Source organism: Pseudomonas poae, from assembly GCA_028869255.1.
Taxonomy (GTDB): domain Bacteria; phylum Pseudomonadota; class Gammaproteobacteria; order Pseudomonadales; family Pseudomonadaceae; genus Aquipseudomonas; species Aquipseudomonas poae_C.
This window is the reverse complement of sequence record CP110972.1, coordinates 6,726,828-6,784,498: the sequence shown is the minus strand read 5'-3', so window position 1 is coordinate 6,784,498 and position 57,671 is coordinate 6,726,828. Positions and strand designations below refer to the sequence as shown.

46 protein-coding genes, 2 tRNA genes and 4 pseudogenes (1 of these 52 only partly in view) are annotated in these 57,671 nt (G+C 59.6%); 19 read left to right on the top strand and 33 right to left on the bottom strand.

Going from position 1 to position 57,671, the window contains the following annotated elements; all coding sequences use genetic code 11:
• From LRS56_30870 to LRS56_30860, 3 genes and pseudogenes are all read right to left on the bottom strand, one after another.
• On the bottom strand, window positions 1-608 hold the 5' portion of the coding sequence (locus LRS56_30870; protein WDU63019.1) for a heme ABC transporter ATP-binding protein. The gene continues 160 nt to the left of window position 1, outside the view; the window shows 608 of its 768 coding nt (coding positions 1-608); its start codon is at window positions 606-608; its stop codon lies off the left edge, out of view.
• Window positions 608-1,592, bottom strand: a pseudogene (locus LRS56_30865) (iron ABC transporter permease). Before LRS56_30865 ends, LRS56_30870 begins: the two are co-directional and overlap by 1 nt.
• 50 nt (window positions 1,593-1,642) lie before the next feature.
• Window positions 1,643-2,520 (bottom strand): annotated as a pseudogene (locus LRS56_30860) (ABC transporter substrate-binding protein).
• Window positions 2,521-2,673: 153 nt separating this feature from the next.
• On the opposite strand from LRS56_30860, the gene LRS56_30855 reads away from it, so the two are divergent.
• Window positions 2,674-2,991: a Rieske 2Fe-2S domain-containing protein gene (locus tag LRS56_30855; protein WDU63018.1), complete on the top strand. Its 318-nt coding sequence runs from the start codon at window positions 2,674-2,676 to the stop codon at window positions 2,989-2,991.
• Here the strand turns inward: LRS56_30855 and sfsA are convergent.
• Both sfsA and LRS56_30845 read right to left on the bottom strand, forming a co-directional pair.
• On the bottom strand, window positions 2,988-3,701 hold the full coding sequence (gene sfsA, locus LRS56_30850; GenBank protein WDU63017.1) for a DNA/RNA nuclease SfsA: 714 nt from the start codon (window positions 3,699-3,701) through the stop codon (window positions 2,988-2,990). The genes LRS56_30855 and sfsA overlap by 4 nt on opposite strands.
• Complete coding sequence (locus tag LRS56_30845) at window positions 3,701-4,873, bottom strand: pyridoxal phosphate-dependent aminotransferase (GenBank protein WDU63016.1); 1,173 nt, start codon at window positions 4,871-4,873, stop codon at window positions 3,701-3,703. Before LRS56_30845 ends, sfsA begins: the two co-directional genes overlap by 1 nt.
• A 318-nt stretch (window positions 4,874-5,191) precedes the next feature.
• Between LRS56_30845 and dksA the strand changes: the two genes are divergently transcribed.
• The 14 genes and pseudogenes from dksA to LRS56_30775 all read left to right on the top strand — a co-directional run bounded on the left by dksA (window position 5,192) and on the right by LRS56_30775 (window position 24,761).
• Entirely contained in the window at window positions 5,192-5,626 is a 435-nt protein-coding gene (gene dksA, locus LRS56_30840) for an RNA polymerase-binding protein DksA (GenBank protein WDU63015.1), read from the top strand.
• An 82-nt stretch (window positions 5,627-5,708) separates the two neighbouring features.
• Complete coding sequence (gluQRS, locus tag LRS56_30835; GenBank protein WDU63014.1) at window positions 5,709-6,596, top strand: tRNA glutamyl-Q(34) synthetase GluQRS; 888 nt, start codon at window positions 5,709-5,711, stop codon at window positions 6,594-6,596.
• Window positions 6,597-6,658: 62 nt separating this feature from the next.
• Window positions 6,659-6,835 (top strand): hypothetical protein, encoded by a 177-nt coding sequence (locus tag LRS56_30830; protein WDU63013.1) that lies wholly within the window; start codon window positions 6,659-6,661, stop codon window positions 6,833-6,835.
• A pseudogene (locus LRS56_30825) lies at window positions 6,819-9,772 on the top strand (ATP-binding protein). Before LRS56_30830 ends, LRS56_30825 begins: the two are co-directional and overlap by 17 nt.
• A 22-nt stretch (window positions 9,773-9,794) precedes the next feature.
• Window positions 9,795-11,234 (top strand): sigma-54 dependent transcriptional regulator, encoded by a 1,440-nt coding sequence (locus LRS56_30820; GenBank protein ID WDU63012.1) that lies wholly within the window; start codon window positions 9,795-9,797, stop codon window positions 11,232-11,234.
• Between the two features lie 695 nt (window positions 11,235-11,929).
• The gene (locus tag LRS56_30815; protein WDU63011.1) at window positions 11,930-13,336 is read left to right on the top strand and encodes a polynucleotide adenylyltransferase PcnB; all 1,407 of its coding nucleotides are present in this window, start codon (window positions 11,930-11,932) and stop codon (window positions 13,334-13,336) included.
• Between the two features lie 2 nt (window positions 13,337-13,338).
• Complete coding sequence (gene folK / locus LRS56_30810; GenBank protein WDU63010.1) at window positions 13,339-13,824, top strand: 2-amino-4-hydroxy-6-hydroxymethyldihydropteridine diphosphokinase; 486 nt, start codon at window positions 13,339-13,341, stop codon at window positions 13,822-13,824.
• A 366-nt stretch (window positions 13,825-14,190) separates the two neighbouring features.
• Complete coding sequence (panB, locus tag LRS56_30805) at window positions 14,191-14,991, top strand: 3-methyl-2-oxobutanoate hydroxymethyltransferase (GenBank protein ID WDU63009.1); 801 nt, start codon at window positions 14,191-14,193, stop codon at window positions 14,989-14,991.
• A complete protein-coding gene (gene panC, locus LRS56_30800) occupies window positions 14,988-15,836 on the top strand; it encodes a pantoate--beta-alanine ligase (GenBank protein ID WDU63008.1) in 849 nt (282 codons plus the stop codon). Before panB ends, panC begins: the two co-directional genes overlap by 4 nt.
• 227 nt (window positions 15,837-16,063) lie before the next feature.
• The gene (gene pgi, locus LRS56_30795; protein WDU63007.1) at window positions 16,064-17,728 is read left to right on the top strand and encodes a glucose-6-phosphate isomerase; all 1,665 of its coding nucleotides are present in this window, start codon (window positions 16,064-16,066) and stop codon (window positions 17,726-17,728) included.
• 104 nt (window positions 17,729-17,832) lie between these two features.
• Complete coding sequence (gene acs, locus LRS56_30790) at window positions 17,833-19,770, top strand: acetate--CoA ligase (GenBank protein ID WDU63006.1); 1,938 nt, start codon at window positions 17,833-17,835, stop codon at window positions 19,768-19,770.
• A gap of 17 nt (window positions 19,771-19,787) precedes the next feature.
• Window positions 19,788-20,657, top strand: a complete 870-nt coding sequence (locus tag LRS56_30785; protein WDU63005.1) for an oxygenase MpaB family protein — start codon at window positions 19,788-19,790, stop codon at window positions 20,655-20,657.
• Between the two features lie 66 nt (window positions 20,658-20,723).
• Window positions 20,724-21,740 (top strand): class I SAM-dependent methyltransferase, encoded by a 1,017-nt coding sequence (locus LRS56_30780; GenBank protein WDU63004.1) that lies wholly within the window; start codon window positions 20,724-20,726, stop codon window positions 21,738-21,740.
• An 87-nt stretch (window positions 21,741-21,827) separates the two neighbouring features.
• The gene (locus tag LRS56_30775) at window positions 21,828-24,761 is read left to right on the top strand and encodes a DUF748 domain-containing protein (GenBank protein ID WDU63003.1); all 2,934 of its coding nucleotides are present in this window, start codon (window positions 21,828-21,830) and stop codon (window positions 24,759-24,761) included.
• Between the two features lie 269 nt (window positions 24,762-25,030).
• On the opposite strand, the gene LRS56_30770 is transcribed toward LRS56_30775, so the two are convergent.
• From LRS56_30770 to rlmE, 16 genes and pseudogenes are all read right to left on the bottom strand, one after another.
• The gene (locus LRS56_30770; GenBank protein ID WDU63002.1) at window positions 25,031-25,651 is read right to left on the bottom strand and encodes a BON domain-containing protein; all 621 of its coding nucleotides are present in this window, start codon (window positions 25,649-25,651) and stop codon (window positions 25,031-25,033) included.
• Between the two features lie 295 nt (window positions 25,652-25,946).
• Window positions 25,947-28,051 (bottom strand): annotated as a pseudogene (gene pnp / locus LRS56_30765) (polyribonucleotide nucleotidyltransferase).
• A 194-nt stretch (window positions 28,052-28,245) separates the two neighbouring features.
• A complete protein-coding gene (gene rpsO, locus LRS56_30760) occupies window positions 28,246-28,515 on the bottom strand; it encodes a 30S ribosomal protein S15 (GenBank protein WDU63001.1) in 270 nt (89 codons plus the stop codon).
• Between the two features lie 115 nt (window positions 28,516-28,630).
• On the bottom strand, window positions 28,631-29,548 hold the full coding sequence (truB, locus tag LRS56_30755; GenBank protein WDU63000.1) for a tRNA pseudouridine(55) synthase TruB: 918 nt from the start codon (window positions 29,546-29,548) through the stop codon (window positions 28,631-28,633).
• A gap of 3 nt (window positions 29,549-29,551) precedes the next feature.
• Window positions 29,552-29,947, bottom strand: coding sequence for a 30S ribosome-binding factor RbfA (rbfA, locus tag LRS56_30750; protein WDU62999.1), 396 nt, complete (start codon window positions 29,945-29,947; stop codon window positions 29,552-29,554).
• A gap of 159 nt (window positions 29,948-30,106) precedes the next feature.
• Window positions 30,107-32,632: a translation initiation factor IF-2 gene (gene infB / locus LRS56_30745; protein WDU62998.1), complete on the bottom strand. Its 2,526-nt coding sequence runs from the start codon at window positions 32,630-32,632 to the stop codon at window positions 30,107-30,109.
• Window positions 32,633-32,659: 27 nt separating this feature from the next.
• Window positions 32,660-34,141, bottom strand: coding sequence for a transcription termination factor NusA (gene nusA, locus LRS56_30740; protein ID WDU62997.1), 1,482 nt, complete (start codon window positions 34,139-34,141; stop codon window positions 32,660-32,662).
• 47 nt (window positions 34,142-34,188) lie between these two features.
• Window positions 34,189-34,647, bottom strand: coding sequence for a ribosome maturation factor RimP (gene rimP, locus LRS56_30735; GenBank protein ID WDU62996.1), 459 nt, complete (start codon window positions 34,645-34,647; stop codon window positions 34,189-34,191).
• 141 nt (window positions 34,648-34,788) lie between these two features.
• Window positions 34,789-34,865, bottom strand: a tRNA-Met gene (locus LRS56_30730).
• Window positions 34,866-34,961: 96 nt separating this feature from the next.
• Window positions 34,962-35,047: transfer RNA gene (locus LRS56_30725), tRNA-Leu, on the bottom strand.
• Between the two features lie 22 nt (window positions 35,048-35,069).
• The gene (gene secG, locus LRS56_30720; GenBank protein WDU62995.1) at window positions 35,070-35,453 is read right to left on the bottom strand and encodes a preprotein translocase subunit SecG; all 384 of its coding nucleotides are present in this window, start codon (window positions 35,451-35,453) and stop codon (window positions 35,070-35,072) included.
• A gap of 4 nt (window positions 35,454-35,457) precedes the next feature.
• Window positions 35,458-36,213, bottom strand: coding sequence for a triose-phosphate isomerase (tpiA, locus tag LRS56_30715; protein ID WDU62994.1), 756 nt, complete (start codon window positions 36,211-36,213; stop codon window positions 35,458-35,460).
• A gap of 66 nt (window positions 36,214-36,279) precedes the next feature.
• The gene (glmM, locus tag LRS56_30710; GenBank protein WDU62993.1) at window positions 36,280-37,617 is read right to left on the bottom strand and encodes a phosphoglucosamine mutase; all 1,338 of its coding nucleotides are present in this window, start codon (window positions 37,615-37,617) and stop codon (window positions 36,280-36,282) included.
• Between the two features lie 16 nt (window positions 37,618-37,633).
• A complete protein-coding gene (folP, locus tag LRS56_30705) occupies window positions 37,634-38,485 on the bottom strand; it encodes a dihydropteroate synthase (protein ID WDU62992.1) in 852 nt (283 codons plus the stop codon).
• Between the two features lie 8 nt (window positions 38,486-38,493).
• A complete protein-coding gene (gene ftsH / locus LRS56_30700) occupies window positions 38,494-40,404 on the bottom strand; it encodes an ATP-dependent zinc metalloprotease FtsH (protein ID WDU62991.1) in 1,911 nt (636 codons plus the stop codon).
• 200 nt (window positions 40,405-40,604) lie between these two features.
• On the bottom strand, window positions 40,605-41,255 hold the full coding sequence (rlmE, locus tag LRS56_30695; GenBank protein WDU62990.1) for a 23S rRNA (uridine(2552)-2'-O)-methyltransferase RlmE: 651 nt from the start codon (window positions 41,253-41,255) through the stop codon (window positions 40,605-40,607).
• Between the two features lie 105 nt (window positions 41,256-41,360).
• On the opposite strand from rlmE, the gene LRS56_30690 reads away from it, so the two are divergent.
• Window positions 41,361-41,669 (top strand): YhbY family RNA-binding protein, encoded by a 309-nt coding sequence (locus LRS56_30690; GenBank protein WDU62989.1) that lies wholly within the window; start codon window positions 41,361-41,363, stop codon window positions 41,667-41,669.
• Here LRS56_30690 and LRS56_30685 read toward each other — a convergent pair.
• The 8 genes from LRS56_30685 to grpE all read right to left on the bottom strand — a co-directional run bounded on the left by LRS56_30685 (window position 41,662) and on the right by grpE (window position 52,155).
• A complete protein-coding gene (locus LRS56_30685; GenBank protein ID WDU62988.1) occupies window positions 41,662-42,093 on the bottom strand; it encodes an MFS transporter in 432 nt (143 codons plus the stop codon). The genes LRS56_30690 and LRS56_30685 overlap by 8 nt on opposite strands.
• Window positions 42,094-42,121: 28 nt before the next feature.
• Window positions 42,122-42,598 (bottom strand): transcription elongation factor GreA, encoded by a 477-nt coding sequence (gene greA / locus LRS56_30680; protein WDU62987.1) that lies wholly within the window; start codon window positions 42,596-42,598, stop codon window positions 42,122-42,124.
• On the bottom strand, window positions 42,595-45,816 hold the full coding sequence (gene carB, locus LRS56_30675; GenBank protein WDU62986.1) for a carbamoyl-phosphate synthase large subunit: 3,222 nt from the start codon (window positions 45,814-45,816) through the stop codon (window positions 42,595-42,597). The genes greA and carB overlap by 4 nt, the downstream gene beginning before the upstream one ends.
• A gap of 105 nt (window positions 45,817-45,921) precedes the next feature.
• A complete protein-coding gene (carA, locus tag LRS56_30670; GenBank protein ID WDU62985.1) occupies window positions 45,922-47,058 on the bottom strand; it encodes a glutamine-hydrolyzing carbamoyl-phosphate synthase small subunit in 1,137 nt (378 codons plus the stop codon).
• 259 nt (window positions 47,059-47,317) lie between these two features.
• Entirely contained in the window at window positions 47,318-48,124 is an 807-nt protein-coding gene (dapB, locus tag LRS56_30665; protein WDU62984.1) for a 4-hydroxy-tetrahydrodipicolinate reductase, read from the bottom strand.
• 10 nt (window positions 48,125-48,134) lie between these two features.
• Complete coding sequence (dnaJ, locus tag LRS56_30660) at window positions 48,135-49,259, bottom strand: molecular chaperone DnaJ (GenBank protein WDU62983.1); 1,125 nt, start codon at window positions 49,257-49,259, stop codon at window positions 48,135-48,137.
• 316 nt (window positions 49,260-49,575) lie between these two features.
• Window positions 49,576-51,492 (bottom strand): molecular chaperone DnaK, encoded by a 1,917-nt coding sequence (gene dnaK, locus LRS56_30655; GenBank protein ID WDU62982.1) that lies wholly within the window; start codon window positions 51,490-51,492, stop codon window positions 49,576-49,578.
• A 102-nt stretch (window positions 51,493-51,594) separates the two neighbouring features.
• Window positions 51,595-52,155 (bottom strand): nucleotide exchange factor GrpE, encoded by a 561-nt coding sequence (gene grpE, locus LRS56_30650; protein ID WDU62981.1) that lies wholly within the window; start codon window positions 52,153-52,155, stop codon window positions 51,595-51,597.
• 253 nt (window positions 52,156-52,408) lie between these two features.
• Between grpE and recN the strand changes: the two genes are divergently transcribed.
• Complete coding sequence (gene recN, locus LRS56_30645; GenBank protein WDU62980.1) at window positions 52,409-54,082, top strand: DNA repair protein RecN; 1,674 nt, start codon at window positions 52,409-52,411, stop codon at window positions 54,080-54,082.
• An 86-nt stretch (window positions 54,083-54,168) separates the two neighbouring features.
• Here the strand turns inward: recN and fur are convergent, their stop codons facing one another.
• A complete protein-coding gene (gene fur / locus LRS56_30640; GenBank protein WDU62979.1) occupies window positions 54,169-54,573 on the bottom strand; it encodes a ferric iron uptake transcriptional regulator in 405 nt (134 codons plus the stop codon).
• 98 nt (window positions 54,574-54,671) lie between these two features.
• Between fur and LRS56_30635 the strand changes: the two genes are divergently transcribed.
• Window positions 54,672-55,199, top strand: a complete 528-nt coding sequence (locus LRS56_30635) for an outer membrane protein assembly factor BamE (protein ID WDU62978.1) — start codon at window positions 54,672-54,674, stop codon at window positions 55,197-55,199.
• A 241-nt stretch (window positions 55,200-55,440) separates the two neighbouring features.
• Here the strand turns inward: LRS56_30635 and LRS56_30630 are convergent, their stop codons facing one another.
• Window positions 55,441-55,743, bottom strand: coding sequence for an RnfH family protein (locus tag LRS56_30630; protein ID WDU62977.1), 303 nt, complete (start codon window positions 55,741-55,743; stop codon window positions 55,441-55,443).
• Window positions 55,736-56,170, bottom strand: a complete 435-nt coding sequence (locus LRS56_30625; protein WDU62976.1) for a type II toxin-antitoxin system RatA family toxin — start codon at window positions 56,168-56,170, stop codon at window positions 55,736-55,738. The genes LRS56_30630 and LRS56_30625 overlap by 8 nt, the downstream gene beginning before the upstream one ends.
• A gap of 168 nt (window positions 56,171-56,338) precedes the next feature.
• Between LRS56_30625 and smpB the strand changes: the two genes are divergently transcribed.
• Window positions 56,339-56,821, top strand: a complete 483-nt coding sequence (smpB, locus tag LRS56_30620; protein WDU62975.1) for an SsrA-binding protein SmpB — start codon at window positions 56,339-56,341, stop codon at window positions 56,819-56,821.
• Between the two features lie 36 nt (window positions 56,822-56,857).
• Here smpB and LRS56_30615 read toward each other — a convergent pair whose 3' ends face one another.
• On the bottom strand, window positions 56,858-57,625 hold the full coding sequence (locus LRS56_30615; protein WDU62974.1) for an FCD domain-containing protein: 768 nt from the start codon (window positions 57,623-57,625) through the stop codon (window positions 56,858-56,860).
• Window positions 57,626-57,671: the final 46 nt, after the last annotated feature.

The following is a 57,671-nucleotide window of genomic DNA, read 5'->3' as shown; positions in this document are numbered from 1 at the left end:
CGCGCCGCCAGATTCAGGTCGTGCAGGATCACCAGCACCGCTGCACCGCGATCGGCGAAGGTGCGAATGGCCTGCAATGTGGTGTGTTGATGCAAGGGGTCGAGCATCGACGTCGGCTCATCGAGCAGCAGCGTCTGCCCCGCCTCGCCGGGCCATAACTGCGCCAGCACCCGCGCCAGGTGCACGCGCTGACGTTCGCCACCCGACAACGTCAGGTAGCTGCGACCGCTCAGGTGCCCGACATCCGCAGCCTGCAGCGCCGCCTCGATGATTTCGTCATCGCGCACGCGCCCTGTCTGATGGGGCAAGCGGCCCATGCCAACGACCTCCTCAACCCGAAACGCGAAGTCCAGGGTTGAGCTCTGGGGCAACACTGCCAGTCGCTGGGCCCGTTGCGTTCCGCTCCAATCCTTGAGGGCCTGCTGATCCAGCCATACCTTGCCCTGGTCCGGGTGCAGCTCACCGCACAAGGCACCGAGCAACGTACTCTTGCCCGCGCCGTTGGGGCCGAGCACGCCGAGGACCTGGCCCGGCAGCAGGTCGAGGGTGATGTCCGCCAATACGGTTTTACCACCGCGGCGGATATGCAGGTCTTCCACTCGCAGCATCAGGCACGCCCCCGCAACAACAGGTAAAGAAAAAACGGCGCGCCAATAAACGCAGTGACAATTCCGATCGGTAATTCAGCCGGCGCCAGCGCCAGGCGTGCGACCAGGTCGGCAAACAACAACAGGCTCGCGCCGGCCAATACCGACGCCGGTAACAGCACGCGATGATCAGGCCCAGCCAGCAGGCGCACCAAATGCGGCACCACCAGCCCCACAAACCCGATCATGCCCGCCGCCGCCACGGCCGCGCCCACACCGAGTGCGGTGCACAACACCAGCTCGCGCTTGAGCCCTTCCACATCGATCCCAAGGTGATTGGCCTCCGACTCGCCCAGCAGCAGCGCGTTCAGCGCCTTGGCACGGCGCGGCAACCACAATGCCACACCGGCGCTCACCAGCAGCAAGGGCCACAAACGCGAATAACTGGCGCCGTTGAGGCTGCCCAGGTTCCAGAAGGTCAGGGTGCGCAGGGTCGCGTCGTCCGCCAGATAGGTAAACAGGCCGACCGCCGAGCTGGCCAGGGCCGTCAGGGCAATGCCGGCAAGCAACATCGTCGCGACATTGGTCTGGCCATTGCGCCGCCCCAGCCGATAGACCAGCGCGGTTACGCCCAAGCCGCCAAGGAACGCACATAGCGACAACAGGTACGGCCCGAACGCATCCGGCAGCCCGCCAAAAAACGTACCGCCCACAATCGCCACCGCCGCCCCCAGCGCCGCACCACTGGAGACCCCCCACCAACCCAGGGTCGGCCAGCGGGTTGCGAAACAACCCTTGCATGGCCACGCCCGACAACGCCAACACCCCGCCCACCGCCAGCCCCAGCAAGGTGCGCGGCAAACGGATCTGCCCCAGGATCAGCTCAGCCTGCTCCAACCCTTGCGCCTGGATCGGCACGCCCATCAAGCGCAAGGCCGCCTTGAGGGTGTCCAGCAATGGCAGGCTTACCGGCCCCAACACCAAAGAGAGCCAAGTCGCCAGCACACACAGCAGCGCCAGGCCGATAAATAACGTGCGCGGTTTAACCAGAGTGGTCATGGGGCGGTTTTAGCCTGAGATGGATAAAACCCTTCAGACAACTTCACCAGACTTTGCGGCAGACGCGGCCCCAAGCCGCCCACCAGCAGCGTCGGGTCCAGCTCAACTACGCGGCCGGTTTTGGCGGCCGGCGTCGAGGCCAGGATCGGATTCTCCTTGAACAAGGCCGCACGCGCCGCGTCACCGGTCAGGGCACGATCGGCAAACACCAGCACATCCGGGCTCAGCCCCGCCAACGACTCCACGGAGAACGGCTTATAACCGCTGTGAGTCGCCAGGTTATGCCCGCCCGCCTGCTGCAACAGCCAGTCGGCCGCCGTGTCTTTACCCGCGATCAGCGGTTTACCGCCGGCATGCCCGAGCAGCAGCAACACACCCGGCGCCTTTTGCGTGGCCTGGGCCTTGGCAACCCAGGTCTTCTGCTGGTCGAGCGCCTGCTCATATCCGGTAAACAATTGGATGGCCTTGGCTTCATTGCCCAGCAGCTTGCCCAGGTGCTGCAGGTTGCCTTTAAGGGTCGGCAGATCCGGCTGCGCCGAGAACATCTCTACCTGCACACCCGCCCCGCGAATCTGCGCCAACACCGGCGGCGGCCCCATTTCTTCGGTACCGACCAGTACTTGCGGGCGCAGGCTCAGAATGCCTTCAGCGGATAACTGGCGCTGATAACCAATGCTCGGCAACGCTTTGAGGGACTCCGGATGCTGGCTGGTGGTGTCCACGCCTACCAGCTTCGACTCACCCCCAGTGCCGTCACCCATTCCGACAGCGCTCCACCGGCACTCACCCAGCGTTGAGGCAGCTCAGAGGCTTGCGCCCCGTGGTTGACCAGCAGTCCGACAACAAGCGCAGTAGCACTGGCACTCAGGCGCATAACAGGGTTTCCTTCCAAGGCAGGGCCTATCGAGCACTCATCGATGTGACAGAAAACCTGTGCAGCGCATCGAACCAAGCACCCGGTCGGCCAACGGGCGAAGCCGGCATTTGATAATTGTTTGCATTTGAACGTCAAGGCATAAGGATTGAAATGAAGTTTCTCTGCCCCTCCGATGCCCTGGCGCCCAACAGCAGCCTCGGTTTTGATATCGACGGCTGCAAGCTGCTGGCCGTGCGCCGCGACGGCGTTGCCTACTTTTATATCAACCGCTGCCCCCATCGCGGCATTCCGCTCGAGTGGCAGCCGGACCATTTTCTCGACACCAGCGCCAGCCTGATCCAGTGCGCCACCCACGGCGCGCTGTTCCTGATCGAAAGCGGCGAGTGCATCGCCGGCCCCTGCGCGGGGCAAAGCCTCACTGCCCTGCCCGGCCGCGAAGACCAGCAGGGGCTGTGGGTGCAACTCTAGTCCCCGAGCAGTACCTCGAGTCGGCGGTCCACGTAGATTTCTTCCGGTGTGACCTTCACCCCATACGCCAACACCTCAACCCCGGCCGCCTTGGCCTCGCGCAGGGCGGCGGCGTAACCGGCGTCGATCTCCACGGCAGGTCGCACCGCTTCAATGCCCGACAGATTGACGCAATACAGCTGCACCGCCCGCACCCCGCTCCGGGCCAGGTGCGCGAGTTCGCGTAAATGCTTGGCGCCGCGCTGAGTCACTGCATCGGGGAAGGCAGCCACACGGGTGCCATCAAATCCCAGCGTGACGCTTTTGACTTCGACATAAGCCGCGCCATCGGGGTAATCCAGACGGAAATCAATGCGGCTTTTTTCCTGCCCATAAGGCACCTCGCGTTTCAACCCGGTAAAGCCGTTGAGCTCGGTGATCACCCCGGCGCGCAAGGCTTCCTCAATTAACTGATTGGCGCGAGCGGTGTTGACGCAGGCCAACCGCCCCTGAGGCGTCTCGGCGATCTCCCAGGTGCCCGGCAGCTTGCGCTTGGGGTCCGTGGAACGGCTGAACCAGACTTGCCCGCCTTCGACCATGCAATTGAGCATCGAGCCGGTGTTCGGGCAGTGAATGGTGAGCAACTCGCCGGTAACGGTTTCGATATCGGTGAGAAAACGCTTGTAGCGGCGGATCAAGCGCGCTTCTTCGAGGGGAGGATAAAAACGCATCAGCCTTGCCAGCTCCGCAAGCCACGCGCGATCCGTTCCACCGCTTCCTGTAGCCGATCGAGGTTTTGCGTGTAGGCAAACCGTACATGGTGGCCGGCTTGGTAGCGGCCGAAATCCAGCCCAGGCGTAAAGGCTACATGTTCGGTTTCCAGGAAATGCCTACAGAACGCGAAGGCATCACCGCCGAACGCGCTGATATCGGCATACAAGTAGAACGCCCCTTCCGGTTCGACAGCGATGCCGAACCCTAACTCGCGCAGGGCCGGTAACAGGAAATCACGGCGGCGACCAAATTCGGCGCGGCGCTCTTCCAGAATGCTCAGGGTTTGCGGGGTGAAACACGCCAATGCCGCATGTTGAGCCATGCTCGGCGCGCTGATGTAGAGGTTTTGCGCCAGTTTCTCCAGCTCGCCCACCGCCGCAGGTGGCGCCACCAGCCAACCGAGGCGCCAGCCGGTCATGCCGAAATACTTCGAAAAACTATTTAGGACGAATGCCTCGTCATCCACTTCCAGCACGCTGGCGGCATCGGTGCCGTAGGTGAGGCCGTGGTAAATCTCGTCCACCACCAAATGGCCGTTACGTGCCTTGATGGCGCTGGACAGCCCGGCCAGTTCATCCCGCGTGAGGATGGTACCGGTCGGATTGGCCGGCGATGCGACGAGCGCGCCCACACTGTCCTGGTCCCAGTGCCTGGCGACCAGATCAGCGGTCAGTTGGTAGCGCACCTCGGGGCCGACCGGCACCAGTTGCGCCGCACCCTCCACCAGGCGCAGGAAATGCCGGTTGCACGGATAGCCCGGGTCCGCCAATAACCAATGTTTGCCCGGATCAACCAACAGGCTGCTCGCCAGCAACAGGGCCCCAGAGCCACCCGGCGTGATCAGAATGCGCTCGGGATCCACGCTCAGGCCGTAGCGCTGCTGGTAAAAACCGCTGATGGCTTCACGCAGCTCGGGCAACCCACGGGCGGCGGTGTAGCGCGTCTTGCCATTGGCCAGCGCGGCCTGGCCGGCCTGGATGATCGGCTCGGCGGTGGTGAAATCCGGCTCGCCGATTTCCAGGTGGATCACATCATGGCCGGCCGCTTGCAGCTCGTTGGCTCGCGCCAGCAACGCCATGACGTGAAAAGGTTCGATGGCGCGACTGCGCGCACTGTAGGGCTGAGCCATTAGCCTTCCTTAACGGTGAGGACAAAATCAGGATTCTACCGAACCCTCGCGTTAAAACATGTTCTATTGCCTGCTCGGCTGCCTCGGCAGCCCGGCAAGCGCGTGTAAAACGACTAAAATCAACATTCGAGACGTTACATACCCAGCAACGACGGGCTACTGCACTTTGCAACCCGTACGCGACGGGCCTCGACAACCGGGAGTGGCGCACCCTGAATCTATCTGGTAAGTTCGCCCGCTTGCAGCCGCAGGGCCGGCAGGTGTCGGTGACGTTGCAATCCTGCGCAATGGATTAGAAGAGTGAGAGGCGGTCTATTCATGTCCACCCAAGCAAAGCAACAGAGCATCAGCGGCTTCCAACCCTACGTCGAATCGAAGGGTGAGGAATACATGGGCAAGCCCATGCGCGAGCACTTCTCCAAAATCCTGAAGCAGTGGAAGCAGGACTTGATGCAGGAAGTCGACCGCACGGTTGACCATATGAAGGACGAAGCAGCCAACTTCCCGGACCCGGCCGACCGTGCGAGCCAGGAAGAGGAATTCGCCCTCGAACTGCGCGCCCGCGATCGCGAGCGCAAGCTGATCAAGAAGATCGACAAGACGCTGCAACTGATCGAAGACGAAGAATACGGCTGGTGCGAATCCTGCGGCGTCGAGATCGGTATTCGCCGCCTGGAAGCCCGCCCAACCGCGGACCTCTGCGTAGACTGCAAGACCTTGGCCGAAATCAAGGAAAAACAGGTCGGCAAATAATCTGCCGAGCTGAACGAATGGGGCGTGCAAACGCCCCATTTTTGTTTCTGGCGTTTAGCGATTTTCCAGTAGTATCCGGCCCATGACAGCCTCTACCTATATCGGGCGTTTCGCCCCCACGCCCAGCGGCCATTTGCACTTCGGCTCGCTGGTCGCCGCCCTCGCCTCCTACCTCGATGCCCGCGCCAACCACGGCCGCTGGCTGATGCGCATGGAAGACCTCGATCCACCCCGTGAAGAGCCCGGCGCCCAGGCGGCGATCCTGCACGCCCTGGAAAGCTACGGTTTTGAATGGGACGGTGAACGGGTCCTACAAAGCGAACGGCATGATGCCTACGCCAAGGTGCTGAACGACATGTTCAACCACGGCCTGGCTTACGCCTGCACTTGTTCGCGCAAACAGCTGGAGCCCTACCACGGGATTTACCCGGGGCTGTGCCGCAATGCCGGTCACGCGCAGCAAGATGCGGCCATTCGTTTGCGCGTCCCGGAGCTGGAGTACCACTTTACCGACCGCGTACAGGGCGAATTCCGACAGCACCTGGGCCGCGATGTAGGCGATTTCATCATCCGCCGCCGCGACGGCCTGTATGCCTACCAACTGGCCGTGGTGCTCGACGACGCCTGGCAAGGGGTGACTGATATCGTACGTGGCGCCGACCTGCTGGACTCCACGCCGCGCCAACTGTATCTGCAAGAGTTGCTGGGCCTGCGCCAACCGCGCTACCTGCATGTGCCCCTGATCATTCAGCCGGACGGTAACAAGTTGGGCAAAACCTACCGCTCGCCGCCGTTGACACCCGACCAGGCCACGCCTTTGCTGTTAAGAGCATTGCGCGCCCTCGGCCAGCAACCCGGCAACGAACTGCTCTACGCCAGCCCACGGGAACTGCTGGATTGGGGCATTGCGCAGTGGGATGCCGGCCTTATCCCGCGCACTCTCACGCTGGCCGAAGCGCAATTGAGCTGAAGGCGCTTGCAGCTTGCCAGCCATCCGTTACCATCGCCGCACGTTTTTACACAGAGGCCAACATGTACATCTATCGATTGGTCCTGCTGCTGGTCGTCGGGATCTACCTGTTTTCCCCCGCCATCATGGATTGGTGGATCGACGCCACGGGCGCCTGGTACCGCCCTTATCTGCTATGGCTGATCCTGATCGTCGTGACCTTCATCCTGCAGAGCCAAAAAGATGCCGATGAGCTTTAGCCTCACCCAGATGCTGCTGATCAGCGCCGCCTACCTGGCGGCCTTGTTCGGCGTCGCCTGGATCAGTGAGCGCGGAATGATTCCGCGGGCGATCATTCGCCATCCGCTGACCTACACCTTGTCCCTTGGCGTGTACGCCAGCGCCTGGGCGTTTTACGGCACGGTGGGCCTGGCCTACCAGTACGGTTATGGCTTTCTGTCCAGCTACCTCGGGGTCTCCGGCGCCTTCCTGCTGGCACCGGTGTTGCTGTATCCGATCCTGAAAATCACCCGCACCTATCAGCTGTCGTCCCTGGCCGACCTGTTTGCGTTCCGCTTTCGCAGCACCTGGGCCGGCGCACTGACCACGATTTTCATGCTGATCGGCGTGCTGCCCTTGCTGGCCCTGCAAATCCAGGCCGTGGCCGACTCCATCAGCATCCTGACCCGCGAGCCGGTGCAACACCGCGTGGCCCTGGCCTTTTGCGCGCTGATCACACTGTTCACGATTTTCTTCGGTTCCCGCCATATCGCCACTCGCGAGAAGCACGAAGGCCTGGTGTTTGCGATTGCCTTTGAGTCGGTGATCAAGCTGATCGCCATCGGCGGCGTCGGCCTCTATGCGCTTTACGGTGTATTCGACGGCCCGCAACAGCTGGAGCTATGGCTGCTGCAAAACCAGACCGCCCTCGCCGCCCTGCACACGCCGTTGCAGGAAGGCCCATGGCGCACGCTGCTGCTGGTGTTTTTCGCCTCGGCCATCGTGATGCCGCACATGTATCACATGACGTTCACCGAGAACCTCAACCCGCGCTCGCTGGTCAGCGCCAGTTGGGGTTTGCCGCTGTTCCTGCTGCTGATGAGCCTGGCGGTGCCGCTGATCCTGTGGGCCGGCCTGAAACTGGGCGCCACCACCAACCCCGAGTATTTCACCCTGGGCATCGGCATTGCCGCCAATAGCCCGGCGCTGGCCCTGCTGGCCTACGTCGGCGGGTTGTCGGCGGCCAGCGGGTTGATCATTGTCACCACCCTGGCACTCTCGGGCATGGCGCTCAACCACTTGGTGCTGCCGCTGTACCAGCCGCCCGCCGAAGGCAATATCTACCGCTGGCTGAAATGGACGCGCCGCGCCCTGATCGTCGCGATCATCATGGCCGGCTACGGCTTCTACCTGCTGCTCGGCGCCGGGCAAGACCTGGCCAACCTGGGCATTGTCGCGTTTGTGGCGACCTTGCAGTTCCTGCCGGGCGTGCTGTCGGTACTGTACTGGCCGACGGCCAATCGGCGCGGCTTTATCGCCGGGCTGCTGGCCGGGATTCTGGTGTGGATCGTGACCATGCTGCTGCCGCTGGTCGGCAACCTGCAGGGCTTCTACATCCCGCTGCTGAACATGATCTACGTGCTGGACGACACCAGCTGGCACATGGCGGCGATTGCGTCCCTGGCCGCCAACGTGCTGATGTTCACCCTGATCTCGCTGTTCACCAACGCCAGCCCCGAAGAAACCAGCGCCGCCGAGGCTTGCGCGGTCGATAACGTGCGCCGCCCGCAACGCCGCGAACTGCACGCAGCCTCGCCCCAGGAGTTCGCCACGCAACTGGCCAAGCCCTGGGCGCCAAGGCGGCGCAGAAGGAAGTCGAACAGGCGCTGCGCGATCTGTACCTGCCGTTTGACGAGCGCCGCCCCTATGCGCTGCGCCGTCTGCGCGACCGGATTGAAGCCAACCTGTCGGGCCTGATGGGCCCCAGCGTGTCCCAGGACATGGTGGAAACCTTTTTGCCCTACAAGGCCGGCGGCGAAAATTACGTCACCGAAGACATCCACTTCATCGAAAGCCGGCTGGAGGACTACCACTCGCGCCTCACCGGCCTGGCCGCCGAGCTTGACGCGCTGCGCCGCTACCACCGCCAGACCCTGCAGGAACTGCCGATGGGCGTGTGCTCCCTGGCCAAGGACCAGGAGATCCTGATGTGGAACAAGGCCATGGAGGAGCTGACCGGCATCGCCGCGCAGCGCGTGGTCGGCTCGCGCCTGAATACCCTCGGCGATCCATGGAAAGAACTGTTGCAAGGTTTCATCAACCTGCCCGACGAACACTTGCACAAGCAGCACCTGGCCCTCGACGGCCAGACCCGCTGGCTCAACCTGCACAAAGCCGCAATCGACGAGCCACTGGCCCCCGGCAACAGCGGCCTGGTGCTGCTGGTTGAGGATTTGACCGACACCCAGATGCTCGAAGACAAGCTGGTGCACTCCGAGCGCCTGGCGAGCATCGGTCGGCTGGCGGCCGGTGTGGCGCATGAAATCGGCAACCCGATCACCGGTATCGCCTGCCTCGCGCAGAACCTGCGGGAGGAGCGCGAAGAGGATGGTGAAATCACCGAAATCAGCGGGCAAATCCTTGAGCAGACCAAGCGCGTGTCGCGCATCGTGCAGTCGCTGATGAGCTTCGCCCATGCCGGCGCCCATCAGAATCAGGACGAAGCGGTGTGCCTGGCCGAGGTGGCGCAGGATGCGATTGGGCTACTGGCCCTGAACCGGCGCAATTTCGAAGTACAGTTCTTCAATTTGTGCGACCCGGACCACTGGGTCGACGGCGACTCACAACGCCTGGCCCAAGTGCTGATCAACCTGCTGTCCAACGCCCGCGACGCTTCCCCGCCGCACAGTGCGGTACGCGTCAAGAGCGAGGCTTTCGAGCACACGGTCGACCTGATCGTGGAAGACGAAGGCAGCGGCATTCCACAGAACATCATGGATCGATTGTTCGAACCTTTCTTCACCACCAAGGACCCAGGTGAAGGTACCGGTCTGGGCCTTGCACTGGTCTATTCCATCGTTGAAGAGCATTATGGACAAATCACCATCGACAGCCCGGCTGACACCGAAAGCCAACGCGGCACCCGTATTCGGGTGACCTTGCCGCGTCATGTCGAAGCGACGTCCGCTGTGAACTGAGACCGTCGAGAGAATTGAATCAATGCCGCACATTTTGATCGTCGAAGACGAAACCATTATCCGCTCTGCCTTGCGTCGCCTGCTTGAACGTAATCAGTACCAGGTCAGCGAAGCCGGCTCGGTGCAGGAAGCCCAGGAGCGATTCAGCATTCCCACGTTCGACCTGATTGTCAGTGACCTGCGCCTGCCGGGCGCGCCTGGCACCGAGTTGATCAAGCTTGGCCAGGGCACTCCGGTGCTGATCATGACCAGCTACGCCAGCCTGCGCTCGGCGGTGGACTCCATGAAAATGGGCGCGGTGGACTACATCGCCAAGCCTTTCGACCACGATGAAATGCTCCAGGCCGTGGCGCGCATCCTGCGTGACCGTCAGTCGGCCAGCAGCGCGCCTGCCGAGCAGCGCCCCGCCGGCAAAGCGACCAACGGTGCGGAAAAGCCGGGCGTCGACAACAGCAACGGCGAGATCGGCATCATCGGCTCCTGCCCACCGATGCAGGACCTGTACAGCAAGATCCGCAAAGTGGCGCCTACCGACTCCAATGTCTTGATCCAGGGCGAGTCGGGTACCGGTAAAGAGCTGGTGGCCCGCGCCCTGCACAACCTGTCCAAGCGTGCCAAGGCGCCGATGATTTCGGTGAACTGCGCGGCGATCCCCGAATCCCTGATCGAGTCCGAGCTGTTCGGCCACGAGAAAGGCGCGTTTACCGGCGCCAGCGCCGGGCGTGCGGGCCTGGTGGAAGCGGCGGACGGCGGCACCTTGTTCCTCGACGAAATCGGCGAGCTGCCCCTGGAAGCCCAGGCGCGCTTGCTGCGTGTGCTACAGGAAGGCGAAATTCGCCGCGTGGGCTCGGTGCAATCACAGAAGGTCGATGTGCGCCTGATCGCGGCCACCCACCGTGACTTGAAGAGCCTGGCCAAGATCGGCCAATTCCGTGAAGACTTGTATTACCGTCTGCACGTAATCGCTCTCAAGCTGCCGGCCCTGCGTGAGCGTGGCGCCGACGTGAATGAGATTGCTCAAGCGTTCCTGCAACGCCAGAGCGCCCGCATCAACCGCACCGACCTCAAGTTCGCCCCGGACGCCGAGCAGGCGATTCGGCATTACTCGTGGCCGGGTAACGTGCGGGAGCTGGAGAATGCGGTCGAACGGGCGGTGATTCTGTCTGAGAGCCCGGAAATTTCCGCCGAGCTGCTGGGCATCGATATCGAGCTCAGTGACCTTGAGGATGACGACTTCATCGGCCTGGCCCCACAACAGGGTGGCGGTAGCACTACCAGCCATGAGCCAACCGAGGATTTGTCACTGGAAGACTACTTCCAGCACTTCGTCCTTGAGCATCAGGACCACATGACCGAGACCGAACTGGCACGCAAGCTCGGCGTGAGCCGTAAATGCCTGTGGGAACGGCGCCAGCGCCTGGGCATTCCACGGCGCAAGACCGGGGTCGCCAGCGAGAGTTGAGGGTGTGCCCCCACAGGTAACACCCTCAGATGTGAAAAAACTGTTACCGCTGATTTTTCACGTAACAAAAGCCGGGGCTTACGGTAACGAAGCCCCGGCTTTTTTTGCCCTTCAAAAACCCGAAATCGCCCCAAACCCCCGGTTTTACTGGGCGGCACAAAAGTTGGCACGCACCCTGCTATATGCTTAGTACAAAAACAATAACAAGCTTTGTACAAGACAATAAAAATAAGACGAATCGACTCACGCACAATAAAAACAACACGGCGGAGGCGCAGCTAACTGATTCTTTTGGAGAGGCGTTGCATTTGGGGCTTGCCCCGCAACCAGGCCGAGAACAACAAAAACTGCCCTAAGGCAGAGCCTGAACTGGTTGGATCGTAGATCAGCAACACAGCGACCAAAGCAATCCGTTTGCTCTTGGCTCCCGATTGGGAGTGTCATGAAGGTGAAGCTTCATGGCGAGGGCGATCAACAAAAACAAGAAGCCCGCAATCAATAATAAAAATAGAGCACGCAACTACTTCTGGGGGAGCTTCGGCTCCCCTTGTAGTTTCCGGCATTTGGCGTTTTAAGGCTTATGGCGCAAGGCCGCAGCTTGTTCCTACACCATCCCCCGACTAAATGCTAGAATCCCCGCCCATCATGCGGTCATTCTTCGTTATGGCCGAACATTCCTTCAAACAGTGCATCCCATGCTGAAGAAGTTGTTCCAGTCATTCCGTTCCCCCTTGCGTCGTACGCAACACATTCGCAGCACGCCTGAAGTGCTTAACAGCAATCAGCATTCATTGCAGCGCGCTCAGTTCAGCCGTTATGCAGTGAACATCGTCGAACGTTTGCAGAACGCCGGCTACCAGGCTTATCTGGTGGGCGGCTGCGTACGCGACATGCTGCTCAATATCACCCCCAAGGATTTCGACGTCGCCACCAGTGCCACGCCGGAGCAGGTGCGCGCCGAGTTTCGCAATGCGCGAATCATCGGCCGTCGCTTCAAGCTGGTGCATATCCACTTTGGTCGCGAAATCATTGAAGTCGCGACCTTCCGCGCCGGCCATCCGCAAAACGATGAAGAGGAAGACACCAACCAGTCTTCCCGCAACGAGAGCGGGCGCATCCTGCGCGACAACGTTTACGGCACGTTGGAAGAAGACGCGCAGCGCCGCGACTTCACCATCAATGCCCTGTATTACGACCCGGTCAGTGAGCGCATCCTCGATTACGCCAACGGCGTACACGATATTCGCAACAACCTGATCCGCCTGATCGGCGACCCGACGCAGCGCTACCAGGAAGACCCGGTGCGCATGCTGCGGGCCGTGCGTTTTGCCGCCAAGCTCAACTTCGGTATCGAAAAGCACACCGCCGCGCCGATCCGCGAGCTGGCCCCAATGCTGCGGGAAATCCCCTCGGCGCGCCTGTTCGAAGAAGTGCTCAAGCTGTTCCTTTCGGGGTATGCCGCCGACACCTTCGAAATGCTCGTCGACCTGCAGCTGTTCGACCCGCTGTTCCCGGCCAGTGCCGAGGCGTTGGAATACAACCCGACGTACACCCACACGCTGATCAGCGAAGCGTTGATCAACACCGACCTACGCATCAAGCAGAACAAACCGGTGACCCCGGCGTTCCTGTTTGCCGCGCTGTTGTGGCCGGCCCTGCCCAAACGCGTACTGCGCCTGCAAGACCGTGGCATGCCGCCGATTCCGGCCATGCAGGAAGCCGCGCACGAGCTGATCGCCGAGCAGTGCCAGCGCATTGCCATTCCAAAACGCTTCACCCTGCCGATCCGCGAGATCTGGGACATGCAGGAGCGCCTGCCGCGCCGCAGCGGCAAACGCGCCGACCTGCTGCTGGAGAACCCGCGCTTCCGTGCCGGCTACGACTTCTTGCTGCTGCGTGAAAGCGCCGGTGAGCAGACCGACGGCCTGGGCGAATGGTGGACCGACTACCAGGATGCCAATGACAGCGGGCGCCGCGACATGATCCGCGACCTCGGCAGCAAAGGCGACGGTGAAGGTGCCGGGCCGAAGAAGCGTCGTCGCAGCAGCTCCAGCAAGCGCAAGCGCAGTGCCGCCGATACCTCGGGCGCTGCGGGCGAATAAACGTGGAACGCATCTACATTGGCATGGGCAGCAACCTCGCTGCCCCGGATCAGCAGTTGCGCAGTGCCGTCGAGGCGCTCGCGCAATTGCCCGGCACCACCCTCGCCGGTGTGTCGGCCTTCTATCAAAGTGATTCCCTGCTTGCGGGCCAACCGCGCTACACCAACGCGGTGGCCGCCCTCGACAGCCACCTTGCGCCGCTGGAACTGCTGGATGCCCTGCAAGCCATCGAAAACGACCAGGGCCGCGAACGCCTGGAGCGTTGGGGCCCACGCACCCTGGACCTGGATATCCTGCTGTTTGGCGACCGCCTGATCGACGAACCGCGCCTCAAGGTGCCCCACTACCAGATGCACCTGAGGGCTTTTGTGCTTTATCCCCTTGCAGAACTGGCGCCCGCCGACCTGCGCCTGCCAGACGGTCAAACGCTCAGCGAGCTGCTGACAGCCTGCCCGTTTGTTGGCCTGGAACGTCTTCCAGCAGTCTGACTCGGTCAATGTGGGAGCGGGCTTGCTCGCGAATACGGTGTATCAGAAACATATCCAGTGACTGACCCACCGTATTCGCGAGCAAGCCCGCTCCCACACTGGACCACCACAGCCTCGACAAGCTGCCTATACGGCTGAATCGCATCAGTTACCGAGGTAACACCCCACGCGTAACAATGCGGTAACACATGCAATTGACTTCCCGTGTCCTCATCACGACTATAGGCGTCCCGCTGCCGCCAACCCGGCGCTGAAGGGCGCAATCCAGGCCTTATAAGCACTGCTCTCAAGACGGTGCGCCTGTATAAAACGAAGACTCACGCGCGTTACTCGCTGTTTCCAAGCGCCTGAACGAGGACCCTTTTCATGCCAGACATTACCCTGACCACCTTGCAGAGCATGAAGCTCAAAGGTGAAAAAATCGCCATGCTGACCTGCTATGACGCCACCTTCGCCCACGCCAGCTGCCAGGCCGGGGTCGAGGTGCTGCTGGTGGGCGACTCACTGGGCATGGTTCTTCAAGGGAATGACAGCACCCTGCCCGTGACCACCGATGAACTTGCGTACCACACCGCCAGCGTCAAACGCGGTAACGACAGTGCGTTTATCATCGCCGACCTGCCGTTCATGGGTTACGCAACGGTTGAACAGACCTTTCAGAACGCCGGCAAACTGATGCAAGCCGGTGCCCACATGATCAAAGTGGAAGGCGCCGTGTGGCTCGCCGAGTCGATCCGGCTGCTGGCTGAGCGCGGCGTGCCGGTGTGTGTGCACATGGGCCTCACGCCGCAGTCGGTGAACATCCTCGGCGGCTACAAGGTTCAGGGCCGCAACGAAGCCCAGGCGCGCCAGATGCGCGCCGATGCCATCGCCCTGGAACAGGCTGGCGCCGCCATGATCCTGCTCGAATGTGTACCGAGCGAACTGGCGGCAGAAATCACCCAGGCCGTTAAAGTGCCGGTGATCGGGATTGGTGCGGGCTCGGCCACCGATGGCCAGGTGCTGGTGGTGCACGACATGCTCGGCCTGTCGCTGACCGGCCGTGCGCCGAAGTTCGTGAAAAACTTCATGGCCGGCCAAGACAGCATCCACGCTGCATTGAGTGCCTACGTCGCTGAAGTCAAAGGCGTGACCTTCCCGGGCGCCGAACACGGATTCTCTGCATGAACACTGTAAAAACCCTGCGCGAACTGCGCTCCGCCGTCGCCCACGCCCGCAGCGCCGGTAAGCGCATCGGCTTTGTGCCCACCATGGGCAACCTGCACAGCGGCCACGCCACACTGGTGACCAAGGCCGCGCAACAGGCGGACTTCGTGGTGGCCAGCATCTTCGTCAACCCGCTGCAATTTGGCGCCGGCGAAGACCTGGACAAATACCCGCGCACCCTGGCCGCCGACCAGGAAAAGCTCCTGCAAGCCGGCTGCAACCTGTTGTTCGCGCCCACCGTCGAGGAGATGTACCCCGGCGGCATGGCCACCCAAACCCGCGTCAGCGTGCCCCTGCTCTCCGAAGGCCTGTGCGGCGCCAGCCGTCCCGGGCACTTTGAAGGGGTGGCGACGGTGGTCAGCAAGTTGTTCAACATGGTCCAGCCGGACATGGCCGTGTTTGGCCAGAAGGACTATCAGCAACTGGCGGTGATTCGCGCCATGGTCCATGACCTGAACATGCCGATCCAGATCATCGGGGAACCGACCGTGCGCGCCGATGACGGCCTGGCGCTGTCGTCGCGCAACGGCTACCTCACCGAGGAGCAACGGGCCATCGCGCCGGTGCTGTACCGCAGCCTCAGCCAGATTGCCGCCGCTATCAAAGGCGGTGACCGCGACTTCGCCACGCTGCGCGCCGAACAGGTCCGGCAGATCGAAGCCGCCGGGTTGCGCCTGGACTACCTCGAAGTGCGCCAGGGCGTGCACCTGCGCCCGGCCACCGCCGAGGACCGCGACGTGGTGATCCTGGTCGCTGCCTACCTGGGCGCTACCCGCCTCATCGACAACCTGCATCTGAACCTCTGACCCCCGCCTGTTGCCCTGCTTTCTGTGCAGGTATAAAAAGTGCCGGTATAAAAAAGTACCGGCACAAGCGCAGACAAAGCCAAGACATATCGACACGCTAGGTTTAATGTAATCGGCCTGCGCTATGGTTAGCGCTGTTCGGAACCCAGCCCTTGATGAAAGACTGGACGTTCCGGGCTTTGAAGTGTCCTAAAGGCAGTCCCCGTAATAAAAGGAAACCCGCAGCGATGGCGTACTACCGCACCCCTCATGACGTTACCGCTCTGCCCGCCTGGCAAGCGCTCAATCAACATCGCCAAGCCATGCAGGATTTCAGCATGCGCGACGCGTTCAATGCCGATCCTCAGCGTTTTTCCCAATTCACCTTGAGCAGCTGCGGACTTTTCCTCGATTATTCGAAAAACCTGATCACCCGCGAAACCCGCGACCTGCTCGTGGGCCTGGCCAAGGAAGTGAATCTTAAAGGCGCCATCGACGCCCTGTACGCCGGCGAGCCGGTCAACTCCTCCGAAGGCCGCCCTGCCCTGCACACCGCACTGCGCCGCCCGGTGGGTGACAAGCTGTCGGTCAACGGCGTGAACATCATGCCCGACGTGCACAAGGTGCTGAACCAGATCACCGACCTCGTGGGCCGCATCCACGATGGCCTGTGGCGTGGCTACACCGAGAAGCCGATCACCGACGTGGTGAACATCGGCATCGGTGGCTCGTTCCTCGGCCCGGAGCTGGTCTCTGAAGCACTGCTGTCCTACGCCCATAAAGGCGTGCGCTGCCACTACCTGGCGAATATCGACGGCAGTGAGTTCCACGAACTGACCATGAAGCTGCGCGCCGAGACCACGTTGTTTATCGTCTCGTCGAAATCCTTCAACACCCTCGAAACCCTGAAAAACGCTCAGGCCGCCCGCGCCTGGTACCTGGCCCAGGGTGGCTCGGAAGCCGAGCTGTACCGCCACTTTATCGCCGTATCGAGCAACAACGCGGCAGCCGTGGCCTTCGGTATCCGCGAAGAAAACATCTTCCCGATGTGGGACTGGGTCGGCGGCCGCTACTCGCTGTGGTCGGCCATCGGCTTGCCGATTGCCCTGGCGATCGGCATGTCCAACTTCAAGGAACTGCTGTCCGGTGCCTACACCATGGACCAGCATTTCCAGAACGCCCCGTTCGAGGCCAACATGCCGGTGCTGTTGGGCTTGCTGGGCGTGTGGTACGGCAACTTCTGGGGCGCGCAGAGCCATGCGATCCTGCCGTACGACCACTATTTGCGTAACATCACCAAACACTTGCAACAGCTGGACATGGAGTCCAACGGCAAAAGCGTGCGTCAGGACGGTACACCGGTGTCCACCGATACCGGCCCGGTGATCTGGGGCGGCGTAGGCTGCAACGGTCAGCACGCCTACCACCAGTTGCTGCACCAGGGGACCCAACTGATCCCGGCCGACTTTATCGTGCCAATCGTCAGCTTCAACCCGGTGTCCGACCATCACCAATGGCTGTACGCCAACTGCCTGTCCCAAAGCCAGGCGCTGATGCTCGGCAAGACCCGCAGCGAAGCCGAAGCCGAACTGCGCGAGAAGGGCCTGCCGGAAGCCGAGGTGCAGAAGCTGGCACCGCACAAGGTGATCCCGGGCAACCGTCCGAGCAACACCATCGTGGTGGAGCGCATCAGCCCGCGCCGTCTGGGCGCACTGGTGGCGATGTATGAACACAAAGTGTTCGTACAGAGCGTGATCTGGGGCATCAATGCCTTCGACCAATGGGGCGTGGAGCTGGGTAAAGAGCTGGGCAAGGGCGTCTACAACCGCCTGACCGGTGCCGAAGAAACCCTGGCCGACGATGCGTCGACCCAGGGCCTGATCAACTACTTCCGCGGTCGTCACCGCGGCTGAAGCTGGTTCATCAAGGCCAACGTCCGTTTGGACGTTGGCCTTGAACCTCCCCTCACAGCGTGCATCTTTATGACTTGTCCCCAAAACAAGAATAAGGACCGCTCATGTTCGATATCAGCACCTTCCCCACCGCCGATGCCGTCCGTCTTGCTGCACAGCTCAGTCAAGCCGACTACCAGCGCCTCTATCGCCAATCCGTTGAGCAACCCGACTTGTTCTGGGCCGAGCAGGCGAAGGCCTTTCTCGACTGGATGACCCCGTGGCACACCGTCCAGCAATCAGACATCCGCACCGGCGCCGCCCAATGGTTTGCCGGCGGCCAATTGAACGTCAGCTACAACTGCATCGACCGTCACCTGGCCCAGCGCGCTGACCAGCCGGCCTTTATCTGGGAAGGCGACGATCCGGCAAAGTCTTCCAAAATCACCTACCGCCAACTCCATCAAAACGTCAGCCGCCTGGCCAATGTGCTGAAAAGCCGTGGCGTGAAAAAGGGCGACCGGGTGTGCATCTACATGCCAATGATCCCCGAAGCCGCCTACGCGATGCTGGCCTGCACACGCATTGGCGCGGTGCATTCGGTGGTGTTTGGTGGGTTCTCGCCGGACGCCCTGCGCGACCGGATTCTCGACGCCGATTGCCGCACAGTGATCACCGCCGATGAAGGCGTGCGCGGCGGCAAGCCGGTGGCGCTGAAACAAAATGTCGACAAAGCCCTGGCCAGTTGCCCGAATGTCAGCACCGTATTGGTGGTTGAACGCACCGGAGCAAGCGTGAACTGGAGCGAAGGTCGCGACCTCAAGTATCAACAGGCTGTGGAGGCCGCCAGCGACGACTGCCCGCCCGAGCCGATGGGCGCCGAAGACCCTCTGTTCATCCTCTACACCTCCGGCAGCACCGGCAAACCCAAGGGCGTGCTGCACACCACCGGCGGCTACCTGCTGCAAGCCGCGATGACCTTCAAATACGTGCTCGATTACCGCGACGGCGAGGTGTTCTGGTGCACCGCCGATGTGGGCTGGGTCACCGGCCACAGCTACATCGTGTATGGCCCGCTGGCCAATGGCGCGACCTCGCTGATGTTCGAAGGCGTGCCGAGCTACCCGGACAGTTCACGCTTCTGGCAGGTCATCGATAAACATTCGGTGAACATCTTCTACACCGCGCCCACCGCTCTGCGTGCCCTGATGCGTGAAGGCCACGGCCCACTGGAGAACACCTCCCGCGCCAGCCTGCGCCTGCTGGGCAGTGTCGGCGAGCCGATCAACCCGGAAGCCTGGGATTGGTACTTCAACGCCGTCGGCGAGCAACGCTGCCCCATCGTGGACACCTGGTGGCAGACCGAAACCGGCGGCATCATGCTCAGCCCATTGGTCAGCGCCCAGCGGATCAAGCCCGGTTGTGCCACCCAGCCGATGTTTGGCGTACAACCCGTGCTGCTGGATGAGCAAGGCAAGGAAATCAGCGGCGCCGGCAGTGGCGTACTCGCCATCAAAGCCAGCTGGCCAGGGCAGATCCGCAGCGTCTACGGCGACCCGCAGCGCATGATCGACACCTATTTCAAACCCTACCCCGGCTACTACTTCACCGGTGACGGCGCACGCCGCGATGAAGATGGCGACTACTGGATCACCGGGCGCATCGATGATGTGATCAACGTGTCCGGCCACCGTATCGGCACGGCCGAAGTGGAAAGCGCACTGGTGCTGCATGACCAGGTGGCCGAAGCTGCCGTGGTCGGCTACCCGCATGATGTGAAGGGCCAGGGTATCTATGCCTTCGTTACCCCGATGAATGGCGTGGAGCCCAGCGATGCGCTGAAAAAACACCTGCTGGAGCTGGTCAGCAAGGAAATTGGCAGCTTTGCCAAGCCGGAACTGATCCAATGGGCGCCAGCCTTGCCGAAGACCCGCTCGGGCAAGATCATGCGGCGGATTTTGCGCAAGATCGCCTGCAACGAACTGGACAGCCTCGGTGATACCTCAACCCTGGCCGACCCGAGCGTGGTCGACGGCCTGATCGACAAACGCTTGAACCGATAGGACGCCCCTGAGTCGCCATGGAATTTATCCGCAGCCGTATCGAAACCCAGTTGATGAGCCTGACCGGCCTGTCGCTGGGCCAACTGGACCTGGAAAATCCCAAGGGCGACCCGGGCCTGTTCGGGCCGGACTCGGTCAGTTGGCAGGTGCATGGCGACTTCAGCAGCATGCTTATCGGCGGCATCAGCGCCTTGATGCTGCAAGCCTTGCACCCGCTGGCTCTGGCGGGCGTGTGGGACCACTCGAATTTCCGTCAGGACATGCTCGGGCGTCTGCGGCGTACCTCGCAGTTTATTTCCGGCACCACCTTCGGCTCGCGCAAGGACGCCGAGTGGCTGATCGAAAAAGTGCGCACCATTCACCTGCAGGTGGTCGGGCATGCGCCGGATGGCCGAGCGTACGCGGCCAGCGACCCGGACCTGCTGACCTGGGTGCATGTGGCGGAGGTCAGCAATTTCCTCGCGGCGCACCTGCGCTATCGCAACCCGCACCTCTCGGGTGGGGACCAGGATCGTTACTACAGCGAAATCGCCCTGGTGGCCGAACGGCTCGGGGCGCGGCATGTGCCACGCTCGCGGCAGGAAATTGCGGATTATCTGGCACGTATTCGCCCACAACTGCTGTGCGACGAGCGCAGCCGCGAGGTAGTGCGCCTGCTGCTCAATGCACCCGCGCCCAGCCACCTGGCCAAGCCTTTTGGCGCGCTGATGATGCAAGCCGGAATCGACCTCCTGCCCGACTGGGCAAGCGCCATGCTCGAACAGCACCAGAGCCCGCTGCAACGCCAGATGATCCGCGCCGGGGTCAAACGCAGCGCGCCACTGCTGCGCTGGGCGATGCGCAATGGTTCGGTGCAGCGCGCCCATCGGCGGATGGGGTTGATGTAGGCCGGCGCCCATAGCTGTTAAACTCCGCGCCCAAATTGCCCCCCATTACTTAGCAAGGCGCGCTCCATGTCTTCCCTGAATCAGGCGCTGCGCGCCGCCCTCGATCAACGCCAAGACCTGCTTAACGAGCTGCATGCCCAGGGCACCGATTGCTATCGGCTGTTCCACGGCAGCCAGGAAGGCGCCGGCGGCCTGACCATCGACCGCTACGGCCCGCAACTGCTGGTGCAGAGCTTCCACCAGAGCCTGGAAACCGCCGACCTGTTGGCGCTGCATCAACAGGTCAACCAACACCTGGGCCTGGAACTGCTGCCGGTGTACAACGACCGCTCTCGCGGCAACTCGCGCATCGACCGCGAAGACACGGTGTACCGCGCCGAACCCGCCGCATTGGATGACCTGGTTGGCCACGAGTGGGGGCTCAATTACCGCGTGCGTGGGCGGCATGCCGGGCAGGACCCGCTGCTGTTCCTCGACCTGCGCAACACCCGTGGCTGGGTCAAGGACCACAGTGCCGGTAAAAGCGTGCTGAACCTGTTCGCCTACACCTGTGGCGTGGGCCTGAGCGCGGCTGCCGGTGGCGCACGTGAGGTGTGCAACCTGGACTTCGCCGAAGGCAACCTGGCGGTCGGCCGTGAGAACGGCCTGCTCAACCCACAGCTGCCCAGCATGGAGTTTGTGCAGTCCGACTACTTCCCGGCGATTCGCCAATTGGCCGGCCTGCCGATCACCCAGCGGCGCGGCCAGAAGTTGCCGAGCTATCCGCGCCTGGAGCAACGTCAATATGACTTGGTGTTACTCGACCCTCCGGCCTGGGCCAAGAGCGCATTCGGCACGGTCGACCTGCTGCGTGACTACCAGAGCCTGCTCAAGCCCGCGCTACTCGCCACCGCCGACAATGGCGTGCTGATCTGCTGCAACAACCTGGCAAAAGTCAGCATGGACGACTGGCGCGAGCAAGTTTTGCGCTGCGCAGAGAAAGCCGGGCGCCCGGTACGCGACTGGCAAATCATGACGCCTGGCGCCGACTTTCCTTCGCAGGATCAACAGCCTCCGCTGAAAACCCTGATCCTGCAGCTGTAGGGCTTTTCCCAAACAGCCCAGCACTTCGGAACCGAAATCCCGTGCCATACTCCAAGGCACTCTCGTTCGACATAGATGGCGTCACCCATGCCCAAAGGATTGATTCGCGCCGCTGGCGCCCTGTTGACCGCACTTGCTCTGTACAGCTTGCTGGGCTTTCTGATTCTGCCGGGCATCGCCCTTCGCATTGCCAACCAACAACTGGCCAATTACGCCACGGTGCCGGCTCGGATCGAGCGCATCGAGCTCAACCCGTTCAGCCTGGAAGTGACCCTGTGGGGCCTGAAGATCGGTGAGCCTGGCAAGGAACAGGTGGGTTTCGAGCGCCTCTACGCCAACCTGCAAATCGACAGTCTCTGGACCCGCGCCCTGCACCTGGCCGATGTACAACTGGACCAGCCGAAGACCGAGCTGCGGTTCGACAAATCCGGCCAATTGAACCTGGCGCAACTGTTCAAGCTGCCGCCGAGTGAACCGACCCCGGCCGACCCCGATGCCAAACCGTTCCCGCTGCGCATCGACAGCATCAAGCTGGCGGGCGGTTATGTGCATTTCCAGGATCTGCGCCCCAGCGAGCCGATCGAATTCCTCTACGACAAACTCGACTTCGAACTGAAAAACCTCAGCACGTTGCCCGAAGACAATGCCGACATGACCTTGGTCGCGGCTGGTCCGGAAGGTGGCCAGATCGACTGGAAAGGCAATGTCAGCCTGGTGCCGATCACCTCCAAAGGCACCCTGAAAGTCACCGACGGCAAGATGAAAGCCTGGTGGCCGTATGTACGTGACGCTCTGCCGCTGGTGCTTGAGGACGGCGTGCTCAACTTCAGCACCGAGTACACATTCAGCCTCGCCAAAGAGACCGAACTGAACCTGACCAACACCGCCGCCAGCATCGCGCCGTTCGCCATCAAGGCGCCGGATGGCCGCCCATTGGTGCGCCTGGAGCGACTGGACGTCAGCGAGACCAGCGTCGACCTGGCCAAGCAGCAGGTGGTGGTCGGCAAGATCCGCAGCAACAAACTGGAAACCTGGGCCGCCCGTGAAACCGACGGCCAACTCGACTGGCAAAAACTGTTCGCCAGCCAGCCGGCCAAACCGGCCACGGCACCGGAGCCCGCCACCGCGCCGGCCACCGCCGATTCGCCGAAACCTGCACCCGCCGCGCCCAGCAAGCCGTGGCAAGTGCTGCTCAAGGATGTGCAACTGCGCAACTACCAAGTGCACCTGGCTGACCGTGCGGTGAACCCGGCCGTGGCACTGGAGCTGGGCCCGCTGAATGTCGACCTGCAGAACTTCGACAGCCTCAACCAGAGCCCCTTCGCCCTCAAGATCGATACCGGCCTGGGCAAGCAAGGCAAGATCCAGGCGACCGGCGAGGTCAACCTCAACCCGGTCAGCGCCAAGCTCAAAGTGAACACCCAGGATATCGACTTGCGGGTTGCGCAGGCTTATATCAGCCCGTTTATCCGCCTGGAACTGCGTAGCGGCATGCTCGGCAGCAACCTGGATGTGAACCTCAAAAGCACCGCCCCTCTGAAGCTCCAGGTAACCGGCCGGGCCCAGGTGGACCAGTTGCATACCCTCGACACCCTCAAGACCCGCGACTTCCTCAAGTGGCAACGCCTGGTGCTGGAAGGCGTGAATTATCAGCACGGCGATAGCCTGTCGATCGACAAGGTCAACCTGCTGCAGCCGTATGCGCGCTTTATGATCAACGACGATCGCACCACCAACGTCGATGACCTGCTGATCCCACAGCCGCCCGACAGTGGCGCCAAATCGGCGGCCAAGCCCGCCGCCAGTAAAGACAAGCCCCTGGGCATTCATATCGGGCAGATTGCGATCAACGACGGCTCGGCCAACTTCGCCGACTTCAGCCTTACGCCTAACTTCGCCACGGCGATCCAACAGCTCAACGGGCAGATCGGCACCATTGACAGTCGCCAGGCCAAACCGGCCAGTGTCGACATCAAGGGCAAGGTGGATCGCTATGCGCCCGTGACGATCAAAGGCAGCGTGAACCCGTTTGACCCGATGGCGGCGCTGGATATCGCCACCAGTTTCAAACGGGTCGAACTGACGACATTGACCCCGTACTCCGGCAAATTTGCAGGCTTTCGTATCCGCAAGGGCCGTCTCAACCTTGACCTGCACTATGTGATTACCAAAGGCCAATTGAAGGCTGAAAACAAGGTCGTGATCGAACAGTTGCAACTGGGTGAGAAGGTCGACAGTGCCGATGCGGTGGATTTGCCGATTCGCCTGGCAATCGCCTTGCTCAAGGACTCCGACGGTAAAATCTCCCTTGAACTGCCGGTGACCGGCGACCTGAATAACCCGCAATTCAGCGTGATGCCGATTGTGTGGCAGACCCTGCGTAATCTGGTGGTGCGTGCGGCGACGGCGCCCTTCAAGTTTATCGGCGGGCTGGTGACCGGCGGGGGCTCGGAGGACTTGGGTAATGTGTCGTTCGCGGCGGGCTCAAGCGAATTGAACAAAGACGCCGAAGGCGCCCTGAACACCCTGGCCAAAGCGCTGAAAGAGCGCCCTACCCTGCGCCTGGAAATCGAAGGCACGGCAGCGGCCAGCAGCGACGGGCCATTCCTGGCCGCAGAGCGCCTGGAGCGTGAATACCAATACAACTACTACAAGATCCTTCAGCGCCGTGGCGACAAGGTCCCGGCCCAGGCGTCGTTGCTGGTGGTGCCCGAGAAGGAAAAGGCCCCCTTGCTCGAAGGCATCTACCGCACCCGCCTGAAACAGCAACCTCCGGCGGAATGGAAAGACCTGAGCAGCGATGATCGCTCCGCGAAACTGCGTGAGGGGGTGATCAAATTCTGGAGTGCCAGTGACGTACTGCTGCGCCAACTGGGCCAGGACCGAGCCAGTACCATCAAGGATTACCTGGTGGACAAGGGGCAGTTGGAAGATGATCGGGTGTACTTCATCGATGCCAACCTGGGGCAGGCCGAGAAGGATGGCCGTGTTGTGACCCCAATGCACCTGGATGCGGAGTAACCCGCGAGCAACACCCATCTGAATGTGGGAGCGGGCTTGCTCGCGAATGCGGAGTATCAGTCAATACATCTGTGACTGAACTACCGCTTTCGCGAGCAAGCCCGCTCCCACATTTTTAGATCTGCGTAATAGAACAGGCCCCGACACAAGTGCCGGGGCCTGTAATGACCACATCCGTGTGGCCGGTCGCATGAACTCGTGAGGTGCATTGAGTGGATATCTAACTCACTCTCCGCCGCCGACGTACAGTTCAGTCGAGGGGTTAAGCGTTATTCTGCTTTCAGGCCGTCGGCCGATACAGCTTTAACGCCTTTGATTTTCTTGGTGATCGCAACTGCAGTCTCTTTCTGCGATTCAGTCACAGCAGCAGTCGACGACAGGGAAACGACACCCTTGTTGGTTTCGACTTTGATGTCGGTGCCAGGAATGCCTTTCTCGGTTACCAGGTCAGCTTTCACTTTGGTAGTGATCCAGGTATCGGAAGTGGTCTCTTTGGCGCCGGCAGCTGCGCTTTTGGTTTTGTCGACGTTGTCGGCTTTGGTTGCGCCGCCAGCCAGCAGGCCGTCAGCGGAAACAGCAGTTACACCTTTAATGCGTTTGGTGATTGCAACTGCGGTAGCTTTTTGCGAATCGGAGATCGCTACGGTGGAGGACAGGGAAACCACACCTTTGTTGGTTTCAACCTTGATATCCCCACCAGGAATACCTTTCTCGGTCAGCAGGTCAGCTTTGACTTTAGTGGTGATCCAAGTGTCAGAAGTAGCTTCCTTGGCTTTGGTGGCTTCACCAGCTGCAAGGGTCATCGGCGCTTGGGAAGTCTGAGCAAAGGCAACGTTAGCACCCATGGCCAGGGTCAGAGCGGTAGCAGTAGCGAGAGCGAACTTCTTCATACGAGTAACTCCTGTTTTATTAAAAGTCTGCAGTGTGTGGACCTTGATGCTGCAGCGTTAACAGGGTTATTGCAGGCAGTGTGCCAAGTCTTGAATAAGAATTAAAACCTTATAAATCAACAACTTATAAAAATAGCCGATTTTCGAAATCGTGCAACTTGCATGAAGCTGATCGTGCCTGCATGCAAGTTGCGGCTTTTTCGATTTACTAAGCGCCTGATTTTTAGACACTTTCCACCAGGCATAAAAAAAGGACCCCGAAGAGTCCTTTTTTTCAGCGTGAAGCCTGGGGTAATTAAACGCCCGAAGCCTTGGCTGCTGCTACGTCCTTGATGGACAGCTTGATACGGCCGCGGTTGTCCACGTCCAGTACCAGCACTTCCACTTCCTGGCCTTCTTTCAGAATGTCGGTCACTTTCTCAACGCGAGCATCGCTCAGCATGGAGATGTGAACCAGACCGTCTTTGCCCGGCAGGATGTTGACGAATGCGCCGAAGTCGACGATGCGCTCAACCTTACCGACGTAGATCTTGCCGATCTCGGCTTCAGCGGTGATACCCAGGACGCGCTGACGTGCAGCTTCAGCCGCTTCCTTGGTTTCGCCGAAGATCTTGATCGAGCCGTCGTCTTCGATGTCGATCGAAGCCTTGGTCTCTTCACAGATTGCACGGATGGTCGCGCCGCCTTTACCGATAACATCACGGATTTTGTCGGTGTCGATTTTCATCGCGATCATGGTCGGAGCATTTTCCGACAGTTCGGTACGGGACTGACCAATGATCTGGTTCATCTGACCGAGGATGTTCAGGCGCGCTTCCAGGGCTTGGCCCAGAGCGATTTCCATGATTTCTTCGGTGATGCCCTTGATCTTGATGTCCATCTGCAGCGCGGTAACACCTTTGGCGGTACCGGCTACTTTGAAGTCCATGTCGCCCAGGTGGTCTTCGTCACCCAGGATGTCGGTCAGGATGGCGAACTTCTCGCCTTCTTTAACCAGGCCCATGGCGATACCGGCAACCGGTGCCTTCATCGGCACACCAGCGTCCATCAGCGCCAGGGAAGCACCGCAAACGGAAGCCATGGAGCTGGAACCGTTGGATTCGGTGATTTCCGACACTACACGGATGGTGTACGGGAACACGTCAGCAGCAGGCAGCATGGCCGAAATCGAACGACGGGCCAGGCGGCCGTGACCGATTTCGCGACGACCAGCGCCACCCATGCGACCACACTCGCCCACCGAGAACGGAGGGAAGTTGTAGTGCAGCATGAACGGGTCTTTTTCTCGCCTTCCAGGGTGTCCAGCAGCTGTGCGTCACGGGCAGTACCCAGGGTCGCGACGACCAGAGCCTGGGTTTCACCACGGGTGAACAGCGCCGAACCGTGAGTCTTCGGCAGCACGCCGACTTCGATGTTCAGCGGACGTACGGTGCGAGTGTCTCGACCGTCGATACGTGGCTTGCCGTTAACGATATTTTCGCGAACGGTGCGGTATTCGATTTCACCGAAAGCAGCTTTGACGTCACTGGAGGAAGGCTGGCCTTCTTCACCGGACAGCTTGGCTACAACCTGATCCTTCAACTCGCCCAGGCGAGCGTAACGGTCGGCCTTGACGGTGATGGTGTAGGCGTCGGAGATAGCAGCGCCGAACTCGGAGCGGATAGCGCCCAGCAGCTCGGTGGCTTCTGGCTGAGGAGCCCAGGTCCAGGTTGGCTTGGCAGCTTCAGCGGCCAGTTCTTTAACAGCGTTGATCACGACCTGGAACTCGTCGTGAGCAAACAGTACAGCGCCCAGCATCTGGTCTTCGGTCAGCTCTTTAGCTTCCGATTCGACCATCAACACGGCTTCCGAGGTACCGGCAACGACCATGTCCAGGCTCGACGCTTTTTGTTGCTCGTAAGTCGGGTTCAGCAGGTAGCCGGTGCTTTCGTGGAACGCAACGCGGGCAGCGCCGATCGGGCCATCGAAAGGAATGCCGGAGATTGCCAGGGCAGCCGAGGTACCGATCATCGCAGCGATGTCCGGATCGGTCTTCTTGCTGGTGGAAACGACGGTGCAGACAACCTGCACTTCGTTCATGAAGCCTTCTGGGAACAGCGGACGGATCGGACGGTCGATCAGTCGGGAAGTCAGGGTTTCTTTCTCGGAAGGACGGCCTTCGCGCTTGAAGAAACCGCCAGGGATCTTACCGGCAGCGTAAGTCTTTTCCTGGTAGTGAACGGAAAGAGGGAAAAAGCCTTTGCTTGGGTCAGCGGTCTTGGCGCCAACAACGGTCACCAATACGGTGACGTCATCGTCAACGGTAACCAGCACTGCGCCGGAGGCTTGACGGGCGATACGGCCTGTCTCAAGGGTAACGGTCGACTGACCGAACTGGAATTTTTTGATAACCGGGTTCACGGTGTCCTACCTTCTTTGTGGCTCTTGGGGAACTTGTTTTCTTGCGAAATTCTTGGGCAATGTCGGGAATCGGCCCGAGCCTGGTCCAGGGTAAAACGTGTATCCAGATAAAACTTGAGGCTGGGAGCCTGCCATGGGCCAGCGGGAATCCCACTGACACACGGCAGACAACCAACCTCTAGCGCAATCGCTTATTAGCGACGCAGACCCAGGCGACCGATCAGAGCCTGATAACGACCCAGATCCTTGCCTTTCAGGTAGTCCAGCAGCTTACGGCGCTGGTTTACCATGCGGATCAGACCACGACGGGAGTGGTGATCTTTACCGTTGGCCTTGAAGTGACCTTGCAGCTTGTTGATGTTGTGGGTCAGCAGTGCAACTTGCACTTCTGGCGAACCAGTGTCACCAACAGCTTGCTGATAGTCAGCTACGATTTGTGCTTTTTCTTGAACGTCGAGAGCCATGAGGCAATCCTTTTTTCAGGAAACCACCCAAAGGGCAGTTTCAACAGGCCAGGGACAAATCCCTGTATCTAAAAATGAGTAGTGACCGTGCCTGTTAACAGCCACCCTCGTTCGGTCATTCTGACCGAATCAGTCGACGTGGCGCGATGCGCCCGTCTTCGCTCACTTCACCGATACCGATAAAGCGACCGTTATGATCCTGTACCCGCACCATACCGAACTTCGGAGCGTCCGGGGCACGTACCGGCTGGCCGTTTAGCCAGTAGAACGCGCTGTGCTCCGAGAAGTGCAGCAATGGCCAATCGAGCAAACCGCTGTCCGATGGCATCAGGAAGCGATCAACCGCTTCATTGCCGCCCTCGGCGTGTACCGCTTCCAACTCTTCCAGCGTGACCGTCTGGGCCAGGCTGAAAGGACCGGCCTGGGTGCGTCGCAATTCTGCAACGTACGCGCCGCAACCGAGCTTTTCACCAATATCTTCCACCAGGGTACGGATATAGGTGCCTTTGCTGCAGTCCACGGCCAAGCGGGCAGTGTCGCCTTCATGGGCAAGCAATTCCAAGCGCGCAATAGTAACAGAACGCGGTTCGCGCTCCACTACTTCGCCCGCACGTGCCAGCTTGTAAAGAGGCTGACCATCACGCTTGAGCGCCGAGTACATCGGCGGTATCTGACTGATTTCCCCACGAAAACCGGGTAAAGCAGCCTCGATATCAGCACGACCAACGGTCACGTCGCGAACCTGCAGAACATCACCTTCGGCGTCAGCCGTGGTGGTGGTCTTGCCCAGTTGCATCAGGGTTTCATAACCCTTGTCGGAATCGAGCAGGTATTGCGAGAACTTGGTGGCCTCGCCAAAGCACAGCGGCAGCACGCCGGTGGCCAGGGGGTCGAGGCTGCCGGTGTGCCCGGCCTTCTCGGCATTGAGCAGCCAGCGGACCTTCTGCAGGGCGGCATTGGAGGTAAAGCCAATGGGCTTGTCGAGCAGAATGATGCCGCTGACGTTGCGACGGATACGTTTGACCTGAGCCACCGCTTACTCCTTGGCGTCTTCAGGTGTGGACGGGTGCTGGCTGTCTTCAGCCACGGCGCGCTCGATCAGTGCCGACAGGTGCGCACCACGCACGACGCTTTCGTCGTAGTGGAAGTGCAACTGCGGAACGCTGCGCAGCTTCATTTCACGGGCCAACTGCATGCGCAGGAAACCTGCGGCCGAGTTGAGCACCTTGATGCTTTGCGCGATTTCTTCGCTGCTGTCCTGCCCCATCACGGTGATGAAGATCTTGGCGTGACCTACGTCACGGCTGACTTCAACGGCGGTGATGGTGACCAGGCCAACGCGTGGGTCTTTGACTTCGCGACGGATCAGTTGGGCCAGCTCGCGCTGCATCTGATCGCCGATTCGCTGGGTACGGCTGTATTCTTTTGCCATGTCTTGTTACCTGTTACTGCCACACGGTGAAACCCGTGGGGTCTGAAAGCGGCAAACGCCCGGCCTGACAAAAGCCAGACCGGGCGTTGCGTTTAGAGTCCGGACACGGCGCGGGGCATTTGCATGCCCACACGCTGTGTGGCTCCTGAAGTGCGCGAGTTAGAGGCTGCGAGCAACCTGAACCTTCTCGTAGACTTCGATCTTGTCGCCAGCCTTGACGTCGTTGTAGCTCTTGACGCCAATACCGCATTCCATGCCGGCACGCACTTCGGAAGCGTCATCCTTGAAGCGGCGCAGGGATTCCAGCTCGCCTTCGAAGATAACGATGTCTTCACGCAGTACACGGATTGGACGGTTACGGTACACGGTACCTTCGATAACCATGCAACCGGCGATCGCGCCGAATTTCGGCGAGCGGAACACGTCACGCACCTCGGCAACACCCAGGATGTTCTCCCGCACGTCGCTGCCAAGCATGCCGGTGAGGGCTTTCTTGACGTCTTCGATGATGTCGTAGATGACGTTGTAGTAACGCATGTCCAGGCCTTCCTGCTCGACGATCTTGCGAGCGCCGGCATCGGCACGCACGTTGAAGCCGAACAGTACAGCGTTGGAAGCCAGTGCCAGGTTGGCGTCGGACTCGGTGATACCACCGACACCGCCACCGACAACGCGCACTTGCACTTCGTCGTTACCCAGGCCGTTCAAGGCGCCGTTCAACGCTTCGAGGGAACCACGTACGTCAGATTTGAGGACGATGTTAAGCGTCTTCTTCTCTTCCTGGCCCATGTTCTCGAAGATGTTTTCCAGCTTGCCGGCGTGAGCACGGGCCAGCTTGACTTCGCGGAACTTGCCTTGACGGAACAGAGCCACTTCACGGGCTTTCTTCTCGTCGGCAACCACGCTCATCTCGTCGCCAGCGTCCGGGGTACCGTCCAGGCCGAGGATCTCGACCGGGATAGCCGGGCCGGCTTCCTTGATTGGCTTGCCGTTCTCGTCGAGCATGGCACGTACACGGCCGTAGTTCGAACCGACCAGCACCATGTCGCCTTGGCGCAGGGTACCGTCTTGAACCAGAACGGTCGCAACCGGGCCACGGCCCTTGTCGAGACGGGACTCAACCACAACACCACGGCCAGGAGCCGATGGAGTAGCGGTCAGTTCCAGAACCTCGGCTTGCAACAGAACGGCTTCGAGCAGTTCGTCAACACCGGTACCCATCTTCGCCGAGACCGGTACGAATGGAGTGTCGCCACCCCACTCTTCGGACGTCACGCCGTGAACCGACAGTTCGCTACGGATGCGATCGAGATCAGCGCCCGGCTTGTCGATTTTGTTCACTGCAACCACCAGCGGTACGCCAGCTGCCTTGGCATGCTGAACGGCTTCGATGGTTTGCGGCATCACGCCGTCGTCGGCTGCAACCACCAGGATCACGATGTCGGTCGCCTTGGCACCACGGGCACGCATTGCGGTAAACGCGGCGTGACCAGGGGTGTCGAGGAACGTCACCATGCCACGGTCGGTTTCAACGTGGTATGCACCGATGTGCTGGGTAATACCGCCGGCTTCGCCTGCAGCAACCTTGGCACGACGGATGTAATCGAGCAGGGAAGTTTTACCGTGGTCAACGTGGCCCATTACGGTCACAACTGGAGCACGGGAAACCGCCTCACCTTCAAACTTCAGGGACTCGGCCAGGGAATCTTCCAGGGCGGTGTCGCTGACCAGGGTCACTTTGTGGCCCAGCTCTTCAGCAACCAGTTGGGCAGTTTCCTGATCCAGTACCTGGTTGATGGTGGCCGGAGTACCCAGCTTGAACATGAACTTGATGATTTCAGCAGCCTTGACCGACATCTGCTGAGCGAGGTCGCCAACAGTGATGGTCTCGCCGATCTTCACTTCACGCACGACAGGGCCGGTTGGGCTCTGGAAACCGTGGGCGTTGCGTTTTTTCAGCTTGGCCTTGCCGCGACCACCACGACGGAAGCCATCGCTTTCTTCGTCGGTAGTACGTGGGGCAACGCGTGGAGCAGGCGCTTTCTCTTTGACCGAAGCACGATGCGGAGCGTTTTTACGCTCGCCATCGCCGCCGCCACCGCGACGATTGTTATCGTCGGCACGTGGTTTATCCGGACGACGAGGTTCGTCACGCTTGCGGGCATCAGCTGCTGGAGCAGGTGCAGCGGCAACCGGAGCGGCCTCACGCACAGCTTCAACTGGCGCGCTAGGCGCGGCGACCGCTTCAGTGGCAGCAGGTTGCGCAGCAGCAGGCTGGCGACGCGCTTCTTCTTCGGCGCGACGCTTGGCTTCTTCTTCAGCCTTCTGACGTGCAGCATTTTCTACTGCGCGACGTTCTTCCAGTTCGCGTTTGCGCTCGGCTTCGATTTCTTCCGGGCTGCGCTGTACGAAGACTTTCTTCTTGCGTACTTCAACGCTGATGCTCTTGCTACCAGCAACACGCAGGGTGCTGGTGGTTTTGCGCTGCAATGTAATCTTGCGCGGTTCTTCCACTTTCGCCTTGTGGCTGCTCTTCAAGTGAGTCAGCAAAGACTGCTTCTCACTATCGCTCACACCTTCATCGGCGGCGGTGTGCGGCAGACCTGCCTCACGCATCTGCTGCAACAGGCGCTCTACCGGTGTTTTGACCTCATCGGCCAGTTGTTTCACCGTGACTTGCGTCATGCATTTCTCTCCTCAGGCCGCGCCTAATTACTCGAACCAATGGGCTCGGGCGGCCATGATCAACTTGCCGGCACGATCATCGTCAATGCCGTCGATGTCGAGCAGATCGTCAATAGACTGCTCGGCCAGGTCTTCGCGGGTAATTACGCCGCGCACCGCCAGTTCCATCGCCAAATCCTTGTCCATACCCTCAAGCGAGAGCAGGTCTTCGGCCGGATGGGCGTCTGCCAGCTTTTCCTCAGTAGCGATGGCTTTAGTCAACAAACGATCCTTGGCCCGAGCGCGAAGCTCGTTGACGGTGTCTTCGTCAAAGCCGTCGATGTTGAGCATTTCTTCCAACGGTACGTAGGCAATCTCTTCCAGGCTAGTGAAGCCTTCATCTACCAGCACCTGCGCCAGGTCTTCGTCGACTTCCAGCTCGTCGATGAAGTTGCGCAGGATGTCACCGGTTTCAGCTTGCTGCTTAGCCTGGATGTCCGATTCGGTCATCACGTTCAGGGTCCAGCCGGTCAGTTGGCTGGCCAGACGCACGTTCTGACCACCACGACCAATGGCCTGAGCCAGATTGTCTGCGCCAACGGCGATGTCCATTGCATGGGCATCTTCGTCAACGATAATTGCCGCCACTTCAGCCGGCGACATGGCGTTGATCACGAACTGCGCCGGGTTATCGTCCCACAGCACGATATCCACACGCTCACCGCCCAATTCGCCCGACACGGCCTGCACACGCGAACCGCGCATACCGATGCAAGCGCCTTGCGGGTCGATGCGTTTGTCCTTGGAGCGGACCGCGATCTTGGCACGCGAACCCGGGTCGCGGGACGCAGCCATGACTTCGATCAGGCCTTCGGCGATTTCCGGCACTTCAATACGGAACAGCTCGATCAGCATTTCCGGCGCGGTACGCGACAGGATCAACTGAGGGCCGCGGTTCTCGGTGCGGATTTCCTTGAGCAGCGCACGCAGACGTACGCCGACACGGAAGGTTTCGCGAGAGATGATGTCTTCGCGGGCCAGCAACGCTTCAGCGTTATTGCCCAGGTCGACGATCACGTTGTCGCGGGTAACTTTTTTCACGGTGCCGGAGATGATTTCACCCAGGCGCTCGCGATAAGCGTCGACGACTTGAGCGCGCTCGGCTTCGCGAACCTTCTGCACAATGACCTGCTTGGCAGTTTGTGCAGCAATACGGCCGAACTCGATCGATTCGATCTTTTCTTCGACGACATCACCGACCTGGGCGCCAGGGTGCGTTTCGGCAACCTTGCTCGGCCAGGTTTCGATGGCCGGATCGTCAAGATCGGCTTCTTCGACGACCGTCCAGCGACGGAAAGTCTCATAGGCACCGGTGTGGCGGTTGATTTCCACACGCAGATCAACTTCGTCTTCAAAACGCTTTTTGGTAGCAGTGGCCAGGGCCAGCTCCAGCGCTTCAAAAATCACGTTTGCCGGTACGCCCTTTTCATTGGATACCGACTCAACAACCAGCAGTACTTCTTTGCTCATCGTACGCCTCGCCTTTCGCAAGCCATTGGATCCGCGGGATCCGCGTCTCAGTCAAAACTGGGAATAATGTTGGCCTTGTCGATCATATCGATCGGCAACAGGAACTCATGGTCTTCTACCTGCACCACGACATCCTGTTCTTCTACACCGCGCAGAAGGCCCTGAAAGTTGCGTCGCCCTTCGAACGGGGATCGCAGCTTGATCTTCACTTGTTCACCGGCAAATTTTGCAAACTGATCAATAGTGAACAGTGGGCGTTCCATGCCTGGCGAGGAAACTTCGAGGGTGTATTCAACGGAGATTGGATCTTCAACATCCAGGACACCGCTGATCTGACGGCTGACAATGGCACAATCGTCCACCAGCACGCCGCCCTCTTTATCGATATAAACGCGCAACATTGAGTGGCGACCTTGAGCCGAAAACTCAATACCCCAGCATTCATAGCCTAGGGCCACGACCACCGGGGCCAACAAGGCCTGCAACTCTTCTAGCTTGCTCGACACCTGAACCCCCCTCGTGCATGTATGTGCATGCTGTGCAAAATAAAAAAATGGGCGAAACGCCCATCCTTGAAACGCCGTCGAACAGCGGCGTTGAAAGTGTCCAGCTAACAAAAAGCCCCTTAAAAGGGGCTCCGCTAAAACTGGTTGCGGGGGCCGGATTTGAACCGACGACCTTCGGGTTATGAGCCCGACGAGCTACCAGACTGCTCCACCCCGCGACAAAGCTGGGGCGGAAGTATACGACCGATCCCTTACAGGGTCAATGTAACCTTCCACCTACAAGAAAGCCCGCAACAGCGGGCTCTCCTGATAATTGGTACCGAGAAGGGGACTCGAACCCCTACACCCTATGGGCACAACCACCTCAAGGTTGCGTGTCTACCAATTCCACCACCTCGGCAATACAGCGCTTACAACCCTTCTTACTTCTGCTCTTGAGCTGGAGGTACGTCAGTCGCTGGAGTAGCCGACTTTTGCTCTTGAAGCACCGGGACATCATCAGAAGCCGGTTTTGCTTTTGGTACTTCCAACACTGCTGGGTTTGGGAGACCTACTTGAGTCAGCACATGAGCTTTCTCTTTAGCAAAGTAACCTAACCCCAAGCTGGTTATGAAGAAACCGGCGGCAAGTATAGCAGTAAACTTACTAAGAAAGGTAGAGGAACCTTGGCTTCCGAACACAGTATTTGAAGCACCTGCACCGAAAGACGCACCAGCATCCGCACCTTTACCCTGTTGCAACAAAACCAGGGCAACTACGCCCAGGGCAGCCAACAGATGAAAAACGACTACGACTGTTTCCAGCATTTTTTCAGTTTCCCGCGGCGCGACAGATCGCACCGAACTCATCTGCATTCAGGGAAGCTCCACCAATGAGCCCCCCATCGATATCCGGCATGCCGAACAGTTCGACCGCATTGGCCGCCTTCACGCTGCCGCCGTATAGAAGCCGCACACCTTGTGCGACTTCAGAATTCTCTGCCGCTAACTGCGCGCGGATGGCTGCGTGCACATCCTGCGCCTGTTGCGGTGTAGCAGTCAGCCCGGTGCCAATGGCCCAGACCGGCTCGTAAGCAATAACTGCCTTTGCAAATGCACCGACACCCAGCTCCTCGATGATGCTGCCCAACTGACGCGAGACAACTTCAAGAGTCTTGCCCGACTCACGCTGCTCAAGGGTCTCCCCTATGCACAACACTGGAATCAAGCCACAAGCCTGTGCCGCTGCGAACTTGCGATTGAGTGTCCCATCACGCTCGCCCATCATCTGACGGCGCTCGGAGTGCCCGACAAGCACATAGGAACAACCCGCATCAACCAGCTGACTCGGCGAAATCTCACCGGTCAACGCACCTTGCATGGGCTCCACCGCAGAATTCTGCGCGCCGACCTGAATCGACTTACCTTTCAAGCCATCAACAACCTGGTTGATATGCAAGCAAGGCGGGAAAACCGCAACATCAACACCGCTAGGCAAGGCCAAGTGACGAAGGCCATTGATCAGCTCAGCGACACTGGCGCGGGTACCGTGCATCTTCCAGTTACCAGCTACCATAGTGCGACGCATGCTGTACCTCGTCGGTCAAAGTGGGCGCAGATGTTACCCAACCACATCATCACTGGCAAGCCGAATTCAGGCGCAAACTTCAGTTACTAGTTTTGCCAGGTCTTCGGCGTGGCCACGAACCTGCGTTTCGTCGTCACCTTCGACCATAACGCGCACCAGAGGCTCTGTGCCGGACTTGCGCAGCAACACCCGCCCACGCCCCGCCATTGCCAGGGTCACGCGCTCGCAGGCTTCCTTGACAGCTGGGTGCTCGATCGGGTTTTCGCCACCGGCAAAACGCACATTAAGCAACACCTGTGGGCATTTGCGCAGGGCTTGGCGCGCTTGAGCGAGACTCTCTTGGCGACGGCGCAGGGACAGCAATACCTGCAGTGCCGCAATGATCGCATCGCCGGTGGTGGTGTGCTGGAAGCACACGACATGCCCCGAGTTCTCACCACCCACCTGCCAGTTACGCTCCAGCAGTTCGGCGATTACATAGCGGTCACCGACATTGGCGCGCACGAACGGAATGCCCAGATCTGCCAGGGCCAATTCCAGCCCCAGATTGCTCATCAACGTACCAACGACGCCACCTTGCAGTTTGTTACGCTCATGCAGGTCACGGGCAATAATGAACAACAGATCATCACCGTCGACCACGGCTCCGGTGTGATCCACCATCAGCACGCGGTCGCCATCACCGTCGAAAGCAATCCCCAGGTCCGCATGCTCGGCCAGGACTGCCGCCTGCAACTGCCCCATATGGGTGGAGCCGCAGTTTTCGTTGATGTTCAACCCGTTAGGCTGGGCCGACAGCACCGTCACGTCCGCCCCCAACTCCCTGAATACGCTTGGCGCGACTTTGTAGGTGGCACCATGGGCGCAATCGACAACAATTTTCAGCCCGGCAAAATTGGTGCTGCTTGGCACGCTGCTCTTGCAGAACTCGATATAACGGCCAGACGCGTCATTGATACGCGACACTTTGCCCAGCTTGCTGGACTCAACCACCGTCATCGGCGCGTCCAGCAGCTCTTCGATCATCAACTCGATCTCGTCGGGCAGCTTGGTGCCCAGACCCGAGAAGAACTTGATGCCGTTGTCATCATGGGGATTGTGCGAGGCGCTGATCACAATACCGGCTTCAGCGTGGAAGGTACGCGTCAGGTAAGCGATCGCCGGTGTCGGCATGGGGCCCAGCAGCATTACATCAGCACCTGCGGCCGACAAACCAGCCTCCAGCGCGGACTCAAACATGTACCCCGAAATTCGGGTGTCCTTGCCCACCAGGATGCGACACGCGCCCATACTGCGGAACGCCATGCCTGCCGCCCAACCCAGCTTGAGCATAAAATCAGGAGTAATCGGAAACTCACCGACCCGACCACGGATACCGTCGGTGCCAAAGTATTTTTTAGTCATAAGTGCTCCATCATTCTTATTCGGCTGATTCTACAGCGGCCAGCATGCGCACCACATCCACGGTCTCGGCGACATCGTGCACGCGCAAGATCCGTGCGCCCTTGGTCACCGCAAGCGCCGCCAGTGCAAGACCACCGTACAGTCGCTCGCCTACCGGGCGATTGAGGGCCAGCCCTATCATGCTCTTGCGCGAAACGCCGACCAACAGGGGCCGACCAAGGGCATGCAGGGATTCCATGTGTTTGAACAGGCTTAAATTGTGTTGCAGGGTCTTGGCGAAGCCAAACCCTGGATCGAGGATGATCTTTTCAGGTGCGATACCCACGGCAGCACATTGAGCGATCCGTTCAGCCAAGAAATTACTCACCTCGCCAACCAGATCGTCATAGCGCGGATCGTTCTGCATGGTGCCGGGCTCGCCCAGCATATGCATCAGACACACCGGCAGGCCAGTTGCCGCCGCCGCATCCAGAGCACCATCACGCTGCAGCGAACGCACGTCGTTGATCAGCCCGGCGCCCAGGCGCGCGGTTTCACGCATTACTGCGGGGGTCGAGGTGTCCACCGAGATGATTACATCCAGCTCACGTGCGATGCGCTCAACGATCGGCGCCACACGCTCAAGCTCTTCCACCGGCGAAACCACGCGAGCGCCCGGCCGGGTCGACTCACCACCAACATCGATCAGGCTCGCACCCGCCGCGACCATCGCCTCTGCATGCCGCAAAGCAGCATCCAGCTGGCTGAAGCGGCCGCCGTCGGAAAAGGAGTCGGGGGTTACATTAAGAATGCCCATGACATGTGTATGGGCCAAATCAAGAACCCGGTTGCCGCAAGGCAACCGGGTATAGGACAGCGCAAAAGTCATCTCAAACCTTAGTGGTCAGCTGCCGGGCCGCCGATCGGGGTTTCCGGGCGTTCGTTCTGCACCACTGGCGGAGTGCCGGAAGTACCCGAACCACCTTCCCAATCGCGAGGCTCACGCGGCGTACGGCCGGCCATGATGTCGTCGATCTGGTCGGCATCAATGGTCTCGTACTTCATCAGCGCATCCGCCATGGCGTCCAGCTTGTCGCGGTTGTCGGTGAGGATCTGCTTGGCCGTGCCGTAGCACTGATCAATGATACTGCGCACCTCGGAGTCGATCAGCTTGGCTGTCTCACCAGAGAAGCTGGCGTTTTGACCGCCACCACCACGGCCCAGGAAGACTTCACCTTCTTCCTCTGCATACATCAACGGACCGAGTTTTTCCGACAAGCCCCACTTGGTCACCATGTTCCGTGCAATCTGGCTGGCACGCATGATGTCGTTGGAAGCACCGGTGGTTACACCATCAAACCCGAGGGTCATCTCTTCAGCAATCCGGCCGCCGTACAGCGAGCAGATCTGGCTGATCAAGGCACGCTTGGAGAGGCTGTAGCGATCCTCTTCCGGCAGGAACATGGTGACACCCAGCGCCCGACCACGAGGAATGATCGACACCTTGTAAACCGGATCATGCTCAGGCACGACGCGACCCACAATGGCGTGACCAGCTTCGTGATACGCAGTGTTCTGCTTCTCTTTCTCGGACATGACCATGGATTTGCGCTCGGCGCCCATCATGATCTTGTCTTTTGCCAGTTCGAACTCTTTCATTTCAACGATGCGCTTGCCGGTACGGGCCGCAAACAGCGAAGCCTCGTTCACCAGGTTGGCCAGGTCGGCACCCGAGAAGCCTGGAGTACCACGCGCAATCACGGCCGGAGCCACGTCGTCACCCATGGGCACTTTGCGCATGTGTACTTTCAGGATCTGTTCGCGACCACGGATATCCGGCAGGCCAACCACCACTTGGCGGTCGAAACGGCCAGGACGCAGCAGCGCAGGGTCCAATACGTCAGGACGGTTGGTTGCGGCGATGACGATGATGCCGTCATTCATTTCGAAACCATCCATCTCGACCAGCAACTGGTTGAGGGTCTGCTCGCGCTCATCGTGACCGCCACCCATGCCGGCACCACGATGGCGGCCGACGGCGTCGATTTCATCGATAAAGATGATGCATGGCGCGTGTTTCTTGGCCTGTTCGAACATATCGCGAACGCGGCTGGCGCCGACACCGACGAACATTTCGACGAAATCGGAACCGGAAATGGTGAAGAAAGGCACCTTGGCTTCGCCGGCAATCGCCTTGGCCAGCAAGGTTTTACCGGTACCCGGAGGGCCGACCATCAGCACGCCGCGAGGAATACGACCACCCAGGCGCTGGAACTTGCCCGGGTCGCGCAGGAACTCAACCAACTCACCGACTTCTTCCTTGGCCTCATCGCAGCCCGCGACGTCAGCCAGGGTGGTCTTCACCTGATCTTCAGAGAGCAGGCGCGCCTTGCTCTTGCCGAAGCTCATCGGCCCGCCCTTGCCTCCCGCACCGCCTTGCATCTGGCGCATGAAGAACATGAACACGGCGATAATCACCAGGATCGGGAAGCTGGCCACCAACAGTTGAGTCCAGATGCTCTGCTGCTCTGGCTGCTTGCCTTCGACAACGACTTTGTTGTCCACCAGGTCGCCAATCAGGCCATTGTCCGGAATGTTCGGACGAATGGTCTTGAAGCCATCGCCATCGATGCGTTTGCCGGTGATAACAGCGCCATCAACCGTCACGCGCTCGACCTTGCCATCCTTAACTTGTTGGATGAAGTCGGAATAGTTGAGGGTCTGCGGCTCGTTAGGGCTGGAGAAGTTGTTCATCACCGTCACCAGGACAGCCGCGATGATCAACCACAGGATCAGATTCTTTGCCATATCGTTCAATTAACTACCCTCTGAAGCAAGCTCCGCTACTGGCGCGCGCTTCGCATGATATTCACCGGCCTAACTTACTACATTACCTACAACACTGGCAGGCGCCGTCTGTAACCCTTTGTGAAACTTTGACTACACAATATTCGTAAAGCTTCGTGACGAAAGCGATATAAAAAAACCTATCGCCCTCCTCCAATTCCTTAAAAACGCTCTTCGCTCGCAGCCCCTTCAACACCGCGGAAGCCACGGCACAACAGATACTGCTCGCGGGACCTGTCCCGGGAAGAGTCAGGTTTACGCGTCTGCACCTTGTCGAACAACTTGCGAATGTTCTTGTGGTACTCGTCAAAACCCTCGCCCTGGAAGACCTTCACCAGGAAGTCGCCACCAGGACGCAACACCCGACCCGCCAAATCCAGCGCCAGTTCACACAGGAACATCGCTCGCGGCATATCGACGGCCGGTAATCCACTCATATTGGGGGCCATGTCGGAAATCACAAGGTCTACCTGCGAATTTCCCACAGCTTCAAGGATCTGGGCGAGCACGGCGTCTTGGGTGAAGTCCCCGTGAACAAAGGTCACATCCGGGATACTGTCCATTTCCAGTATGTCGGAAGCGATCAAGCGACCTTGCCCACCAATCAGACGACTGGTCACTTGGGACCATCCACCCGGGGCGGCGCCCAGGTCGATAACGCTCATGCCTGGACGGATCAGTTTGTCCTTGTCCTGGATCTCCAGCAGCTTGTAACTGGCCCGGGAACGATAGCCGTCCTTTTGCGCCTTTTTGACGTAAGGGTCGTTGAAATGCTCTTGCAGCCACTTAAGACTAGTTTTGGAACGGGCCACGGGCCACCTCGAAAATAAAACGGGTCGTGATTAACTGGGCGGTCCCGGACTCGCTCGGGTAAACTGGCCGCCGCTTTTTACAAGATCAGACGCAGGGGTCAGATTATGCCGCTCACTCAAGAGCAGAAGAAACAGTACAAATCCATTGGCCACCATCTGAAACCAGTTTTGATTGTGGCAGACAACGGTTTGACTGAAGGTGTGTTAGCCGAACTTGAACGCGCATTGGGCGATCACGAACTGATCAAGATCAAGGTCAACATCCTTGATCGCGAAGCGCGCCTGGCCGCCATTGCAGAACTGTGCAAGGTAGGCAAGGCGGACCTGGTTCAGGTCATCGGCAAGATGGCGCTGCTGTATCGCGAGAACTTCAGCGTCAACAAGCAACTGTCGAACGTACACCGCTTCAAGTAGCTTTCAAATGGCAACAAGGGTTACGGGCGTGCTTCGCGCGCCCGCCACTCCATCCCGGTGCAGGCTGTATAACCAGCACCAGGCCGGAGAACCCTAGCACAAGATAGCTGAATAGCTGCCAGCGCAACGCTTCCGGCAACCACACATGCACGACGCAAAACATCGCGCATGCATACAGCGCCATCAACAGCAGTTGGCCGCGAATATCCCGCCACAAACTCCCCAAGCCCTCGGCCTTGACCAGCACCAGAACCTGGAGCGTCACACACGCCGCCGCGAAACCCACCAGCAGCGCACTGAGCAATCCATCGATCTCATCGATCAGCAACGGTGCCAGGCCAATCAGGCCCAGCGCCGGCAATACACCAATATGCAACAGCCACAGGCCGCCGACCCACAGCATCTGGGAGAGCTGCCAAAGCATGGCGCCCGCACGCAGCGGGCGCCGTCTTTCAGACGTGACGAACTTCAACAATCTCGTACTCGATCACGCCACCAGGCGTCTTCACCGCCACCACATCACCCTCTTCCTTGGCAATCAAGGCGCGGGCGAGTGGGGAACCGACAGAGATCTTGCCGAGTTTAAAGTCAGCCTCATCTTCACCCACGATGTGGTAGACCACGCTTTCGTCAGTCTCGACGTTGGCGATTTCCACAGTGGTGCCGAAAATCACTTTGCCGGTCTTAGGAATGGTCGTGACGTCGATGACCACCGAGTTCTGCAGGCGGCCTTCGATGTCGCGGATCCGCGCTTCGACCATACCTTGCTGCTCGCGAGCAGCGTGGTATTCGGCGTTTTCCTTCAAGTCACCCAGTTCGCGGGCCGTACCGATGTCCTGGCTCAGCTTTGGACGTACGACCTTGGTCAGATGGGCGTGCTCCTCTTCCAGGGCCTTGAAGCCCTGGACGGTCATTGGGTATTTGGTCATGCCTTCAATCCTGCGTGTAGATCCTGCAAGCGACGCACGGTCTTTTCAGGACCGAACTTGAGCGCTTCGCAGATGGCTTCGCCTGCAGCAATGGTGGTGGTGCAGTAGATCTTGTGCTGCAAGGCGTTACGACGAATGGAGTAAGAGTCCGCGATCGACTGGCGACCTTCGGTGGTGTTGATGATCAGAGTGACTTCGTCATTCTTGATCATGTCGACCACGTGCGGACGGCCTTCCGTCACCTTGTTCACGCGACGCACTTTCAGACCGGCAGCTTCAATCAGCTTGGCGGTCCCGGCGGTGGCCACGATTTCGAAGCCCAAGTTGATCAGATCACGGGCCACGCCTGCAACCAGTGGCTTGTCGTCATCACGCACGCTGATAAACGCAGTACCGCCGGTCGGCAGCACTTCGCTGGCGCCCATCTGGGCCTTGGCGAACGCTTCGCCAAAGGTATCGCCTACGCCCATCACTTCACCGGTGGACTTCATCTCTGGGCCCAGGATCGGGTCCACACCAGGGAATTTGGCGAATGGGAACACCGCCTCTTTCACGCTGTAGAAGTTAGGAATGATTTCCTTGGTGAAGCCGATTTCCTTCAGGGTCTTACCGGCCATCACGCGGGCAGCGATCATGGCCAGGGACACACCGATGCATTTGGAAACAAATGGCACAGTACGCGAAGCACGCGGGTTGACCTCGATGACGTAGATGTCTTCGCCTTGCAACGCCAACTGCACGTTCATCAGGCCGACTACGCCCAGTTCCAGGGCCATTTTCTTGACCTGCTCGCGCATCTCGTCCTGGATGTGCGCCGGCAGCGAGTACGGCGGCAGCGAGCATGCAGAGTCACCGGAGTGAACGCCCGCCTGCTCGATGTGCTGCATGATCGCGCCGATCACCACGTCAGTGCCGTCGCACACCGCGTCCACGTCCATTTCGATGGCGCAGTTGAGGAAGTGATCCAGCAGCACCGGGCTGTCGTTGGAGACTTTCACCGCGTCACGCAGGTAACGCTTGAGTTCTTCTTCTTCGTAGACGATTTCCATCGCACGGCCGCCCAGTACGTAGGACGGACGCACCACCAGCGGGTAGCCGATCTTGCTGGCTGCACGGATGGCTTCGTCTTCGCTACGCACGGTGGCGTTCGGCGGCTGACGCAGGTTCAGGCGCTCAACCATTTGTTGGAAGCGCTCACGGTCTTCTGCACGGTCGATGGCGTCCGGGCTGGTGCCGATGATCGGCACGCCAGCGGCTTCCAGGGCGCGAGCCAGCTTCAGCGGGGTTTGGCCGCCGTACTGGACGATCACACCTTTTGGCTTCTCGACGCGGCAGATTTCCAGCACGTCTTCCAGGGTTACCGGTTCGAAGTACAAACGGTCGGAAGTGTCGTAGTCAGTGGAAACGGTTTCCGGATTGCAGTTGACCATGATGGTCTCGTACCCGTCTTCGCGCAGGGCGAGGGCAGCGTGTACGCAGCAGTAGTCGAACTCGATACCCTGGCCGATACGGTTAGGACCGCCGCCCAGGATGATGATCTTGTCACGACCCGACGGTGCGGCTTCGCACTCTTCCTCGTAGGTGGAGTACAGGTACGCAGTATCAGTGGCGAACTCGGCCGCGCAGGTGTCAACGCGCTTGTAGACCGGGAAGATCTCCAGCTTGTGGCGATGGGTGCGCAGGTTCTTCTCGGTCACACCCAACAGCTTGGCCAGGCGCTGATCAGAGAAGCCTTTACGCTTGAGGCGGAACATCATGTCGCGGTCGATGCTGGCCAGACCCAGGGTCTTGACCTTCTCTTCTTCCTTGATCAGATCCTCGATCTGTACCAGGAACCACGGGTCGATCATGTTCATGCCGAAAATATCTTCGACGGTCATGCCGGCGCGGAAGGCATCCGCCACGTACCAGATACGCTCGGCGCCCGGCACGGTCAGCTCGCGCTTGAGCACGCTCATACTTTCCGGGTTGCTCAGGTCGAGCTTCTCGTCCAGGCCGCAAACGCCCACTTCCAGACCGCGAAGGGCTTTCTGCAGGGATTCCTGGAAGGTCCGGCCGATGGCCATGACTTCGCCCACGGATTTCATCTGGGTGGTCAGGCGTGCGTCGGCCTTGGCGAATTTCTCGAAGGCGAAACGCGGCAGCTTGGTCACGACGTAGTCGATGGACGGCTCGAAGGACGCCGGCGTAGCGCCACCAGTGATTTCGTTTTGCAGCTCGTCCAGGGTGTAGCCGATCGCCAGCTTGGCGGCGATGCGCGCAATCGGGAAGCCGGTAGCTTTCGATGCCAGCGCCGAAGAACGCGATACACGCGGGTTCATCTCGATCACGACCATGCGGCCGGTGTCCGGGCAGATACCGAACTGAACGTTGGAACCGCCGGTTTCAACGCCGATCTCACGCAGTACCGCCAACGAGGCGTTACGCATGATCTGGTATTCCTTGTCCGTCAGGGTCTGCGCTGGCGCAACAGTGATCGAGTCACCGGTGTGCACACCCATCGGGTCAAAGTTTTCGATGGAGCAGACGATGATGCAGTTGTCCTTCTTATCGCGGACAACCTCCATCTCGTATTCTTTCCAGCCGATCAGCGATTCATCGATCAACAGCTCTTTGGTCGGCGACAAGTCCAGACCACGGGCGCAGATTTCTTCGAACTCTTCACGGTTGTAAGCGATACCGCCACCGGTGCCGCCCATGGTGAACGACGGACGGATGATGCACGGGAAGCCCAGCTTTTCGAGAACCGCGTTGGCCTCTTCCATGCTGTGGGCGATACCGGAACGCGGGCAGTCGAGGCCGATGGACTTCATGGCCTTGTCAAAACGCGAGCGGTCTTCAGCCTTGTCGATGGTGTCGGCATTGGCGCCAATCATCTCTACGCCGAACTTTTCCAGAACGCCTTCGCGCTCCAGGTCCAGGGCGCAGTTCAGAGCGGTTTGACCGCCCATGGTCGGCAACAGTGCGTCCGGACGCTCTTTCTCGATGATCTTGGCAACGGTCTGCCACTTGATCGGTTCGATGTAGGTGGCGTCAGCCATGTCCGGGTCGGTCATGATGGTGGCCGGGTTGGAGTTCACCAGGATGACGCGGTAACCCTCCTCGCGCAGGGCCTTGCAAGCCTGGGCGCCGGAGTAGTCGAATTCGCAGGCCTGGCCGATCACGATCGGGCCAGCGCCGAGAATCAGGATGCTTTTTATGTCTGTACGTTTTGGCATGGGTTTGTCACTCAAATCCGCAGGTCAGTCGGCAAGCCGTCTTGAACAATCTTTGAAGAGCCTGCGGGGGCCACCGAAATTCGGGGCCGCCCGCAAGCCACTCAGTCAGCGTCGCTTGGCCATCTCATTGATGAAACGGTCGAACAGCGGCGCTACGTCGTTCGGGCCCGGGCTGGCTTCAGGGTGGCCCTGGAAGCTGAACGCGCTCTTGTCGGTGCGCTCGATACCTTGCAGGGAGCCGTCGAACAGCGACTTGTGAATGGCGCGAACGTTGCTCGGCAGGGTTGCTTCATCTACCGCAAAACCGTGGTTCTGGCTGGTGATCATCACAACGCCGGTGTCCAGGTCTTGCACAGGGTGGTTGGCACCGTGGTGGCCGTGCCCCATTTTCAGGGTCTTGGCGCCGGAGGCCAGGGCCAGCAGCTGGTGGCCGAGGCAGATACCGAAGACCGGAATCTCGGTTTCCAGCACGTCCTTGATCGCCTGGATGGCGTAGTCGCAAGGCTCGGGGTCACCCGGGCCGTTGGACAGGAACACGCCGTCCGGTTGCAGGGCCAGTACATCGCTCGCAGGGGTTTGCGCCGGCACCACGGTCACGCGGCAGCCACGTTCAACCAGCATGCGCAGGATGTTGAACTTCACGCCGTAGTCATAGGCGACCACGTGGTAAGGCAGCTCGGCAGCGTCGATGGTCGCATGGCTATCAGTCTTCAAGTCCCAGACCGTGGAGCGCCACTCGTACTTCTCTTTAACGCTGACGACTTTCGCCAGGTCCATGCCTTTCAAGCCAGGGAAGCCTTGCGCTGCGGCAATCGCCGCTTCTTCGGAAATATTGTCACCGACCATGATGCAGCCGTTCTGCGAGCCTTTTTCACGCAGGATGCGCGTGAGGCGGCGCGTATCGATACCGGCGATCGCCACCACATTGTTGGCTTTCAGGTAATCGGACAGCGACATGGTGTTACGCCAGTTGCTCGCAACCAGTGGCAGGTCACGAATGACCAGGCCCGCCGACCACACACGATCAGACTCGACGTCTTCCGGTGTAGTACCGGTGTTGCCGATGTGCGGATAGGTCAGGGTAACGATCTGTTGGGCGTAGGAAGGATCGGTAAGGATTTCCTGATAGCCGGTCATGGCAGTGTTAAACACCACCTCTCCAACGGTTTGACCGTCGGCTCCAATGGCTTCGCCGCGAAAAATGCTGCCATCAGCAAGGGCGAGTATGGCTGGCTTAGTCAAGAAGACCTCCCGTAAATAAAGCCTGAAAGGGCGATCGCAGGTTGTAAAAAAGCGGAGTGACGTATGGACACGTCACCCCGCTTCTTCACCGAATTATTCTGCGCGCTTTTAGTGGACACACTAAAGCTGTAGCTTACAGAAAAAGGCTTTTTTGGTCCACCGCTAATGAGCCTTAAAGGCAGGAGAATGCGACAGGACGTCGCTTAGCGGGTAAAAACGGGGCCTTAGGATAATCTTGAGGCCCCGTTTTAGCTACTGATTAGTGCAGATCCAGCACATCACGCATGTCGTACAGGCCAGCCTCACGGCCGTCCAACCAGAGCGCAGCACGCACCGCACCCTTGGCAAACGTCATGCGGCTGGACGCCTTGTGCGTGATTTCCAGGCGCTCGCCTTCGGTGGCGAACAGCACAGTGTGATCACCCACCACATCACCACCGCGCACAGTGGCAAAGCCGATAGTGTCACGCGCACGCGCACCGGTATGGCCTTCACGACCGTAAACCGCGACTTTCGACAGGTCACGCCCCAACGCATCGGCAATCGCCTCGCCCATGCGCAGCGCAGTGCCTGATGGCGCGTCGATCTTGTGGCGGTGATGCGTTTCGATGATCTCGATATCCGCCTCATCCCCCAGCACCCGCGCCGCCAGATCCAGTAACTTGAGCGACAGGTTTACACCCACACTGAAGTTGGCCGCAAAGACGATAGGAATGTCCTTGCCCGCCTCCACCAGCAACTGCTTCTGCTCGACACTCAAGCCCGTGGTGCCGATGACCATGGCCTTACCGGCCTTGCGGCAGAAGGCCAGGTTTTTCAGCATCACGTCAGGCAGAGTGAAGTCGATCAACACATCGAACTCGTCAGCCACTTGCTCCAGACTGCTCGACAACGACACGCCGATTCGCCCCAGCGAAGCCAGCTCACCCGCGTCCGCACCAATCAACGTGCTGCCGGGGCGCACGATGGCCGCGGTCAACCCGGAAGCCGGCGAGCGCTGCTGCACGGCCTCAACCAGCGTTTTACCCATGCGCCCGGCAGCGCCCATCACGGCTATACGTCGCATACTCACTTCCTTACAGGTCGCCGAAGAAGCGCTTCACACCATCGAAAAAGCCAGTGGTCTTCGGCGAATGGGAGTCATCGCCTTCCAGCGAGCTACGGAACTCTTCGAGCAGTTCACGTTGACGACGGCCCAGGTTGACCGGCGTTTCCACCGCCACACGACACATCAGGTCACCAGCACCGCCACCGCGCACCGGCGCAACGCCTTTGCCACGGATACGGAACTGCTTGCCGGTCTGCGTCCCCTCAGGGATCTTGAGTTTGACTCGGCCGTCGAGGGTCGGAATCTCCAGCTCGCCGCCCAACGCCGCGTCGACGAAGCTGATCGGCACTTCACAGAACAGGTGCTTGCCGTCGCGCTGGAAGATCGAGTGCTCGCGCACATTGATCACCACGTACAGGTCGCCGGTAGGGCCACCCTGAGTGCCCGCCTCGCCTTCGCCCGACAGACGAATACGGTCGCCGGTATCCACACCCGCCGGCACTTTCACCGACAAGGTTTTGTACTCTTCTACGCGGCCTTCGCCATGGCAGGAGTCGCACGGATCGGAAATGATCTTGCCCTGGCCATGGCAGCGCGGGCAGGTTTGCTGCACCGAGAAGAAGCCCTGCTGCATGCGCACTTGGCCGATACCGCCGCAGGTTGGGCAGGTGATTGGCGAAGAGCCTTTCTTGGCGCCCGAACCGTCGCACGGCTTGCAATTGACCAACGTCGGCACGCGGATATTGACGCTGGTGCCGCGCACGGCCTCTTCCAGGTTCAGCTCCAGGGTGTAGCGCAAGTCGCTGCCACGCTGGGCACCGCCACGCTGGCCACCCCGGCCACCGCCGAAGAAGTCGCTGAAAACATCGCCGAAAATATCGGAGAAGTTCTGACCGCCAAAACCCGCACCGCCGCCACCCATGCTCGGGTCAACACCGGCATGGCCATACTGATCGTAGGCCGCACGCTTGTTGGGATCAGACAGGCATTCGTAGGCCTCATTGGCCTCTTTGAACATTTCTTCGGATTCTTTGCTATCCGGATTACGGTCCGGGTGGTGCTTCATCGCCAGGCGACGGTAAGCCTTTTTCAGGTCCGCCTCGCTGGAGCCACGCTCCACACCCAACACTTCGTAATAGTCACGCTTTGCCATAAGTCTTTGCACTCTTAAGGACGTTCAGCCAGACCCTCCTGAGCCTTGCCAAACTCGTTGAGCCCCAATACAGGCCCGGACCCAACTCACGTCAATTCAACGATCCTGGTCATTACTGCTTTTAGCCGAAACCCAGCCAAAAACGCGGTATTTATCGCTCGGAAAGCAGGAGCATTCCCGATCACACCGCCAACATCCGAAGCTTGTCGCATGTTGTAAAAATTCGCATACCCCAGACACGCCAACGCGGGAGCAAGCTCCCGCGCGGCGACATCCTACCAGTCACCGCTTGATAGCGGTCAACCGGGCGACCAACTTACTTCTGGTCTTTGACTTCTTCGAACTCGGCATCGACAACGTCGTCATGCTTGGCTTCAGGCTCTGCGTGCTGTGCAGCGCCATCAGCCGGCTGGCCTTGTTCGGCGTACATTTTCTGAGCAACCGGCGCGGAGACTTTCGACAGCTCCTCAACCTTGGCTTCGATGGCTGCCTTGTCGTCACCTTTAACAGCGGCTTCCAGGGCAACCAAAGCAGCTTCGATCGCGGTTTTCTCTTCGGCGGTCACTTTGTCGCCCGCTTCGGAGATCATTTTGCGCGTCGAGTGAACCAGTGCATCACCCTGGTTGCGGGCAGCGGCCAGCTCTTCAAACTTCTTGTCAGCCTCGGCGTTGGTTTCAGCATCACGAATCATCTGTTGAATTTCTTCATCAGACAGACCGGAGTTGGCCTTGATGGTGATCTTCTGCTCTTTGCCAGTGGCCTTGTCCTTGGCACCTACGTGCAGGATGCCGTTGGCGTCGATGTCGAAGGTCACTTCAATTTGTGGCACGCCACGTGGTGCTGGTGGAATCTCAGCCAGGTCGAACTTGCCCAGGGACTTGTTCTGCGCAGCTTGCTTACGCTCACCTTGCAGCACGTGAATGGTCACGGCGCCCTGGTTGTCGTCGGCAGTCGAGAACACTTGCGATTTCTTGGTAGGAATCGTGGTGTTTTTCTCGATCAGCGCGGTCATCACGCCGCCCATGGTTTCGATACCCAGGGTCAACGGGCTGACGTCCAGCAGCAGCACGTCTTTCACGTCGCCGGCCAGTACCGCACCCTGGATGGCAGCACCCATGGCAACCGCTTCGTCCGGGTTCACATCTTTACGGGCTTCTTTACCGAAGAATTCGGTAACCAGTTTCTGAACCAGCGGCATACGGGTCTGACCGCCTACCAGGATCACGTCGTTGATCGAACCAACGTCGATACCGGAGTCTTTCAGCGCGATGCGGCAAGGCTCGATAGTGCGTTGAACCAGGTCTTCAACCAGCGCTTCCAGCTTGGAGCGCGAGATTTTCACGTTCAAGTGCTTAGGACCAGTGGCGTCTGCAGTGATGTACGGCAGGTTCACGTCGGTCGACTGAGCGGAAGACAGCTCGATCTTGGCTTTCTCAGCGGCTTCTTTCAGGCGCTGCATAGCCAGCGGGTCACCTTTGAGGTTCATGCCGCTTTCTTTCTTGAATTCGTCAACGAGGTAGTCGATCAGACGAATGTCAAAGTCTTCACCACCCAGGAAGGTGTCACCGTTAGTGGCCAACACTTCGAACTGGTGCTCGCCGTCAACTTCAGCGATCTCGATCACGGAGACGTCGAAAGTACCGCCACCCAGGTCATAAACGATCACAGTGTGGTCGCCTTTGGCCTTGTCCATACCGTAAGCCAGAGCGGCTGCGGTCGGTTCGTTGATGATACGTTTAACGTCCAGGCCCGCGATGCGGCCGGCGTCTTTGGTCGCCTGGCGCTGGCTGTCGTTGAAGTAGGCCGGAACGGTGATCACCGCCTCAGTCACTGCTTCACCGAGGTAGTCTTCGGCGGTTTTCTTCATCTTTTTCAAGATTTCAGCCGAGATTTGCGGCGGCGACATTTTCTGGCCGTTTACTTCAACCCAGGCGTCACCGTTGTCAGCCTTGGCGATTTTGTAAGGGACCATCTTGATGTCTTTCTGTACGACTTCTTCATCGAACTTACGACCGATCAGACGCTTCACCGCGTACAGGGTGTTATGCGGATTGGTCACAGCCTGACGCTTGGCCGACTGACCGACGAGGATTTCACCGTCGTTGGCGTAAGCAATGATCGACGGCGTGGTACGCGCGCCTTCGGCGTTTTCGATAACTTTAGCAACGCCGTTTTCCAGCACGGAGACGCAGGAGTTGGTGGTCCCCAGGTCAATACCGATAATTTTGCCCATGATTTACTCTCCCGAAACTTGAATTTGGTTGCCGCAGCAGTGGTGGCTAACTGCGGTAGCACTTAAACGCTTGACTTATAGATGGGGGCCTTGCGGCGAATTTCAAGCCTGCTCATCAATCGAAGGTGAAACCGGTGCAGGAGCCTTGCTCACCACCACCATCGCCGGGCGCAGCAAGCGACCGTTAAGCTGATAACCCTTCTGGAACACTTTCAACACGCTGTTAGGCTCCAGGTCATGGCTCTCTTGCATGGCCATGGCTTGGTGGTGCTCAGCGTTGAAGGGCTCGCCGCCTTGTGGATCGATGGCTTCCAACTGATAACGCTTCAGGGTGTCCTGGAACATTTTCAGGGTCAGCTCGATCCCTTCGCGCATTGGGCGGATGTTTTCATCGTCCGGGTTGGACAACTCCAGGCCACGTTCCAGACTGTCGATGATCGGCAGCAAGTCGCTGGCGAATTTTTCCAGCGCGAACTTGTGAGCCTTCTCTACATCCTGCTCGGCACGGCGGCGGACGTTCTGCAGATCGGCGGCAACACGCAAAGACTGATCCTGCGCAGTGGCCAATTGCTCTTCGAGCACCAGCACACGTGCTGCCAGGTCATCCGAGGCAGCCTGGTTGGCGTCTGGAGTTTGCGTATCCTGCGTCTGTTCGTCAGCCATAGTTTTCTCCTTTCAAAATCATGCGCGATCTCAACTCGCGCTTCTGTTCCGGTATATGGGGCCACAATTTCAAGGTTCAAGGGCGCAAGCGTTACCAAAAGTCTTTCCAGGGCCTGGATCAATTCCTGCGCACTCATTCCTTGTTGCGCTAAGAAAAGCGGCGAATCAAGCAAATCGAGCTAAGCGCCAGGATTGTCAGCGCCGAACAAAACACTGTATAAATAACCAGACCTAAAGCCTGGGAGCGACCTTCATGCTCGTGCACCTGTCCGTACATAACTACGCCATCGTTGAACATCTGGATCTCGAACTGGATCGCGGGATGAGCGTAATCACAGGCGAAACCGGCGCCGGCAAGTCGATCATGCTCGACGCCCTGGGCCTGACCCTCGGGGACCGCGCCGACAGCGGCGTGGTCCGCCCCGGCGCGGACAAGGCCGACATCCTGGCGACCTTCGACCTGGCGGACATCCCCGAAGCCGAAGCCTGGCTGGCCGAACGCGATCTTAATAATGAAGGGCCGTGCATCCTGCGCCGGGTGATCACCGCTGAAGGGCGCTCCCGCGGCTATATCAATGGCACGCCCTGCCCTCTTGGCGACTTGAAGGCCTTGGGCGAGTTGCTGATCGACATCCACAGCCAGCACGAACACCAATCCCTGCTGAAAACCGACACCCACCGCCGCCTGCTCGATGAATACGCTGGCGCCACCGACCTTGCCCGCCAGGTGCAGCTGGCCGCGCAACGCTGGAGGCAGACACGCCAGGAACTGGAACGCCTTTCCAATTCCGGCGACGAACAGCGCGCTCGCCATCAACTGCTCAGCTATCAGCTTGAAGAACTGGAAAGCCTGGGCCTCGGCGAAACCGAACTGGAGCAGTTGGAGCAGGAACACAAGAACCTCACCAATGCAGAAACCCTGCTGGGCATTTGCCGCCAAGTGGTGGAGCAATGCAGTGAGAGTGATTCAGGCAATGTACTTAACGCACTGACGGCCAGCCTCAATCGACTGTCCAGCGTGAACAGCGGGTCAGGCTCATTGAGTGAGGCCACCACCCTGCTGACCAGTGCGCAGATTCAGGTAGAGGAAGCCGTTGGCGAGCTGAATCGCTTCCTGGATCACTTCGATGCCGACCCGGCGCGCCTTCAGGAAATCGAAGAGCGCCTGGACACCATCTATACCCTGGCGCGCAAACACCGCATTCAGCCGACCGAAGTGGCGGCAATGCAGCAAAAACTGCTGGATGAAATTGAAACCCTGAATGCGAATGACGAATCCATCGAACGTCTGGGCGACGAACTCGCCTCTTTCGCCCGTCACTACCAGGAAAAAGCCCGCGAGCTGAGCGATCTACGTCAGCAAGCTGCAACCAGCCTGGCCGGTGCCGTGGAACAGGAAATTCAGCGCCTGGGCATGCCGGGCGGGCGCTTCACCATCGAACTGCATACCAACACAAGCAATGAACTTCAACCCCACGGCCTGGAACAGGTGGAGTTGCTGGTCAGCGCCAACCCCGGCCAGCCACTCAAGGCACTGGCCAAAGTGGCGTCCGGCGGCGAACTGTCAAGAATCAGCCTGGCGATTCAGGTCATTACCGCCCAGACCTCAAGGGTCCCCACATTGGTGTTCGATGAAGTGGACGTGGGGATCGGCGGGCCGACTGCCGAGATTGTTGGCCAGTTGTTGCGCCGCCTTGGAGAGCGTGGCCAAGTACTTACTGTGACGCACTTGCCGCAAGTAGCTGCCCAAGGGCATCAGCACTTGTTTGTGCACAAAGTACGCGGCAGCGATGCGACGCACACGGCCGTGTCCAAACTGAACAAATCGGAACGCGTGGAAGAAGTGGCGCGGATGCTGGGAGGCATTGATTTGACCAAAGAGTCCCTGGCCCACGCGAAGAAAATGGTCGTGGCGGCAAAAGCCTGAACCGGGCATTTCGCCCTACACAGAAAGCACGAAGGCGACCCTAGGGTCGCCTTCATTCGTTTCGCAGAGCAAATCTGCGTCGATTTTTACTTTTTCTTACGGATATACAGAACCAGGTTATGGTCCACCAAATCGAATCCATGCTCCTCAGCGATCTGGTGCTGGAGCTTCTCGATTTCCGGACTGGTGAACTCGATAACCTCATTGGTATCCAGGTCAACCATGTGGTCGTGATGACCACCGTCAGCCAGTTCGAACACTGCATGACCGCCGTCGAAATTATGACGAACCACCAGCCCTGCGGCTTCAAACTGGGTCAGCACACGGTAAACCGTGGCCAGGCCAACGTCCTCGTTAGACTCCATCAGCGCCTTGTAAACATCCTCGGCGCTCATGTGGCGCTGCTCAGCAGAATCGAGCATTTGTAGAATCTTGACTCGTGGCAGAGTCACTTTAAGACCGGCTTTGCGTAGTTCGCTATTTTCAACCATGGTTAGCTTTCTCGCGGATGCTGCTTCGCAGCTTCTCTTAATACGGGTATGATCGGCGTTTACGTTGTCCCAGCCAAGATAGTGGAAGTCGCCCACCGATGCAAAACACCAAGCTCTTGCTAACCAGTTTCACCTTTGTGGGACTGCTCGCACTCGCCGGTTGTTCATTCCCCGGGGTTTACAAAATCGACATCCAGCAGGGCAATGTCGTCACGCAGGACATGATAGACCAGTTACGCCCGGGAATGACCCGACGGCAAGTACGGTTTATCATGGGCAACCCTCTGCTGACCGACACTTTCCATGCCGATCGCTGGGATTATCTCTACAGCCTGCAGCCTGGTGGCGGTGAACGCCAACAGGAACGTGTCAGCGTCGTTTTCAACGGCAATGACCAGCTCGTCAGCCTGTCCGGTGACTTCATGCCCGGCGTAAGCCGCGATGAAGCCCTGCTCGGCAAGGACAACGGCACCAACGTGACTGCGCCTGCGCAGGACGCCGAGAAGCCGAAGTCCGAAGTACCGGCCAAGCCAGGCTCCTTGCTCGACAAGATCCAGAAGGACGTCGACGGCGTAGAAACCGTACCCGTCCCGACGCCACAGCCTCTGGACACCAGCCCGCAGTAAGTTTGCGGCGCTCAACAAAAAACCCGGCATGCCGGGTTTTTTGTTGCCTGCTGTTTGCATAAACACCTACAAAGCGGCTTTTGTGGCGAGCGGGCTTGCCCGCGTTGGGTGGCGAAGCGACCCCAGTATGAGACCACTGCGGTGTGTCAGTCAGTTAGAGTCGCGTGGTTTTGGGGTGGCTTCGCCACCCAACGCGGGCAAGCCCGCTCGCCACAGAAGGGGGGCCTGCTATTGGGCAGGCCTAGGAATTCTGCTGTTTGACCAGGGCCGCCTTGGCCGCACGCAACCTGCGCACCTCTTTAGGATCTGCCAGCAGGGGCCGGTAAATCTCAATACGATCACCCGCCTGCGCTGCACGCGCCTCGGGGTCCGCAACCACCTTACCGAATATCCCCAAGGGGCAATCAGCCAGGTCCAGCCCCGGGAACTGCGCCGCAATCCCGCTAGCCTGCACCGCCGCTCGCAAGCTGGTGCCCGCCGGCACCGTCACCCCCAACAGCACCTGACGGTCTTCAGCGGCATACACCACTTCTATATCAACCATGCAGCTGCTTGGCGCGCTGGCAGAACGCATCCACCAAGGTATTGGCCGCCTGATTGAACAACGGACCCAACGTCGCCCGCACAATCGGCCCCGCATAATCAAACGAAAGATCCAGGCTGATCTTGCAAGCCTTGTCGGTCAGCGCCTTGAAGACCCACACACCATGCAGTTGCGTGAACGGCCCTTCCTGCAGATTCATTTCGATGGATTGACCCGGCACCAGCACATTGCGCGTAACAAAGTGCTGGCTAAGGCCGCCCTTCGCCACCCCGACACTGGCAACCATATGCTCATCACTGTTTTCCAGCACCTCGGCGGTCGAGCACCACGGCAAGAACTCCGGGTAACGCGCCACGTCGTTGACCAGGTCATAAAGCGCCTGCGCCGGATAGGGCAGCAGCGCCGAACGTTGAATATGCGTCGTCATGTGTGCGTTATTTCCACAGCTGGGCGGCAAACATCGCGAAAGAACAGCCCGTTCCGCGAAAGAAAAAAATCAGATATCTGCCCGCATTGTCCGGGATTCGTCCAACACGCTCAAGCACGCAGGTTGACCGTAGCCGACACGCTCGCAACTCCCTATAATGCCGCCCCTATGGCTAAACAAAAGAAACACCCCACAGGGACCATCGCGCAAAATAAAAAGGCGCGACACGATTACTTCATCGAACATCGTTTCGAGGCTGGTCTGGTCCTGGCCGGCTGGGAAGTAAAAAGTCTGCGCGCCAGCAAGTTGCAACTGGTCGACAGCTATGTGCTGCTCAAGGATGGCGAGGCATGGCTGCTTGGCAGTCATATCACCCCGCTGACCACCGCGAGCACCCACGTAATTGCCGACCCGGTGCGCACGCGCAAGTTGTTGCTCAACGCCCGCGAAATCGACAAGCTCGCCGCCGCCGTACAGCAGAAAGGCTATGCCTGCATCTGCCTGTCCTGGTATTGGAGCAAGCACCTGGTCAAGTGCGAGATCGCCCTGGGCAAGGGCAAGAAGGAATACGACAAGCGTGATACCGAGCGCGAGCGCGATTCCAACCGGGAACTGCACCGCGCCGTGCGCAATAAGGGCAAGGAAGACTAATCCTTGTACAGATGTGGCCGCAGGATCAACCCGCGGCTACGTCCCCTTACGCCGCTCCGCACGCGCCACGCGCTGGACCTCCTGACGCACCTCCTCCAACACTTCCTGCACGTACAGCAGATGACGCGTTGAAACCTCTCGCGCCTGCTCGGCTCGCCCTTCGATAATTGCCAGGTACAAATCCCGGTGCTGACTGATCAGCATGTCGCGGGTTTCCGTGCGCTGCTGATACATACCGCCAATGTTGGTCACCACATTACGCTTGAGCAAGTCGAACAAGCCTCGAATGGTGTGCAACAACACAGCGTTGTGGCTGGCCTCGGCAATCGCCAGGTGAAACCTTGCATCCGCTGCGCCCTCTTCCATTCGGCTCACGTCATCGGCGCGGGTGTAGCAATCCTGCAGCGCCTGGAATGCAGCCGTCAGCCGCTCACGGTCAACCTCGGTGGCGCGCAAGGCGGCGTAGTAGGCACACGAGGCTTCAAGGGTTTGACGAAACTCCAGCAGATCACGCTGAGCTTCGGGGTTGTTTTCCAATAGATGCAACAATGGATCGCTGAACGTCGAGCCAAGCGACTCCGCGACATAATTGCCACCGCCCTGACGACTCACCAGCAAGCCCTTGGCCGCCAGTTTCTGGATTGCCTCCCGCAGCGACGGACGCGACACGCCAAACTGCTCAGCCAAAGCGCGTTCGGCCGGCAAGCGCTCGCCCGACTTCAGCGTGCCCTCAAGGATCATGCCCTCAAGCTGCTCGACAATATCGTCAGACAAACGGCGCTGACGCACCTGATCAAACCCCATAACTCACTCTCCGCCGTCCCGACCACTCGCCGGGCCCTCTATTCTG

What these genes read in the sequence shown, in the direction of transcription:
- LRS56_30855 (WDU63018.1), top strand. Translation starts at nt 2,674, where the DNA reads ATGAAGTTTCTCTGCCCCTCCGATGCCCTGGCGCCCAACAGCAGCCTC.
- sfsA (WDU63017.1), bottom strand. Translation starts at nt 3,701, where the DNA reads ATGCGTTTTTATCCTCCCCTCGAAGAAGCGCGCTTGATCCGCCGCTAC.
- LRS56_30845 (WDU63016.1), bottom strand. Translation starts at nt 4,873, where the DNA reads ATGGCTCAGCCCTACAGTGCGCGCAGTCGCGCCATCGAACCTTTTCAC.
- dksA (WDU63015.1), top strand. Translation starts at nt 5,192, where the DNA reads ATGTCCACCCAAGCAAAGCAACAGAGCATCAGCGGCTTCCAACCCTAC.
- gluQRS (WDU63014.1), top strand. Translation starts at nt 5,709, where the DNA reads ATGACAGCCTCTACCTATATCGGGCGTTTCGCCCCCACGCCCAGCGGC.
- LRS56_30830 (WDU63013.1), top strand. Translation starts at nt 6,659, where the DNA reads ATGTACATCTATCGATTGGTCCTGCTGCTGGTCGTCGGGATCTACCTG.
- LRS56_30820 (WDU63012.1), top strand. Translation starts at nt 9,795, where the DNA reads ATGCCGCACATTTTGATCGTCGAAGACGAAACCATTATCCGCTCTGCC.
- LRS56_30815 (WDU63011.1), top strand. Translation starts at nt 11,930, where the DNA reads ATGCTGAAGAAGTTGTTCCAGTCATTCCGTTCCCCCTTGCGTCGTACG.
- panB (WDU63009.1), top strand. Translation starts at nt 14,191, where the DNA reads ATGCCAGACATTACCCTGACCACCTTGCAGAGCATGAAGCTCAAAGGT.
- panC (WDU63008.1), top strand. Translation starts at nt 14,988, where the DNA reads ATGAACACTGTAAAAACCCTGCGCGAACTGCGCTCCGCCGTCGCCCAC.
- pgi (WDU63007.1), top strand. Translation starts at nt 16,064, where the DNA reads ATGGCGTACTACCGCACCCCTCATGACGTTACCGCTCTGCCCGCCTGG.
- acs (WDU63006.1), top strand. Translation starts at nt 17,833, where the DNA reads ATGTTCGATATCAGCACCTTCCCCACCGCCGATGCCGTCCGTCTTGCT.
- LRS56_30785 (WDU63005.1), top strand. Translation starts at nt 19,788, where the DNA reads ATGGAATTTATCCGCAGCCGTATCGAAACCCAGTTGATGAGCCTGACC.
- LRS56_30780 (WDU63004.1), top strand. Translation starts at nt 20,724, where the DNA reads ATGTCTTCCCTGAATCAGGCGCTGCGCGCCGCCCTCGATCAACGCCAA.
- LRS56_30775 (WDU63003.1), top strand. Translation starts at nt 21,828, where the DNA reads ATGCCCAAAGGATTGATTCGCGCCGCTGGCGCCCTGTTGACCGCACTT.
- LRS56_30770 (WDU63002.1), bottom strand. Translation starts at nt 25,651, where the DNA reads ATGAAGAAGTTCGCTCTCGCTACTGCTACCGCTCTGACCCTGGCCATG.
- rpsO (WDU63001.1), bottom strand. Translation starts at nt 28,515, where the DNA reads ATGGCTCTCGACGTTCAAGAAAAAGCACAAATCGTAGCTGACTATCAG.
- rbfA (WDU62999.1), bottom strand. Translation starts at nt 29,947, where the DNA reads ATGGCAAAAGAATACAGCCGTACCCAGCGAATCGGCGATCAGATGCAG.
- infB (WDU62998.1), bottom strand. Translation starts at nt 32,632, where the DNA reads ATGACGCAAGTCACGGTGAAACAACTGGCCGATGAGGTCAAAACACCG.
- nusA (WDU62997.1), bottom strand. Translation starts at nt 34,141, where the DNA reads ATGAGCAAAGAAGTACTGCTGGTTGTTGAGTCGGTATCCAATGAAAAG.
- secG (WDU62995.1), bottom strand. Translation starts at nt 35,453, where the DNA reads ATGCTGGAAACAGTCGTAGTCGTTTTTCATCTGTTGGCTGCCCTGGGC.
- tpiA (WDU62994.1), bottom strand. Translation starts at nt 36,213, where the DNA reads ATGCGTCGCACTATGGTAGCTGGTAACTGGAAGATGCACGGTACCCGC.
- glmM (WDU62993.1), bottom strand. Translation starts at nt 37,617, where the DNA reads ATGACTAAAAAATACTTTGGCACCGACGGTATCCGTGGTCGGGTCGGT.
- folP (WDU62992.1), bottom strand. Translation starts at nt 38,485, where the DNA reads ATGACTTTTGCGCTGTCCTATACCCGGTTGCCTTGCGGCAACCGGGTT.
- ftsH (WDU62991.1), bottom strand. Translation starts at nt 40,404, where the DNA reads ATGGCAAAGAATCTGATCCTGTGGTTGATCATCGCGGCTGTCCTGGTG.
- LRS56_30690 (WDU62989.1), top strand. Translation starts at nt 41,361, where the DNA reads ATGCCGCTCACTCAAGAGCAGAAGAAACAGTACAAATCCATTGGCCAC.
- LRS56_30685 (WDU62988.1), bottom strand. Translation starts at nt 42,093, where the DNA reads ATGCTTTGGCAGCTCTCCCAGATGCTGTGGGTCGGCGGCCTGTGGCTG.
- greA (WDU62987.1), bottom strand. Translation starts at nt 42,598, where the DNA reads ATGACCAAATACCCAATGACCGTCCAGGGCTTCAAGGCCCTGGAAGAG.
- carB (WDU62986.1), bottom strand. Translation starts at nt 45,816, where the DNA reads ATGCCAAAACGTACAGACATAAAAAGCATCCTGATTCTCGGCGCTGGC.
- dapB (WDU62984.1), bottom strand. Translation starts at nt 48,124, where the DNA reads ATGCGACGTATAGCCGTGATGGGCGCTGCCGGGCGCATGGGTAAAACG.
- dnaJ (WDU62983.1), bottom strand. Translation starts at nt 49,259, where the DNA reads ATGGCAAAGCGTGACTATTACGAAGTGTTGGGTGTGGAGCGTGGCTCC.
- dnaK (WDU62982.1), bottom strand. Translation starts at nt 51,492, where the DNA reads ATGGGCAAAATTATCGGTATTGACCTGGGGACCACCAACTCCTGCGTC.
- grpE (WDU62981.1), bottom strand. Translation starts at nt 52,155, where the DNA reads ATGGCTGACGAACAGACGCAGGATACGCAAACTCCAGACGCCAACCAG.
- recN (WDU62980.1), top strand. Translation starts at nt 52,409, where the DNA reads ATGCTCGTGCACCTGTCCGTACATAACTACGCCATCGTTGAACATCTG.
- fur (WDU62979.1), bottom strand. Translation starts at nt 54,573, where the DNA reads ATGGTTGAAAATAGCGAACTACGCAAAGCCGGTCTTAAAGTGACTCTG.
- LRS56_30635 (WDU62978.1), top strand. Translation starts at nt 54,672, where the DNA reads ATGCAAAACACCAAGCTCTTGCTAACCAGTTTCACCTTTGTGGGACTG.
- LRS56_30630 (WDU62977.1), bottom strand. Translation starts at nt 55,743, where the DNA reads ATGGTTGATATAGAAGTGGTGTATGCCGCTGAAGACCGTCAGGTGCTG.
- LRS56_30625 (WDU62976.1), bottom strand. Translation starts at nt 56,170, where the DNA reads ATGACGACGCATATTCAACGTTCGGCGCTGCTGCCCTATCCGGCGCAG.
- smpB (WDU62975.1), top strand. Translation starts at nt 56,339, where the DNA reads ATGGCTAAACAAAAGAAACACCCCACAGGGACCATCGCGCAAAATAAA.
- LRS56_30615 (WDU62974.1), bottom strand. Translation starts at nt 57,625, where the DNA reads ATGGGGTTTGATCAGGTGCGTCAGCGCCGTTTGTCTGACGATATTGTC.